We start from the raw sequence: 57,671 nt of genomic DNA, 5'->3' as shown, positions 1-57,671 counted from the left end.
TCAAGTTTTTCGAAAGGATTATTACCCGTCATACTTAAAATACATTATGCTGCCGTAAATAATATGCAGCACCCCAAAACCTACCGCCCAAAACAATAAACCGTAACCCGGCATCAGGGCGGCAATTAAACCCAGGGCAATCTCCAGCATACCCAGGTATTTAACATCGCCAAAAGTATAATTACTTGCGCTAACTAAGGCCAGGCCATAAAAAATTAGTGTTGCAGGGGCTACAATACCCAAATATCCGCGTGTTATAAATATTACACATAGTATGCCGCCAGTAACTAAAGGTATAGCTAAGTGAACCAGTAGGCTACGGCTGGTTTTGCCCCATGCTTGCTGGCCTTTGCGCTTGGCTTTACGCTTGGTTAAAATAGCTCCTGTGGTAAGAGATGATATTAAAACAGCGGCTGCAATAAGCATAAGCGTATATAACACCCCCTGATTGTTATCGATATTAGCTATAACATAATCCCGGGTGTAAAATAAGCCTGTATCTGTATAAACTATCTGATAGGCAAAGTATGCTCCTATCAAAGCATACACCCCCGCCATTATACCCGACAGGCCGCTTAGCGATATAAATTTTGATGAGCGCTCCATCAAACTCCGTATGGAGGTTAGTTCATCGTGCAATTCCTTTTCTTTCACTGGAAAGTACTTTTATTTTCAAAGTAAATGAATAATTATCATATCGGCAACATATTTTTCAAAAAAAAAGCCCCTGTTAAGGGGCTTGTACATTTTACAATAAATTTAAGCAATAGCTTTGGTATAAAGCTCAGCTACTTTTTCCCAGTTAATCACGTTCCATATAGCCGCTAAATAATCAGGGCGACGGTTTTGGTATTTCAGGTAATACGCGTGTTCCCAAACATCAATACCTAATACAGGTGTACCTTTTACTTCGGCAATATCCATTAATGGGTTATCCTGGTTAGGGGTTGAAGTTACGGCCAGTTTTTTATCGGCAGTAACAATTAACCAGGCCCAGCCTGAACCAAAACGGGTGGCACCAGCTTCAGAAAGTTTAGTTTTTAATTCATCAAATGAACCAAAAGTGCTGTTGATAGCCTCGGCCAAAGCTCCTGTTGGCGCACCGCCAGTGTTAGGCGCTAACAAAGTCCAGAACAGGGAGTGGTTGTAGTGGCCACCGCCATTGTTGCGTACCGCGGCAGGGTATTTTGATATATTGGTAACAATGTCCTCAATACTGCCGTCAGCTTCAGGTTTGCCTTCCAAAGCTTTGTTAAGGTTGGTAACATAAGCCTGGTGATGCTTGCCATGGTGAATTTCCATAGTAGCTTTATCAATGTGCGGTTCTAATGCTTCGGGTGCGTATGGTAACGCAGGTAGTGTAAAAGCCATGATATTTGTATTTTAAAGTTTAAAACTTAGTTGTGTTAGCAAATATAAGTTCCCAACTGTTAAATTGTTCTAAAATAAATGTCATTTGTTAGTCTGGATAAGAGTTTACAAAATATTACTTGAATCAGAATTTACTGAATTTTATAATGGTCAGAATTAAAAATAGCCGGTATGCTGTTATTATTCTATAATTCCTGAATTCTGCAAACTCAGGTTCAATACAATTCAGCTTCAAGACCTTTTCCCTTTAAAAAAATTCCTCACCAGTTCGGCGCATTCATTTTCGCGGATACCGCCGGTAATCTCCGTTTTTGGGTGGGTTATTTTTTGGTTGAGCCTACCGAAACCCATACGCTGATCATAAGCGCCAAATACTATGCGCGCTACCTGGAACCAGTATGATGCACCTGCGCACATTACGCATGGCTCAAGGGTAACATACAATGTACAATCCTTTAAATATTTACCGCCCATATAGTTGGCCGCGGCGGTAAGCGCCTGCATTTCGGCATGTGCCGATACATCATTAAGGCGCTCGGTAAGGTTATGGCCCCGGCCGATAATTTTGCCTTTGCACACCACAATGGCACCAATGGGTATCTCGTCCTCGGCAAGTGCCTGTTTGGCTTCATTGAGGGCCTCGTTCATAAAAAAATCGTCGGGAGATATGGTTGGTTCGCCCTCAAAGCTGATGTATCGCATTTATATATTATTATCAAATGTGCGTGAAAGGTGTTTTTCGGTAGATACCACAAGCATAACGCAGGACCCTATGGCCGATGGTATAAGCAACATAGCGTTTATCATCATATAGGTATCTTCATCCAAATTTAATAGCCCTAAAAAAGCGGTGATCATAACCCCGCCTATTGTAAGCATAACCCCTGAGCGCATCATGTACCGGGCGGCATACCGGTTAGCCTCATCCCAGGTTTGCTGGCTTTTCATGGCGCTGGGCATGCGGTAGCCATAAAAGGCGTTTATTTTGCGGGGCGGAAAACGCTTCTGAATAAAACCCGTAATAATAAATATTACACCTATCAGTTGCGGCCCTATTATCCAATGCTGTAACTCCATCATTATATCAGTTTATGCCCATTGGGTACGGGCCTTTCAATGGCTGCCAAAACAATATCGCCGTTCTCATCAGCAAAGCCTGTCACTAAAAATTCCGACATGAACTTGCCGATCTGCTTTTTCGGGAAATTGGTAACCCCCACTATTTGCCTGCCCACCAGTTCATCCTTTGTGTAATGTTTGGTGATTTGCGCGCTTGACCATTTGATGCCGAATTCGCCAAAATCAACCCTAACCTTATAGGCCGGTTTGCGTGCCTCGGGGTAATCAAGGGCCTCCAAAATAGTACCGGCGCGTAGTTCTACCTTTTCAAAATCATTCCAGGATATTGTTTCCATAAGGCAAATGTAGGGTTTGGATCTTTTTTATAATACTAAAACTACATATTACCGCAATAGCGTAATGTACCCGGCAACCTTTGGCGTATTGTTTTTCAGGTCGATAATGTAGTAATATGTACCGGCAGGCAGTTGCGAGCTGTTAAATGTGCCATCCCATGGGGAGGTATAACCAATGCTGCGAAACACCTGCTGCCCGTTACGGTTAAATATTGAGGTTTCGCTGGCTGGGTAGGTTACCAGGTCTTCAATATTCCATACATCATTAATACCATCGCCATTAGGCGTAAACGTGTTAGGGATAGTTATTTTTTGATATACCCGAACAAACACGCTTGCCGTTTTTACACCGCAGGGACCGGTAAGGGTTACGGTGTATTCTGTATCTTTTTCAGGCGATACAAGCGGATTAGGCTTTGTAGGGTCATCAAGCCCCTCCTCCGGCGACCAGCGGTAGGTTGTAATGTCACCTGAATAAACAGGATCAAGCTTTATCGGGTTATCCTCAAACATTTCACGCCTTTGTACAAGGGTTACAGCCGGTGGCTCAATAATAGTTATTGGTACCGATTGTGTATATGAGCATGCGCCATTACTTACTACAACGGTATAGGTGGTTGACCGGGCTGGCGTGGCAACCGGATTGGCAATATCTGTTTGGCTTAACCCTTCCGCAGGCAACCAGGTGTAGGTGTAACTATCCGCTATATTTGTTGTTGTGCTGATCTGTACAGATTCGCCATGGCATATGGTTAATTTATCTGCCGTTGCTGTAGCTGTAAAAGGTGGTTTAACTGTTATGCTGAATGTAATGTTATCACTGCGGCAATTTTCGGCAGATAGTGTGTAAGCCGTATAGGTTGTGGTGCCATCGTGCAGATCCGCCGGTTGAAAAGTATACTGCGAACTCGTTGTTTCCAGTCGGAAACCGTCAGACCCTTCTATAAAATATTTAGCCCCACCTGAAAGCGTAACCTGAGCGTTATCGCCGCGGCAAATGGTAACACTATTTATGGGAGCCAGTACAGGTTTTGCATAAATGGTAATGCTGTGCGGCAACGAATACACGCGGCAGTTTTCTGACGCGATGTTGCCCAACTTGGCTGCGGCTACCCTGTACTGATGTATTGCACCAACAGACAGATCTACATTGGCGGTATATTTTACTAATGTGGCACCGGTAATATCCTGCCAATCGCCGTTAATAATTTTTTGCCACTGATAAACATAGCCTGGCTGTGGTGTGGTTTCAAACATGAAATTGCGGTTGCCGCTGCTTGCGCATTCCGGCGTAAAATCCTGTTCGCTGCCATCCAGCCTGTTATCAACCTGTGGTCCGCACGCGCGAAAGGTAATGTCATCAATAATCAGGTCGTTACCATAGCCGCCATCGGCATCGTTAAAAATCTTTAATACAATTTCATCAGTGTTAAGTGTAGTAGCGAAATCAATACCGTAGGGTTGAAATTCAGCATTGTAAGTGGGCTCTATGTTTTTTGTGTCCTCCGTTAGTATGTTTCCATTGCCATCTTCTATAACAAAACGAAGTGCCGGGTGTATAACTCCCGGATCTGTATTTTCTTTCCGCATCAGGTCGAGCACATAAATTGAAAACCGGTAAACCGTATTACCGCAAAGGCCGCTTACCCGCTTCTCAAAAAACTGGCTTTTAACCTGCGATGCATTGATAACCATCATATTGCCGCCGTTCCCGGTATGGTCAGTAAATACACTGTGCCAGGTATCAGGGTGGCAACTATTAGGGAAAGATGTGACGATAGTGTATTCACCATTTTCAGGGCATTGACCTGAAACATATCTAAGGTTTTGTGCTTGCCCGTTAGGTAATGGCCCGGGGTTATCAAAACTTTCGGACACAACCGGGTCGCCAAAGCTGCCTGTACAGGTTTGCGCTGATGTATGCCCGGCAACCAGCATCAGCAAACAGTAATACATAAACCCCTGAAGCAAACGGCGCATTAAAACAGATAATTATATTGGTTTTTATTGCAGATCAAGGTAATACATTATGGGCAATATGCAAAACAATGCCACCCGCGGTGTTTGTAACAATACCGTTTACTGTGCAAACAAATATTTTTCATAGTAGTTAAATAATCGTTTGCAAAATACATCTACCTATGAAAAATAAATATTCAGCCTGTGTTTTGGCATTAGGCATATTTGCCGCAGGCTGTGGCGGTAAAAAAGCCAACCACAATGATGCCGATACGGTAACCAATAAAAGCAGCCAGCAGGTTGATCTGCCTGCGCCGTATGCAACAAAATCAACCACCAAATTCAGTAAAGTGTTAGGCTGGCCAAAGGGCAAAATGCCGGTTGCCCCCGAGGGTTTTGAGGTAAGCCTTTTTGCTGATAGCCTGCGCAACCCGCGTAATATTTATGTAGCACCCAATGGCGACATATTTGTATCTGAAGCCAATACCGAATCAAACACCACCAAAAAGAAAGCTGAGGATTTGGTAAGCGGTCGTGATAAATCACAAAACCTGGGCAAAAGCGCTAATGATGTTATCTTGTTCAGGGATACCAATGGCGATGGCAAGTATGATCTGCGTACCATATTTTTAGGGAAGCTAAATCAGCCTTACGGTATACTGGTATTGGGCAATTGGTTTTATGTTGCCAATACTGATGGCTTATGGCGGTATCCGTATAAAACCGGCCAAACCGAAATTACTGGCAAAGGAACCAAGATACTCGACCTGCCGGCGGGTGGCTACAATAACCACTGGACACGTAACCTGATAGCGGGTAAGGATGGTAAAAAGATATTCATATCAGTAGGCTCGGGCAGTAACGTGGCCGAACATGGAATAAATAACGAGATACGCCGTGCCAATATTTTAGAGATAAATCCGGATGGATCAGGTGAACGCATTTACGCCGCCGGTTTACGCAACCCGGTAGGTACTGACTGGGAACCAACAACAGGCAAGCTGTATACCGTAGTTAATGAGCGCGACAAACTGGGTGACGGCCTGGTACCCGATTACCTGACGGGCGTACAAGAGGGTGGTTTTTATGGCTGGCCTTATGCCTACTTTGGCCCGCATGAAGATCCGTCAGTTAAACAAAAAAATCCGGAGCTGGTCAAAAAAACCCTGGTGCCTGACCTGGCTCTGGGTCCGCATACCGCATCATTAGGGTTGGCCTTTTATACGGGTAATAAATTTCCGCAGCAGTACCGGGGCGGCGCATTCATCGGTCAGCATGGCTCATGGAACAGCTCAAAACTGGTAGGTTACAAAGTACTTTATGCTCCGTTTAACAACGGCAAGCCAACCGGTGAGTTAAAAGACTTTTTAACCGGTTTTGTTGCTGATGCCGATAAAGGCGAAGTATACGGCCGCCCGGTTGATGTTGCCGTATTAAAGGATGGATCGATGCTGGTAAGTGATGACTCCGCAAATAAAATATGGCGCGTAGCTGCTAAATAAGTGAATATTTAATTCCTGGCAAATAGCCCTTTATCCACGTAAAGGGCTATTTTTGTTTACATACACCATATACCCGTGAAGCAAGTTTTCATAATTATAACCACCCTTACGTTTGGGTTAACCATAGCCCGCGCCCAAAATACCGATACCGCCAAAACGCTCAAACAAGTAACTGTAAAAGGCTACCTGAGCGAGCAGCCTGTGTTGAGTACTCCCGCATCAGTTGGCGTGGTAAGCCAGGCGCAATTGCAGTTGCAGCCGTCAGCATCATTTGTACCGGCACTTAATACCGTGCCGGGCGTTAGGGCTGAAGAGCGCTCGCCGGGCAGTTATCGCTTATCAGTACGCGGGAGTTTGCTGCGATCGCCGTTTGGGGTGCGCAACATTAAGGTTTATTATGATGAGATACCGCTTACCGATGCCGGGGGCAATACTTACCTCAACGCGCTCGACTTTAACAGTGTTCGCAGTATGGAAATACTGAAAGGGCCGGATGGCAGCCTGTTTGGTGCCAACACGGGTGGCGTGGTGCTTTTAAATACATCGCCACAAACAGCAGTAGGCACTGTTTCTGCCGGGATAAATGCGGGCTCGTATGGCTTGTTTCATGAAAATACGGGTTTACAGCAGCAATGGGGCAATTACGGCCTTTCGGTTAACCAGGCTTACCAAAGCTATGGCGGATACCGGCAAAACAGCTACATGTACCGGCACTTTGTTAACACTACCAGCAGGCTTAAATACGGTGCAGGTAACGAGGTGAAGGCAATAGCATTTTATTCAGATTTAAACTATCAAACACCCGGCGGCCTTAACCAGGCACAACTGGAAGCCGATCCGCGGTCGGCACGATTGCCAACCGCAACACTGCCCGGTGCCTTGCAGCAGCACATTGGCATCAGGCAAAAAATGTATTTTGGTGGTTTGGTAAATAACTGGCAGATAAATGACAGATTGAAAAATGTGGCAACCGTGTTTGGCAACCATGTTGATTTTGCCAATCCGTTTATTACTAACTATGAGTTCAGAAATGAGGATACGTATGGTCTGCGCACGTACTTTGAGCTAAACTCGGTTAAAAAACCAGACTTTGACTGGAAGCTTGACCTGGGTGTGGAGTGGCAGCAAACCAACTCCACCATTGCCAACTATGACAACAATGGCGGTACCCGTGGCGATGTGCAGGCAACCGACAGGCTAAACAGCAATCAACACTTTATATTTACCCGCTACGCCGCTACGCTATTTGAGCGGTTTAATATAGAGGCGGCGGTGAGCCTTAACTATTTTAAATATCGCTTTAAAAATATCGCCCCGGCTAATGAGGCGAATTTTAGCGAACGCGATTTTGATGCCCAACTGATGCCAAGGCTGGCCTTGTCATACCTTATAACCAACAATTTTAGCTGGCGGGCATCAGTAAGCCGAGGGTATTCATCGCCAACAAATTTGGAGGTGAGGCCAAGCAATAACATAGTTAACACCACCCTTAACGCCCAAACCGGCTGGAATTATGAAACCGGTTTTCGCCTGCGTAATAATGATGAAAGTACCTACCTGGATGTATCGGCCTTTTATTTCAGGATGCAAAACACCATTGTGCCCCGCCGTTTAGATAACGAAACCGAATATTATGTAAACGCGGGCGGCACCAACCAGCCCGGCGCTGAGCTGTATTTTAGCAGTTGGCTGCTGCGCAAGGGTACAGGTTTTGTAAAAGGCGTTCAGTTCAATACTTCATATACCTTCAGCAAATACAGTTTCAGGAGTTATAGTACTGCCAGTGCCGATTTTTCAGGCAACCAGCTTACCGGCATACCGCGCAATGTGGTGGTGAGTAATGTGCAGTTGCTGCTGCCCCGGTCGGTATCGTTATTTGTACAGCATAATTTTACTGATCGTGTACCGCTTAATGATGGCAATACCGTTTATGCGCCCAAATATCATTTGCTGCAGGCCCGTGTAAGCTGGCAGCACTATATTGGTAAAACGCGTCTGGAGATTTTTGCCGCTGCCGATAACCTGCTGAATGAAAAATACAGCTTAGGGAACGATTTAAATGCCGTAGGCAACCGCTATTACAACCCGGCACCGCTGCGTAACTATAATGCAGGGCTTAATGTTGCTTTGTAAAATATGGATACGCTGATCACCATTACCCTGCAAACACAAATAAGCGCCCCAATTGAGCGGGTGTTCAATCTGGCGCGTAGTATTGATTTGCATGTGTATTCAACCCAATATACCGGCGAGCAGGCTGTTGCAGGCCGCACAAGCGGGTTAATAGGGATGGGTGAAAGCGTAACCTGGCGGGCAAAGCATTTCGGCATCTGGCAAAAGCTCACATCAAAAATTATTGCCTGCGATCCTCATTTTTATTTTGCAGATGAGATGGTAAAAGGCCCCTTTAAATGGTTTGTACATCACCATTGGTTTAGTGAACCGGGCGGGCAAACCACCATGAAGGATATATTCGCCTTTAAAGTGCCCTTGGGTTGGGTGGGCTGGCTATTTGGCAAATTAGTTTTAAAACGCTACATGACCGAGCTGCTCATCAAGCGGAATGAAGCAATAAAACAAGTTGCCGAGGGTGATGAATGGAAATCCTTTATCCCGTAATTGATTGCGGCTCTTTAGTGGCTGTTTCATCATGGGCAAGCACAACCCTTTGCAGCGGCAGGCTTTGGGGGTAATTATCCCTTAAAAAGATGATCAGGTTTTCGCGAATGTAACAACGAAGATCAAATGCCTGCGATGAATTGCGGGCGCTCATCAGCGCGCGTATCTCAATGGTATGCTCTTTGGCATCGGTAACCTGTATCACTTTCACCCGCTTATCCCACAGGTTGGTTTGGTCAAGCAAACGGTCAAACTCGGTACGTATGGCATCAACCGGGGTATTATAATCCAGGTAAAGAAAAACAGTGCCTAAAATTTGCGATGTTGTGCGTGTCCAGTTTTGAAAAGGTTTTTCTATAAAATAGTTGATAGGCAATATCAACCGCCTCTGGTCCCATATATTCAGCACAACGTAAGTAAGGGTAATATCTTCAACACGCCCCCATTCACCCTCTACCACCAGCACATCGTCAATTCGCAAAGGTTGTGTAAAGGCTATCTGAAAACCAGCCAAAAAGTTAGCGAGTGATTTTTGTGCGGCAAAACCAATAATGATACCGCCAATACCCACACCTGTAAGCAAGCCGGCACCTATCTTGCGTACATTATCAAAACTCAGCAACACCACGGCAACCGCTATAAGTACTATAAAGGTTACCATAATACGCCTTATAAACTGTAGCTGCGTACGTATTTTACGCTCTTTAAGGTTATCTTCCTTGTTCAGATCATACACGTGATACATATAATCCTCAAAAACCTTGATTGAGCTAACCAGCAGCACGGCAAATGAAATAATAAGAGAGATTTCAATAAAGCGGCTAAACGGAATATAAAACCGCTTTTGCATATCCATCAGCGGCAGCATCAGGTTTAGTACCAGCAGGGGCACAAAGTGGTTCATGGGGCGGCCTGTGTGAACTATAATGCTGCGAAAAAGTGAGTAGTCGGTACGATTTTTATAGAAGTTAAGTATCGCCTTGATGATGAGCTTGATAATAAGGCCGATGATAACTGATATGACAGTGATCAATATGTTCCAGAGCCATGAAGGCATGTTATCAGACCAATTTTCTAAAACTTCTTTCATACTTTTTCCTTTACTGTAGTATAAACCGCATAGCGGGTTAATTGTTAGTTATATTTTTAAATGCGGCTTAAAAGCATTATTTTATGCTTTTCGCATCTATAAAACATACTTACTTATGAGTAAAACGATCATTGTTTCAAACAGGCTGCCGGTAAAAGTTTACGAGGAGGATGGCAGCTTTAATATTGTAACAAGCGAGGGTGGCCTGGCCACCGGCCTGGGCTCGGTTTACCGCTCGGGCGATAATGTGTGGCTTGGATGGCCCGGCATTGAAGTGGCCGACGAGGCTAAGCAGCATCAGGTTAAAGAACGCCTGGCTGATTTTAGCCTTGTGCCCGTTTTTTTAACCGGCGATGAAATATCCGGATATTATGAAGGTTTTTCGAACGAGATACTTTGGCCCATATTTCACTACTACGCGTCAACCTACTCTAACTACAAACAAAGCAGTTGGAATTGTTATAGCGATGTAAATAAAAAGTTCCTTGCTGCTGTACTGGAGATAGCCGAACCCGGTGATACCATCTGGATACATGACTATCAGTTGTTGTTGTTGCCCGGTCTGGTGCGCAATGCCATGCCCGACATCTCCATAGGCTTTTTTCTACATATACCCTTCCCTTCTTTCGAGATGTTTCGCCTGATACCATGGCGAAGTGAACTGATTGAAGGCATGCTGGGTGCCGACCTGGTAGGCTTTCATACCTTTGACGATGCCAGCCACTTTATTAATGCCGCAACACGGTTATTGCCTTACAACTCATCATCAAACATTATTACCGTTGATGACAGGCCGGTGGTGGTAGAATCATTCCCGATGGGTATTGATGATGAAAAATACGCATCACTAACCGGAACGGACAAGGTGATACAGGAGGTAGAGCATTTAAAGGAAACTTTTAAAGATAAAAAGCTGATACTTTGTATTGACAGGCTTGATTACAGCAAGGGAATATTACAGCGGTTACAAGCTTTTGAGCTGCTGCTTGAAACCCACCCCGAATACCGCGAAAAAGTGGTGCTGCATATGATCGTGGTACCATCGCGCGATAGTGTACCGCAGTATAAGGAGCTTAAAGAGAATATTGACCGTAAAGTAGGCGATATCAATGCCCGCCACCGAACCATTGACTGGAGCCCGGTAAACTATTTTTACCGCGCCTTCCCTATCGACACACTGTCGGCGCTGTATCATGCCGCCGATATTTGCCTGGTTACGCCCATGCGCGATGGTATGAACCTGGTGAGCAAGGAATATGTGGCCAGCCGCACACAGGAAACCGGCGTGTTGATATTAAGCGAAATGGCCGGTGCATCAAAAGAGCTGATAGACGCTATTATTGTTAACCCGAGTGACATTAACATGATGGCCAAGGCTATGGTGAAAGCACTGAGCATGCCTGTTTTTGAACAGCGCCGCCGCATGAAATTAATGCGCCAGGTGGTATCAAAATTCAACATAAAACACTGGGTACGCATATTTATGGAACGCATTAAGGAGGTGAAGCAAATGCAGCAATCCATGCGCTCGCGCCACATTACTGATGTTACCGAGCAAGCCATAAAAAAAATCTACAACAAAACACAAAACCGCATTATCTTTTTAGATTATGATGGCACCCTGGTCGGCTTTAAATCAGACATAAACGCCGCAAAGCCTGACGAGGAATTGTATGCCCTGCTTGATGATTTAAGCAGTGATCCAACCAATCAGATAGTGTTGGTTAGCGGGCGCGATCATAATTGCCTTGAGGAATGGTTTGGTAACACCCGGCTTACACTGGTAGCCGAACATGGGGCCTGGCAAAAAAAGAACGGCGAATGGGAGAGCATACCCGGCCTTAACGACCAATGGAAGCAGGACGTTTACCCGCTGCTGGAAATGTATGTTGACCGTACGCCGGGCGCATTCATCGAGGAAAAAAATTACTCGCTGGTGTGGCATTACCGCAAGGTTGAAAAAGGCCTGGGCGAACTGCGTACCAATGAGTTGATGAACAACCTGCGTTACCTGATAAATGATCGAGGCCTGCAACTGCTTCCGGGCAACAAGGTGGTTGAGATAAAGAATATCGAGATCAATAAAGGCAAGGCTACATCGGCCATGCTGCATAATAAGGAGTACGATTTTATTATGGCCCTTGGCGATGACCATACCGACGAGGATATATTTAAGGCCCTGCCCGATAATTCACTTACTGTAAAGGTAGGCAGCAATATATCTGCAGCGCGGTTTTACCTGCGTAACCACCATGAGGTGCGGCACTTGCTGCGCAGCCTTGTGCAGCCATTGCCGGTAACTGCTGATAAATAGTATATAACGGGCAGGATGTTTAACACCCTGCCCGTTTTACCTTAAAACTCATTTAAGCATTGTGAATACGTAGCCCCTATAGGCACAATATGCTTATTGATATATACCTGGTAACGATCAAATTTGCTGATCTTATTACGGGCAACCACGTAAGCCCGGTGTGTACGTATAAAACTTTTAGCGGGCAGCATCAGCATCATTTCATTGATGGTATTGCGGGTGCTTAATAAGCTGCCATCGCCCAGGTGTATCTTTATATAATTGCCTGATGCTTCTAAAAATAATATATCATTAATAGCAACCTTTATCTGCTCGTAACCATCTTTTATAAAAATGCTTTCTGGTACATCTAATGGGTGCTGTTTATTCCGGAGCTCATACAACTCAAGGGCTTTGTTGCAGGCCTTTAAAAAGCGGGCAAGCGAAAAGGGTTTCAACAGGTAATCAACCGCGTTAAGCTCAAAGCTTTTTACCGCATGTTCTGAATAAGCTGTAGTAAACACAACCATCGGCGCATTAACAAGGCTGTTCATAAAATCTATCCCACTTATATCCGGCATCTTAATGTCTAAAAATATAAGGTCAACCTTGTTGTGCTGCAAATGGCTAAGCGCCTCAAACGCATTTGTAAAGTAGCCATCCATTTGTATAAAAGATACTTTTTGGGCATGCGCGCGCACAATATCTAACGCTATGGGTTCATCATCAATGGCAATGGCAATCATGGACCTAAGTTAAACGGCTTCTTCTAACTGCAAGGTAAGGTGTATAAAAAAGTCTTTCGCGGTTTCCCTGATAATTAATTCGTGCTTACTGCTATAAAGCAGATTTAATCGCTGCTTAACATTTTCGAGCCCGATACCGCTTTGGCTTTTTTCAGGATCGCTATCGCTTTTAAGGTGAATGCTGTTATGCACATCAAAGTAAAGGGTATTGCCGCTGGTCACCAATTTCATTTTTATAAATGATGGATTAATTAGGCTGATGCCATGTTTAAAGGCATTCTCAACAAAAGGTATCAGCAGCATAGGCGCAATAAGCAGATCAGGACTGTCGTTATTTATTTCGTCCTCAATTACAACATTGGCAGATGTAGCCGTACGTAATTTTTGCAACAGGATGTAGTTATTGAGATAATCAATATCCTTAGTCAGCGCTATTTTATCCTTCATGTTCTCCTGAAGCATAAGGCGCATCATGTCCCCAAGTTTTTGTATGCCTTCGCCGGTGCGTTCCGCATTTTCCTGCAAGGCGGTGCCATATAAGGTGTTTAAGGCATTGAATAAAAAGTGCGGATTTATCTGCGATCTGAGAAAGTTCAAATTAGCGTCCGACTGGCCCAACTCGGTTTTTAAGGTTGTTATTTCCTCGTCGCGCTTTGCATTTCGCCGCTTGTAAACGCTTCGGCTAATGGGTATCGCGATAATAAGCTGTGTAAAAAAGCTGCTGATGCTTATAATGGCGATGTGCTCCTCATTAATAGCGAAGTTCATTATTTTATCACTTATAAAAATCAGCGATACATCATGCCGTTGCGAAAACAAAAAAAGTATAATGGCAATGATAATACTCGATGCCAGCGCACACAGAGATCCACGGCTAAACAGATACCATCCCTTTCTTTTCTTTTCCTTTGCCGCCGGTAAAATATCATATAGCATATATAAATAAGTAACTATTGCTGCAGGCATTGCAAATAGTACGTAGCTTTTATAAATACCCGGTGCAGTTAAAAAAGTAAAGCCGATGGCAATAAACAACCAGCAAACAGTTAAAAAGGCCGTGTCACGATTAAGGCTGTAATCGCGTTTTTGCTTATTCCGGTTAAATAGGCATATCCATATTTTGATGGCTAATAATAATGCAAAGTATGTTATGCCAACAACGTTAAATAATATGGCCGCGTAAATAAGTACAAATACAAATATTACCGGTCGCTCTTTAGTGTTGTCTTCTTTTGCAAATTCGGGTGCAACATAAAAACAGAGCAGTAAGTAAACGGAGAATATGGTGAGGTAGCTAAATATAACCGGTATGAGTATGGTATTATAGGTAATAGCAAAATCAGGTATTTCACCGTTTATTCCGGCTATAGGTATGCTGCCGGGCAGTAGTGCTGAAATATGTAATACATGAATAGCCGACATTATGAACGAAACAAATATGATACCTGTTACTATCCAGAACTCCAGCAATACAAATCCTTTAAGGCGGTTGTTTATTAATTTTAACATGTGGTTTTGAGTTTGATCTTCACAATATTAAACATGCCCTTACTTTGATTTTGATAAATGTGATGAGCACCTTTAAATATGTGACGAACGGATCATATTGCTTAAAAATGTAAGTTTTTATTTATAAAAAAACAGATTAGCATAAATTCACTTTATTTATATTTTATGAAAGCTATTGTATTAGAAGGGCTGAACCAGCCATTAACCATAAAAGACATTGATAAACCCGTACCGCAACCGGGCGAAGTATTAGTGCAGCTAAAGGCGGCATCATTAAACCGCCGCGACTGGTGGATAACGCAGGGCAAATACGCTGGGATAGCCTACCCTTCCGTCATCGGCTCTGATGGTGCAGGTGTAGTTGTTGAAGCAGGCAGCGATGCCGGTAGCGGCTGGATAGGCAGGGAGGTGGTTATCTATCCGGCACATGGCTGGGGAGATAGCACAGCGCATCAATCAAAGGATTTTAACATCATCGGCCTGCCGCCCAATCAGGGTACATTTGCCGAATATATTACCGTGCCCTTAGCTAATCTGCAAGCTAAACCTGCCCATTTAAACTGGGAGCAAACCGCTACATTACCTGTTGCAGGCTTAACCACATACAGGGCTTTGTTTACCAAAGGCCAGGCAAAAAAAGGAGATAAGGTATTGATAACCGGCGTTGGCGGTGGTACAGGTGCTTTTGCCCTGCAATATGCCGTAGCCGCGGGTTGCCAGGTATTTGTTACCTCCGGCTCGGCCGAGAAAATAGAGCGGGCAAGGCAACTTGGTGCATCGGCAGGTGTTAATTATAAGGCGCAGGATTGGGCCGAACAATTGCAGCAGCTATCCGGAGGTGGTTTTGATGTTATAATTGACAGTGCCTTAGGCAAAGGGTTTGAAAAGCTGATAGACATTTGCAAGGCTGCTGGCCGCATCGTGTTTTTTGGCGGCACAGCGGGGAGTATTCCTGAATTGAACGGGCGCAAAATATTCTGGAACCATATCAGCATATTGGGTACTACCCTGGGTTCTCCAGCGGAATTTAAGCAGATGCTGCAATTTATTGAGGAGCATAAAATTGAGCCCGTTATTGATGAGGTATTCTCATTAGCTGATGCCGAAAAAGCAGTCAGGCGAATGGATGATTCAAGTCAGTTTGGTAAGTTGGTATTAACTATTGGCTGATGCTGCAATTACGGGTCGAAAAAATAGAACGCGAAACAGCCGATACCTCTACCTTTTACCTGAGCAATGTATCCGGGCAAAAGGTAAGCTACAAGGCAGGGCAATTCATTACGCTGGTGTTTGATCATCATAATGAAGAAATACGCCGCTCATATTCGCTGAGTTCATCACCCGGGGAGGAACTGCTTGCAATCACTATAAAGCGTATCCCCAATGGTGAAATATCCCGCTTTATGTTCAGTAAAGTAAAGGTGGGCGATGTTTTAAACGCGGTTGAGCCAGCCGGTCGCTTTGTGATCAGCCACGCGGAGGAAAAAAAGGACATCATCATGTTTGCTGCCGGCAGTGGTATTACACCGGTGTTTTCGCAGCTTAAATATATACTTGCACGGCCTGGTGATAGTAATATAGTTCTTATCTATAGTAGCCTTGATGAGTTATCAATAATATTTAAATGGCAGCTTGACAGCTTAGCCAAAAGCCATCCCGAAAGGTTGAAAGTAATACACCTGCTAAGTAGTGACGCTAATCGCCTTAACAATATTACGGCCGAGAAACTGGTTAGGCAGCATACACCAAATGGCCTGCCCAATGCCGATTTTTATTTGTGCGGGCCCTTTGCTTATATGCGTATGTTGAGGCTTACTTTGTTATATATGGGTATTGAGCCGCAACGCATTCGTAAAGAGAATTTTGTAATAGATACCGTTGCTGTAACACCGGCCGCGCTTAACTACCCGCCGCAAAAGATAGGCATTACGTATAATGGCGAACACTTTGATATAATTGCCGGTGAAAATCAATCCATACTACAGGCAGCACTGCAAAATGGTATCAGGCTATCCTACAGTTGCCGGGCAGGTGTATGTTCGGCATGTGCGGTAATTTGCAAAAGCGGCAAGGTTGAAATGGCGCGTAACGATGTGCTCACCCCCGAGGATATAGCCGCAGGCTGGATCCTTACCTGCACCGGGCATCCGGTTACTGAGGTGGAGATAGTTGGATAGTGATTAAAGGTTGATGATTGGAGATTAGTAGTCAGAGATTAGTAATCAGAGATTAGTGATTAGTTTTTGAGAACAATGATTGATTATTTACCAATCACCAACCTCCAACTACCAATCACTAAATATCCATTATCTCTTTCTTTTTCTTGGTTTTCAATCTTTTAGGGATAAACTCGAGGATCTCATTTTTCAGAGCTTCTATCATACGGCGCTTTAAAAAGTTGCGCTGCATAACAATGCTTACCTCGCGCGCCGGTTCCGGCGATTTAAAGTAGCGTACCCTGTCCAGTTGCTTTTCGGTCAGGTCGGCAAGGGCAAGTTCAGGTAAAATGGTTGCGCCGTTGTTTTGGTCAACCATGCGTTTAAGTGTTTCAACACTGCCTGTATTATATTCAAAATGCTGAAAGCCGCGTGTGCTTTTACGGCGCTGGCAAATATTCAATACCTGCTCGCGCATGCAATGCCCCTCGTTAAGCACCCATATCTCCTCAACATCAATATCATCGGGCTGTATGCTTTTCTTTTTAAACAGGTTGCTGTTTCGCGATACGTAGGCCACAAAGTTTTCGTAAAAAACGGGTATCTCTATCAGGTTACCCTCATGCAGCGGGGTAGATAGTATACCGCAATCAAGCATGCCCATTTTTAACTGCTGGATGATCTGCTCGGTAGTTTGCTCCCACACCACCAGTTTTACCTGCGGATATTTTTCAATAAAGCTGGTGATTATCTTGGGCAATATATAGGGTGATATAGTAGGTATGATGCCGATCTTCAGCTCGCCCGAAAGTTCCTTTTGCCTGTCGCTAATAATTTCCTTTATCTTTTCACTTTCGCCTAATAATACACGTGCCTGTGTAATTACTTCGATACCTATTTCAGTAGGGATAACAGGTTGTTTTGTGCGGTCAAACAGCTTAACGCCCAGGGTATCTTCCAGCTTTTGTACCTGCATGCTCAGGGTGGGCTGGGTTACAAAACATTTTTCGGCAGCGGTAACAAAGCTGCGGTAAGTATCAACGGCTACTATGTATTCTAACTGTGTAATGGTCATTGTATAGATTTTATTGATGCAAATTTATAATAAACATCGATTTATTCTATTGAATTTTGTATGGTGAAATTAATAAATAAAAAGGCTCGTTGCCTGAAGCTACGAGCCTTTTTAATATCCTCAAAATCAGCAGTTATTCTACCGTTACCGATTTAGCCAGGTTACGTGGCTGATCCACATTGCACCCACGCATTACCGCAATATGGTACGATAGTAACTGCAGTGGTATGGTAGCCAGCAGCGGTACAAATGCTTCGCCGGTTTGTGGTATTTCAATCACGTAGTCGGCCATTTCCTTTACATCAGTATCACCCTCGGTAACAATAGCAATTACACGCCCGCCCCGGGCTTTAACTTCCTGTATGTTGCTGATCACCTTTTCATATGATGAATGTTTGGTGGCTATGAAAACTACCGGCATCTCGGCATCTATAAGCGCGATAGGGCCGTGTTTCATTTCAGCAGCCGGGTAACCTTCGGCATGTATATATGAAATTTCTTTAAGCTTTAAAGCGCCCTCTAAGGCTACCGGGAATGAGCTGCCTCTGCCCAGGAAGAGGCAATTACGACTGTCCTTAAATTTTTCGGCTATCTCTTTTACCCTGTCATTGGTTTTTAGCGATTTTTCTACAAGTGCCGGTATGCCGTCAAGCTCTGTAAGGTATTCTATGAGTTTGCTTTGAGTTATGGTGCCGCGTTGCTGGGCAATGTAAAAAGCAATGAGCGTTAACACCGTTACCTGCGAGGTAAAGGCTTTGGTTGAGGCCACACCAATTTCGGGGCCTGCATGGGTATACACCCCGGCATGAGTAATGCGGGGGATGGACGCGCCTACCACATTACATACACCGAATATAGTAGCGCCTTTTTCTTTTGCCAGCTCGAGGGCTGCCATAGTATCAGCCGTTTCGCCGGATTGTGATATGGCTATCACCAGGTCTTTTTCAGTAATTATTGGATTACGGTATCTGAATTCCGAAGCATATTCAACTTCAACCGGCACGCGGGCGTATTCTTCGATCAAATATTCGCCTACTAACCCGGCATGCCATGATGTACCACAAGCTACGATGATGATACGGTCGAGGTTTCTGAGCTTCTCCGCGTATTCCTTTATACCGCCAAGCTGTACCTTGCCCTGCTGCGGGTAAATACGCCCGCGCAGGCAATCACGTATGGATCGTGGCTGCTCATAGATCTCTTTAAGCATAAAGTGATCGTAGCCGCCTTTCTCAAGCATATCCAGCTTTAGGTCGAGCTCTTGTATATAGGGTATTTGTATAGTGTTATCGATGTTCTTGATCAGTAGTTCTTCGCGGGTGATATAGGCTATCTCGTTATCGTTAAGATAGATCACGTTCTTGGTGTACTCCACAATAGGCGTCGCATCCGATGCTATAAAATACTCACCTTCGCCCACGCCAATTACCATAGGGCTGCCCTTGCGTGCCGCGATCAGCAGGTTAGGGTCATCCTCGCTCATTATAACAATAGCATAAGCGCCAACTACCTTATTAAGGGCAATGCGTACCGCCTCTTTCAGGTCGATGCCGGTAGCGGTGGCAATATCCTCTACTAAATGAATCAGTACCTCGGTATCCGTATCACTCTTAAATACGTGGCCTTTGGCAAGCAGGGTTTCCTTAATGGTGGCATAGTTTTCAATAATGCCGTTATGGATGATGGTAAGCTTGCGGTTATTTGAAGCATGCGGGTGCGAGTTGCGGTCGCTTGGCGCGCCGTGTGTGGCCCAGCGGGTATGGCCCATACCTATGGTGCCGGCAACGGGCAGGTCTTTGGCAAAATTTTCAAGGGCACTTACCTTGCCTGACTTTTTGTAAACTTTTAAGCCATCGTTATATAATGATATACCGGCGCTGTCGTACCCGCGGTACTCCAGGCGATGCAGGCCTTTTATGATGATGGGATAGGCATCACGATGGCCAATATATCCAACTATTCCGCACATTGATTTTAGGTTATTTGTTTATAGATGATTGCTGCAAATGTAATCAGCTTTAACACAAACAACGCAACCGAGTGAAATTAATTGCAACAAAAAAGCCCGCTTTAAGCGGGCTTTAATTATTTTATCCTGGTATAAATTATCTTGAGTTGAACACGGTAAGGCGAGTTCTTGCCTAATAAAACCGTTCGGGCGGTTGGGTAAGCCGTAGCGCCAATGTTAGGTGCTGAGCTTGTACTGGTAAGCGACTCGTTATCGGCAGCTATGTAGGTGCCATAATCCTTAACCTTGCCGGTTATCAGGTTTTGCAGATAAGCGGTAAGTAAAAAGCGGTATTCGTTTTTTACCGGAATAGCGTAGTATCCGCCAAACAGCAGGCTAAAGTTTGCCGAGCCGTTTATCATGTCCTCAATATATGTGCGCTGTTTCGCCAGGTCCGATTTATACATGGTAAGTTTTGGCAGCGGCGCGTAAGGTGTTAAGGTACCGGCTTTAGGCACTATAACCAGTTCGGCACGGTTAATAATAATGTCCTTTGGCAGCGTTTCGGTCAGTTTATCAAAGTTTACCTTTACACGTAAGCCACCCATGCCTTGTAAATATGCCGTTTGATTGCTTGTAGTAGTGTTGGCAAGCGCGGCTTTTACCTGGTCACTATAAGTGTGCTTAATTTCGTTAATGTATCGGCTTATAGGTAATGATACTACTGAAGTATCTGTAGTTGTGCCATCTACAACATGTGTGTAAACGTGCAGTGAATCGCCGCTTGTAAGCGCAATTATACCGCCATTGCCGGTAGTTCCCGCCGGGTCAATCTTAATATAAAAACCCCGTACAAGGTTTTGAAATGCCAGGTTTGATGCGGCGGCTTGTGTTGAATTTAGCCAGGTACCCACCAGGCTGGGATTATTCAGCCGCACCCTTATTTGTGGCACAACCCTAATAGCTGTATCTGGGCCGCCATCAACAACTGATGTTATTTTGATGGTATCATGCGGACGGGCCAAAAAAGTTTTTGTGCCCAATACCGTACTGCCATACTGCCATTTTTTGCTATTGTAATAAGTTACGCCCTGCGGCTTGTCTGTTAACTGATAAACGTCCAGTTTATAGGTAGAAGTAAGTGAATCACCATAAAAACCTGTTGGCGAATATTTTAGTGCTAATACAGCCGAGTCAACAGTAACAGTACCGGTAGGCTTGGTATAAGCTGTTCCTCCGGGTAAGTTAATATCAGTAATCAATGCCGACTCGGTAAGGCCAAGTTCGGCATCATTAAAATAAGCCAGCGTTGAACGGCCAAGGTCTGACACGGTAACCGAATCCTCTGCTACAGTATTTAGCGTTATGTTGGTATCAACTACAAGCGTACCGCTTATCTGGTTGTTCTCGTCAATATCCAAACCCACACCGTCGGGGTTTTTGCAACTGTTTAAAATAAAAAGACTTATCAACAGGGTTAATAAGTCTAATTTGAAAAATCTCATATGTTAAAATGTCTTATCCAACTTTATACAACCTGTGCCAATTCCTCATCGGCAATTTCGTCGTAAAAATTGTAATAATTTTCCATATCCGAAGTGGAATTATAATCTAAAACCGGTTTCCCGCTGTTTTTAACACTATTTAACACTTCTTCATCAATATTTTCGGCTGCAAGCACTATTCCGTCCGAGTAGTGTATGGCACCTGCGTAAAGCGCTGAGCTGTTAGCTGGTTTATACACTTCGGTGTGTGCATCGGTCATGCCGTTCATCACTGCCTTTTGTGCAAAATCATCATTAAGCTGGCCTGTAAAATCCTTCTCATAAATGGAGTATACCAATTTAGAGTTTTTGAAGGTTGGATCGTCCTTGTAAGTAGTTTTCAGGTAAGCAGGTACTAAAGCGCTCATCCAGCCGTGGCAGTGGATCATATCAGGCGCCCAGCCCAGTTTTTTAACGGTTTCAAGCGCGCCCTTGCAAAAGAAGATCATGCGCTCATCGTTGTCGGCATAAAACTTGCCATCCTTGTCGGTAAATACGTGCTTCCGCTGAAAATACTCTTCGTTATCAAGAAAATATACCTGCATACGTGCTGAAGGTATTGAAGCCACCTTAATGATCAGCGGATTGTCGTTGTCATTAATAATGATGTTCATGCCCGATAAACGGATCACTTCATGTAGTCGGTTCCTGCGCTCATTGATATTGCCGAAACGTGGCATCAGGATACGGATCTCGTAACCTTTGTCCTGCATCGCCTGTGGCAAATTACGTACTATTTCAGAAATTTTTGTGAGTTCAAGGAAAGGTGACATTTCATGAGCTATAAACAAAAGCTTAGATTTACCCATCTCTATTAATTTGTATTTAGTAAGTTAACACGTCAAAAAAAATTTTTGAGAGTACAAATATACGGATATTATATAAACTATCAATGAATTGCGCAACATAAGTTTGGATATTTTTAATTAATTACTCATTTTCGCCGGATTTTTTAAGCACTTTAACGCATTGAAAAGTTTAACCACCAAACAACAGCTCAGTCAGTATTTACAGGCCGAGCGCAGCACCGGCGCTACCATTGGCTTTGTGCCTACCATGGGTGCTTTGCATCGGGGCCATATTACGCTGATAGAGCGTGCCAGGCAGGAATGTGATATAGTGGTTTGCAGTATTTTTGTAAACCCCACCCAGTTCAATGATCCTAAAGACCTTGAAAAATACCCGCGCCCTATCGAGGCTGATATAGAAAAGCTTGAACAGGCCGGATGTGATGTTTTATTTAACCCGCCCGTTAACGAAATGTATGCCGGTAATGAGCAATGGCATTTGGAGATTGGCGAGCTTGAGCATTTGCTTGAGGGCGCGTTCAGGCCGGGGCACTACCAGGGTGTTACCCAGGTGGTATTTAAGTTGTTTGATATTGTTAAACCTGATAAGGCATTTTTCGGGCAAAAGGATTATCAGCAGTTTATGGTAGTAAACCGCATGGTTGAGTTGCTTAAGCTGCCCGTTAAACTGGTAATGTGCCCTATTGAGCGCGAAAGCGATGGCCTGGCCATGAGCTCACGCAACGTGCATCTTACCCCTGCTGATCGCGGCCATGCGCTTGTGCTGTCGCGAACCTTGCAACAGGTAAAAAATGAATTTGGCGCCGCCGATATATTTACCCTGAAAGAGCAGGCCGTAACCGCTATTAACAGGGAACCGGGTGTTGAGCTTGATTATTTTGAGATAGTTGATGGTGTTACTTTACATGTTGCCGATCAAAACAGTAAAAGCGTTGTTGCACTGGTAGCAGCCAAGGTTGGCAATACACGGCTGATAGACAATATGATATTGCGTTAGCGCAACATCAATACATTGTAAATAATTACTGCCGGGCTAACTATTAAATATTTACTCCAAACCAAATTACTAACTTTGCGCCATGATAATTGAGGTGTTAAAATCCAAAATTCACAGGGTAAAGGTCACCCAGGCCGAGCTGAACTATGTGGGCAGTATTACCATTGATGAGGATTTGATGGATGCGGCAAACATAATTGCCAACGAGAAAGTGCAGATAGTGAACAACAACAACGGCGCACGCTTTGAAACCTATGTTATACGTGGCGAACGCGGTACCGGTACGGTATGCCTTAACGGCGCGACAGCACGCTTGGCCCAGGTGGGTGATATTGTGATCATCATGAGCTATGCGTACATGGAGCGAGAAGAGGCTAAAGCCTACGAGCCGGTGCTGGTTTTCCCTGATACGGATAATAAGCTGATCAAGTAACCTAACTGATAGCCTTTACCACCATCACATGCACAATAAAATTACTTTCAGCATAGCATTGTTGCTTTTGTTGGGCAAAGTAACTTTTGCGCAAAACGTTTGGTTTCTTAAAAATGATCGCAGATTAGTAAATAATAAAGATAGTGCGGATTACATAAGGATAATTAGCGCGCCTGACTCCGGCGACGTTTTATATAACATTACAGAACTATATACCGACAATAAAAAAAAGCTCATTGGTAAATCATTAAGTGAAAAGGCCTTCATTCCGCAAGGAAAAATCCTGACATATTATTATAACGGAAAAATTCAAAATATAATTGAATTTTCCAACGGCAAAATATCAGGGGATTTTTATGAATATTTCCCGAACGGCAAACTATACACTTACCGTTATTTTACTACGCCAACAGAGTATACTGACCGAAACAACTTAAAGTTTATAAACAATTATAAACTTGAAATATGTAATGATGTTGACGGTACGGTGTTAGCAAATGACGGATTTGGTTTATATAAGGTTTATACAGAGCAATTTGATGGCTTATTAGAAGCCGGGCTTGTGAAGAATGGTAAACGCCACGGGGATTGGAACGGTATAGATACCGCATTGAACGTAAATTACACTGAAAAATATGAGGATGGCCTTTTTATTTCAGGTACCTCATATGATAACCTGGGCATTAAGCACACCTACGCAACTCAGGACTTAGTACAGCCCGAATACGCCGGCGGATATGAGGCTTTTACAAAATATCTTCAGCAAAACTTATTATCTTCCGCAAAATCAAAAAAGAACAAAACTAAAGGCCGGGTATTTGTTGAGTTTACAGTTGACCTTAGCGGCAGGGTTGACTCTGTACGAACTTTGCGATCTCCGGATGAATACCTGTCTGCCGAGGCAGAGCGGTTGATTTTTGATGCACAGGGTTGGAAACCCGCATCAGAGCGGGGAGTGTATCGCAAAGTTAAGCTTACCGTGCCGATAGATTTTGGGCCTGAAAGACTTAAATTTATAGGCCGGCCAATTGATCCGAAGGTGCCTAATGATTGGTTTAGCAGCAGGGTGTCTTATTGATTAGTTTCAGAGCTAAAATCTCTGCTAAAACCGCCCTCAAGCAAGCGCCTTAAAATTTTACAAAAATCCCCGCAATTTAATGCAATAAGTTCTATCTTTGCACCCCGACGCTGAAGTCGGTTTTATCCTCGCTTTCAGCGCATAGGAAACAGTCCGTAAATCCAGCTTAAATGGATGAAGGCTATAACTTTAACTTTTTGAATTAAAAAAGCCCTATGCCCAAAAATTCTTCCATCAAATCGGTATTGATTATTGGTTCAGGTCCTATTATTATAGGCCAGGCCTGCGAGTTTGATTACTCAGGCTCACAAGCTGCACTTTCTTTAAAAGAGGAAGGCATCTCGGTAACTATCATTAACAGCAACCCCGCCACTATCATGACGGATAAGGTTATTGCTGACAATGTATACCTGTTACCGCTAACCACAGAAAGCATTGAACAAATTTTACAGGAGCAGCAAATTGATGCCGTATTACCTACAATGGGCGGCCAAACCGCGCTAAACCTTTGTATTAATGCCGACGAGCAAGGCATTTGGGAAAAATACGGTGTTAAAATTATCGGTGTTGATATAGCCGCTATTGAAAAAACCGAGAACCGCGAAGCCTTCCGCCAGTTAATGGTTGATATTGGTGTGGGCGTAGCTACCTCAAAAATTGCCAACTCATTTTTAGAAGGTAAAGAAGCCGCGCAGGAAATTGGTTTCCCGCTGGTAATACGCCCAAGCTATACCCTGGGTGGTAAAGGCGCAGGCTTTGTGCATAAAAAAGAAGAATTTGACGCCGCCCTTAGCCGTGGCCTGCAGGCATCACCAACACACGAGGTATTGGTTGAGCAGGCTGTTTTAGGCTGGAAAGAATACGAGCTTGAGTTGCTGCGCGATAGCCGCGACAACGTGATAATCATCTGTTCAATCGAGAACTTTGACCCGATGGGCATCCACACCGGCGACTCGATCACCGTGGCACCTGCGATGACGCTGAGCGACCGCTGCTACCAGGATATGCGTAATCAGGCCATCAGGATGATGCGCGCCATCGGTAATTTTGCCGGAGGTTGTAACGTACAGTTTTCGGTAAACCCGGCCAATGAGGAGATCATCGCTATCGAGATTAACCCGCGTGTATCACGTTCATCAGCACTGGCATCAAAAGCAACAGGTTACCCTATCGCTAAAATAGCCGCTAAGCTGGCCATAGGTTATAACCTCGACGAGATAGAAAACCAGATCACTAAAACCACATCGGCTTACTTTGAGCCAACGTTGGATTATGTGATCGTAAAAATCCCTCGCTGGAACTTTGATAAATTCAAAGGCGCTAACCGTGAGCTTGGCCTGCAAATGAAATCGGTAGGTGAGGTAATGGGCATTGGCCGTACCTTTATTGAAGCTTTGCAGAAAGCTTGCCAGAGTTTGGAGATTGGTCGTGCCGGTTTAGGTGCCGATGGTCGCCAAAGCCGCAACCTTGATGAGATTATGCACAGCCTTGAGCACCCAAGCTGGGACAGGCTGTTCCATATATACGATGCCCTGAGCCTGGGTGTGCCAATTGAATCGGTACGCAAGGCTACCAAAATTGACCGCTGGTTTTTGAACCAGATACAGGAAGTGGTTAACATGGAGAACGAGCTTCGCCGTTATTCACTGAACAATATTCCTGAAGATTTCTTCTTCACACTGAAACAAAAAGGTTTTTCGGACGCGCAGATCGCTTACGTACTTACCAATACCACCGAAGAGGATGTTTACCAACGCCGCAAGCAATTAGGCATACGCCGCGTATATAAAATGGTAGATACCTGCGCCGCGGAGTTCCCGGCACAAACACCTTACTACTACTCAACCTATGAGGGCGAGAACGAATCGGTAGTATCTGACAAGAAAAAGATCATTGTATTAGGCTCGGGCCCTAACCGTATTGGCCAGGGCATTGAGTTTGATTATAGCTGTGTGCATGGCCTGCTTGCAGCCAAAGAAGCCGGTTTTGAGGCCATCATGGTTAACTGTAACCCTGAAACCGTATCAACCGACTTTAACATGGCCGATAAGCTGTACTTTGAACCGGTTTTCTGGGAGCATGTTCGCGAGATCATTGACCTGGAGCAGCCTTACGGTGTAGTGGTACAACTGGGTGGCCAAACCGCTCTTAAAATGGCCGAGAAGCTGCATGAGCACGGCATTCGCATTATTGGCACATCATTCCCTGATATGGATATAGCTGAGGATCGCGGCCGTTTTTCTGACCTGCTGAAAGACCTTGATATTCCATACCCTAAATACGGTGTTGCCGAGAGTGCTGAAGAAGCCCTTGAGGTTGCGCACGAGGTAGGTTACCCGGTACTTGTTCGCCCAAGCTATGTTTTAGGCGGCCAGGGCATGAGCATCGTGATAAATGATGAAGACCTTGAAAAAGCGGTAGTAAGCCTGCTGAAAAATCTGCCCGGCAACCGTGTGCTGATCGACCACTTCCTTGATCGCGCGTCAGAAGCTGAATCAGATTCAATAAGCGATGGCGATGAGGTACACATTATTGGTTTAATGGAGCACATTGAGCCTGCCGGTATACACTCAGGCGACTCATATGCGGTATTGCCACCGTTTGATCTGTCAGACAATGTGATCGAACAGATGGAAACGTATACTAAAAAGATAGCAACCGCGCTAAACGTTCGTGGCTTGCTGAACATACAATTTGCTATAAAAAATGAAAAGGTATACGTGATCGAGGCTAACCCGCGCGCTTCACGTACAGTGCCATTCATCGCCAAAGCTTATGATGTACCTTACATCAACATAGCAGCCAAGGTAATGCTTGGCGCAAACAAGCTGAAGGATTTTACCATTGTACGTAAACCAAAAGGTTATGCTATTAAAGAGCCGGTCTTCTCGTATGATAAATTCCCTGAAGTAGCCAAGGAGCTTGGCCCTGAAATGAAGTCGACCGGTGAGGCAATACGCTTTATCCCTGACCTGCAGGACCCATACTTCAGGCATTTGTATAAAGAGAAATCAATGTACTTAAGTAAGTAAATAAGCTGATTTTCTCTGATTGTGGAACTTGTTCTTTAATTAATGGATCATAAGTTAATACAACTAAAAAACGTCGATCCTGATGAAATTCACGACGTTATAGAAAAGATAGAAAGATCGTTCGGGATAACCTTTATCCCGGGCGATTTTGAAAATACTCGTACTATTGGTGATTTGTGTAATCTTGTTCATAGCAAATTAAAGCTTGAACATAACGATGCCTGCACCACCCAGCATGCTTTTTACATGTTGCGCAACGCCATAACCGCCTCAACTACTATTGACAGGTGCGCCATCAATACCAACACATGCCTTAAAGATGTTTTCCCCGAAGAGGAACGTTTGCAGCTTGTGGCTGATATGGAGCATGAAATGGGGCTGCGTTTAAATGTATTGCAGCCAAAACAAAGCATTGTAATTGCACTTATGGCACTGTTCGCATTATCGTTAGTGATTGCGTACTTTAACTTAATCATTGGTATGGCCGGATTAGTAGCTTTTGCAGCCGGTTTACTCATTGCCATAAAGCGGGGTAAGCAATTAGCGGTTAAAACTGTTGGTCAGTTGGCTGAAAAAATAGCACGCGAACACTATTTAAAATGCCGCCGCGATGCAGCAACTGTTAACCGTAAAGAAGTTAATCAAAAGATACGTGAGCTTTTTCAGCATGATCTCGATCTTGATGCTTCAGTATTAAAATCAGGCGCTTCCTTTAACTGATCCGGTTATTTATAGATCATCAGCCCCTTTACTTCAAGGGTAATGGCCTTGCTCATTTTTGAGGTGGTGCTGTAAGTTACGGTATCGCCTGCAAAATGCTGGTGGTCATCTGCCGTGAATTCACGTTTGGCAACGGCGCTAACTATTACCACACGGCCCTTTATTTGCTTGGGCAGGGTAACGTTATAATCTCTGAAGTGGGCATAAATAGGTTCGCCCCCTTTAGTTTGCAGCACAAACCAGCCGCCTTTTTCTTCAGTAACACGTTCTACTGTGCCTTTAATAATTGTGGTGATTCGTTTTTTCTCGCCCATATAGCGGCGCAGGTTATTGGCATCAACCGCATTTGCCGTGTCAGCCTTGCTGCCGAAAACCATGCCATGCGGTAAGGCCACCTTTTGGGCAAAAGTTGCGGATGATACCGATAAAAAAAGTATAGTGAATAATATTTGCCAAGCTTTCATGCCAATAATAACAACCTGCGGCATGTATGGTTTTATTGGGCTTTGTGATCGTAGCTTATCACCCTTGATATTTTCCAACCATCATCATCTTGCTTCCAAACATGTATAAAGCGTGAAGTATTCACCAGTTTACGCTTGCCATTGGTTGTTTTATAAAATTTATTTACGCCGGTTTCAAGCGCGCCGTAAAAATCTAAAGTATAAACCTGGGCGCTAACCAATACGCGTTCAAGGCCACCGTTTTCGCATAAAGAGCGCATGGATTTCATCAGATCGTGCCGGGATGAGGTATAACCCGTGCGGTCATGAAAAAACTCGACATTGCTGGTAAAGTAGTCTTCAAATTTATCCAGGTCGCATTTATTATAGGCATCAAATACCTGTTTATCTAACCCGATGATGGTATTGTATAAGGTTTTACCAGCAGGTGTTTTAGGTGCCTGTGCCAATGTCTGCAAGGTGCAGGCAAACAGCATAAAGCCGGTAGCAATTGAAAATAAGCGTTTCATATTAAATGTAAATGAGCATTTAATATTCATCAACGCGTTTTTGTTTGCCGATCTTGTAAAAAGCCTGATAGCTTAACCGAATAAAAGTGAGAAAACTTCTTCAATGTTACCTACGGTTTTTACATCAATGGTATATTTCGAAAAGTCGATACGCTTTTTATCGCCTGCTTTAGGCAGGTTGTATTTTGATATGAATATCTGCTCGAAACCGAGTTTTTGCGCTTCGGCAATGCGCTGCTCCACACGGTTAACTGCTCTGATCTCTCCTGACAGGCCTATCTCTCCCGCGAAACATACCTTGGTAGCGATAGGCATATCCTCGTGCGAGGAGATGATGGCCGCGGCGAGACCAAGGTCAATAGCCGGATCTTCCACACGTATGCCGCCGGTAATGTTCAGGAACACGTCCTTGGCACCTAATCTGAAGCCACAGCGCTTTTCGAGCACGGCCAGCAGCATATTCATTCGTTTGGTATCAAAGCCTGTAGCGGTACGCTGAGGCGTGCCATAAGGAGATGTGCTCACCAATGCCTGCGTTTCTATCAGCATAGGCCGCATACCCTCTAATGTAGCCGATATGGTTACGCCGCTCAGTGGTTCATCACGCTGAGATAACAATATCTCCGACGGATTTGAGACTTCACGCAAACCCTCACCCAACATTTCATAAATCCCCAACTCTGATGCGGAGCCAAAACGGTTTTTAACAGCACGTAAAATACGGTAAACATGGTGCCTGTCGCCTTCAAACTGTAAAACGGTATCAACCATGTGCTCCAATATTTTAGGGCCGGCTATCATGCCGTCTTTTGTTATATGGCCGATCAGGAAAACCGGAGTAGAAGTTTCCTTAGCAAAACGCAGCAGTTCGGCCGTACATTCACGCACTTGTGATACACTGCCTGGAGTTGATTCAATATGCGCCGAGTGCAAGGTTTGTATCGAATCAATCACCACCAGATCTGGTTCCAGTTGCTCTATTTGCTTAAATATGTTTTGGGTTGATGTTTCGGTTAGGATGTAAGCCCCCTTACCCCCTAAAGGGGGAACATTAGATGGTGATGCTGAATCAAAAGCTCCCCCTTCAGGGGGCTGGGGGGCCGCTAACCTTTCAGCCCGCATTTTTATCTGTCTGTCGCTTTCCTCGCCCGATACATAAAGCACTTTCAGGTTAGGCATATTCAATGCAAGCTGCAGCATCAGGGTTGATTTACCTATGCCTGGTTCACCGCCAATCAGTACCAGCGATCCGGCTACGATACCGCCGCCCAATACCCGGTTGAATTCCGCGTCAGGCGTTAACAGGCGATGTTCTTCGCTAAATGTTATCTCTGATACCGGCACCGGCTTATTGGCACGTTGCAAGCTGGTTGAGGTATTTGCTTTCCAGTCGGGCACCGAAGCATTGTTTTTTTCCAGTATCTCCTCGGCAAAGGTATTCCATTGCCCGCATGAGGGGCATTTACCCAACCATTTAGGTGACTCGTAGCCACAGCTCTGGCAAAAGTAAGCGATCTTGGTTTTAGCCATTTATATTTAGATGTGCAAATTACAGATATGCAAATGTGCGGATTTGTTTTGAGATAGCGAGACGAAATGCTAAAATAATTGGCAATTTGCTGTTTGCCGAAACAAAAAATGCAGATGCTTTTTCAAACATCTGCATTTTACAACCTGCATGTTCGTGCAGTTATAATTTAATTTCCTCATCCTTTGATGAGAAAAAGCGGAACTCGGTGATCTGATACGCCGGATTGCTTTTAACTTTTATCCATTGTTTGTACTTAAAGTACCATTTCATCTGGCGTGTATAGAGGCCTTTTTTAATATAGGCTTCAATGTAAGGGTGCACGCAAAGCGTAATATTTTTCTCATTCTGCTCCATCAGGATGTAATTGAAGTTGTTTTCAATATCATCCAGCAGCAAAATGGTTGGGCGTATTGCCCCTGTGCCGTGGCAGGTTGGGCATACCTCGCTGGTAACAATGTTCATTTCGGGGCGTACACGCTGGCGTGTTATCTGCACCAAACCAAACTTGCTCGGCGGCAGTATGGTATGTTTAGCCCTGTCATGCGCCATCTCTCCGCGCAGGTAATCAAACAGCTCCTTGCGGTTAAGCGGTTTGTGCATATCAATAAAATCGATCACCACAATACCACCCATATCACGCAGGCGCAGTTGCCTGGCTATTTCGCGCGCGGCCTCTTTGTTAACCTGTAAGGCGTTTTCCTCCTGGTTCTCTTTATTGGCAGTACGGTTGCCGCTGTTCACGTCAATAACGTGCAGCGCCTCGGTATGCTCAATTACCAGGTAAGCGCCTCCGGCAAGGTTCACTGTTTTTCCAAAGGCTCCCTTAATCTGTTTTTCGATGCCATAGTGCTCAAAAATCGGGTCGCGATGTTTGTGCAGGCGAACGATGCTCTCCTGGTCGGGAGATATTTCATGTATGTACGATTTTACTTCTTCGTACATACTGTTATCATTCACATAAATGCTCTGAAAATCAGCATTAAGTATATCCCTCAAAATTGTTGAGGTACGATCGATCTCGCCCAGTATTTTTTTGGACGGCTCAACCGACGGAAGTTTGGTTATCAGCGTTTCCCACTTGGCTATAAGGTCAAGCAGGTCCTTTTGCATTTCTGTTACACCCTTACCCTCAGACACTGTGCGTATAATTACGCCAAAGTGCTTAGGTTTAATGCTTTCAACAATTTTGCGTAAACGCTGGCGCTCGGTATTGCTCTTGATTTTTTTAGAGATAGATATTACCTCCGAAAAAGGAACCAGCACCACATAACGCCCGGCAATTGACAGGTCGGCACTTAACCTTGGGCCTTTTGTTGAAATTGGCTCCTTAGCTATTTGTACCGGCAGCAACTGCCCTTTTGTTAAAACCTCAGATATCTTACCACCTTTATTAATGTCAGCCTCAAGCTTTAGTTGATCTAACAGCTTAGACTGATATCCCCCGCTACGTACCTGCTTGGTTAGCTTTAACAGGCTTTGTACCTGCGGCCCCAAATCAAGGTAATGCAAAAAGGCATCCTTCTCATATCCAACATCAACAAACGCGGCATTTAGCCCGGGCATTATCTTTTTAATTTTGCCAAGGTAGATGTCGCCCACCGTGTAATTATTGGTGGTTTGTTCTTTGTGAAGTTCTACGAGTTGTTTATCCTGTAATAATGCAATGGTAGCTCCGCTGGGGGATGAATCGATAATTAATTCCTTTATCAATTGCTACTCCATTTTTAATGCGGCTAAAGTTTAACCGCGGGATTAATAAGAAGGTAAAAACAACACACAAAAACAGCCCGCACAATGGCGGGCTATAAACTGTTAAAACAGCTTATTTCTTTTTATGTCTATTTTTTCTTAAACGCTTTTTACGTTTGTGGGTGGCCATTTTGTGTCTTTTACGTTTTTTACCGCTTGGCATAATTTTAATGTTTTTAAAATGATTAATTAATTTAATTCCTTTATGTACTCATCAATGCGCTGTCCAAAGGCCGGATCAGGCATCATTGTTTTACACTTGTTGTAAGCCTCAATAGCCTCTTTTTTACGGCCAAGCTGTTTGTAGCTTTCGGCCAGATAAAAATATGGCTCAACTTCGGGCTTTTGTGCAATAACGGTTTTAAACCGTTCAACCGCTTTTTCAAACTGGCCTGATTTCATGGAGAAAACACCCAGGTTCAGGTTTGCGCTGCGGTTGGTTGGATCTTGTTTAACTACCTCAAGCAACAGGCTTATACCAGCCATAGGGCTTGGTGCGCCGCCATTTACATAAGCAATACCCAAACCGGTTTTTGCATCCAGGTTATCGGGTGCAAGCTGGCGGGCCTGCTCAAAGCTTTGTACGGCGTTGGTTAAATATGTTGGCTGAACCAGCGTATCCTGCGTAAGCTTGTAGGCATCGTTAAAATGATTGCCGGCCGCTATCCATGCGTCGGCAGTTTTTTCAGTTTCGGCAACAGCTTTATAATAAAAAGCAGCAGGCCCCGGCTGGTTTACATCATCCCATTTGGTAGCCAACTGCTTTTCAATAGCGATTTTTTCGTTGCCGCCTGCTGCTTTCAGCTTACCTTCCAAATCAGTGATCGGGGCGGCAAGTGATGCGCCGATAGTACTTTTTGCCGTTTCAGACACCTGCTCAACACTTACGTTTGATGCCGTTGTTCCCGCCTGTACACCGGGGCCGGCTACTTTAGTGTCTGAGTGGTTTGCCTCTTCAGCCTTTTGCAGGCCCTTAACAGGCTGCACATACAAATAGCCAACAATAGCGAGTACTGCTATAATTACAACTATCTGCGGCTTTTTCATGGGCTAAGTTTTTAAATTATTTGCTTGCTTTGCTGGTTTTGTTACCTGTTTTTACTTTTTCAACAAAAGTTTTTGCTGGCTTAAAGCTTGGTACAAAGTGCTCAGGAATAATAATGGCAGTATTTTTTGAAATATTACGGGCTGTTTTTTTAGCACGTTTTTTAACAACAAAACTACCGAAACCTCTTACATAAACGTTTTCACCGGCAACCATCGAGCCTTTTACTACTTTAAAAAACGCCTCAACAGTTTCCTGTACATCAACTTTCTCAATACCTGTCTTTGATGAGATTTCAGCTATGATTTCTGCCTTAGTCATATCTTATTTTACTTTAAAATTTTTTATAAATACTTAACTGTTTTGGGGTTGCAAAAGTATCGCTTTATTGGCAAACTCTAAAATAATTGATGTATTTTTTTTGTTCGTTGCAAAACCGTGATGAAAAAAGCACTTTAAGCCCCTTTCATCGCTATTTTTGATGCTATGAATTTTGCGGATGAATTACTGGGCTGGTACCTGGATAACAAGCGCGACCTGCCATGGCGCAATACTACTGATGCTTATACTATATGGCTGTCTGAAATTATTTTACAGCAAACACGTGTTGAGCAGGGTATGCCTTATTTTCACCGTTTTGCAGAGCGGTTTCCGGATGTTGGCAGCTTTGCCGCCGCTACTGAGGATGAGGTGCTGCGGCTTTGGCAGGGGCTTGGCTATTACTCGCGCGGGCGCAACATGCTTAAAACCGCGCAGCAGGTTCAAAATGAGTATAACGGTATTTTTCCTACTGATTATGCTACGCTGTTAAAACTAAAAGGCATTGGTGATTATACGGCCGCCGCTATATCATCCTTTTCGGCCAACCAGCCACATGCCGTGGTTGATGGTAACGTATACCGTGTGCTTGCGCGATATTTTGGCATTGAAGAGCCGATCAATTCAGGCAAGGCAAAAAAGATTTTCCAGGAACTTGCCGATAGTTTAATTAATAAGAAAAGCCCCGGGCTGCATAACCAGGCCATGATGGAGTTTGGTGCCATGTTGTGTAAACCAAAAAATCCGGCTTGTGGCTTATGCCCTGTTAGGCTGGGGTGTTACGCCTTTAAGCATAATGCTACCACCGTGCTGCCGGTAAAACTCAAAAAGGTTAAAAGCAAAGAGCGTTTTTTAAACTATTTTTTGATAGCCGACAATAATAAAATATTAATGAACAAAAGAGGGGATAATGATATATGGGCTAATATGTATGATCTGCCGGTGCTTGAAACCAGTGCTTTGATACCCGTTGATGACCTGCTTAACTTAAAAGAAGTACAGTATTCATTTGGGGAAAACGCCAGGGTTGAGCATGTTTATCCAACGGCAAAACATATACTTACGCATCAAAAATTATTTGTAAGGTTAATAAAATTGCAACAACATTCGGTTAAATTAGAACAAAAATGGTTTTACACAGAGGTAGAAAATTTGAAGAATTTAGCATTGCCAAAAATCATTTTTATATTTCTAAAAAATATTTTTAATTTGTAGAAGAATTTTGCGTTAATTTAAACCATGTCTGGAATAAACAAAGTAATACTAATTGGGCATTTAGGTAAAGACCCCGAAATACGTTATCTGGAAGGGGGGGTATCAGTAGTTAGTTTCCCTCTTGCCACCTCAGAAACCTTTAATAAAGACGGAAAAAAAGTTGAACAAACCGAGTGGCACAACATTGTAATGTGGCGCAGCCTTGCCGATGTAGCCGCTAAATACCTGCAAAAAGGCAAGCTTGTTTATATTGAAGGCAAATTACGTACCCGCTCGTTTGAAGATAAAGAGGGGCTGAAAAAATACACTACCGAGGTTGTGGCCGAAAACTTTACCATGCTTGGCCGCAAAAGCGATTTTGAGAACGACAACCATACCAATGGCCGCACGGTTAAAACAGACCATGCCGCCGATTACAATGCTGCTGACGAAACGGACGATCTGCCTTTCTGACCGCTGATAAACTTATAATGAAAAGGAAAAAGCCCGGCCTGTGTAGTACAGCCGGGCTTTCTTGTGCGCTTTAGGCAGGCAGTTATCTGCCGCCCGGAGGGCAATGCTCCTTTAAGTATTTGGTAAATAAGGTACGCAGGTGCAGGCTTGTACCGGCCCCTTCAGATATGGAGTGCGTACGGTTAGGGTATGACATCAGCTCAAACTGCTTGTTGTATTTTATCAGTTCATTGATCAGCAGCTCGGCATTATTATAATGCACATTATCATCACCTGTACCGTGAATGTACAGCAAGTTACCTTTTAAGTTTTTGGCATTGGTAACCGGCGATCCTTTGATGAATGGCTCGCGGCCGGCATCATCAGTTGGTACGCCCATATAGCGCTCCTGGTAAATATTATCATAAGTAAGCTGGTACCCAACCGCCGCGATGGCAATACCGGTTTTGTAAATTTCAGGGTACTGGAACATCAGGTTCAGGGTTGATGAGCCACCGCCGCTCCATCCCCAAACAGCTACACGGCTGCTATCGATGTAGCTCCATTTCAATATCTCCTTAGCCGCCAAAGCCTGATCGCGAATGTTAAGCATGCCAATGTTTTTGTAGATAGCCTTGCGCCACTCGCGGCCACGTGGCGCCGGTGCGCCGCGGTTATCCATTGATATGTATACATAACCATCGGCAGCCATATCGCCGGTGTACATGCGGTTCATGCCTGCGCCATATACATCCTTGGCGGTTTGTGAGGCAGGCTCACCATATACGTAAAACAGTACGGGGTATTTTTTTGTCGGATCAAAGTTATCCGGTTTTTTTACCCAGCCTTTAATATCAACACCCTCAGAAGTTTTTACTGTGAAAAACTCCACCGGGTTTTTGGCATCAGTTACCGGCTTAATGGCATCGCCTGTTAAGTGCTTATGATCAGGCAGGCTGATGGTTTCGCTTTGGTAACGGGTATTAGCATTCGAAAAATTGTGCATGGCCATTGTGCCGTTTGGCGATATGGTATAACCATGCGTGCCTGATTGATCGGCAGGGGTTAAACGCTCGGCCTTACCGCCATTAAGCTTAATACGGTACAGGTAAGCCTGGTTAGGGTTATCAGGCGAAGCAATGAAATATACGTAGCCCGATGGCTCATCAATAAGCGATACGCTCATTACATCGTAATTGCCTTTGGTAATAAGTTTTTGCTTGCCATCCAGGCCTACACGGTACAGGTGGTTCCAGCCATCTTTTTCGCTCGCCCATAAAAATTCTTTGCCTTTGTTAAGCCAATCCCAGCCGGTAGCTTCTTCCTTGGCATCAACCCAGGCCTTATCAGTTTCGTTATAAATTACTTTGGTAGTATTGCTTGATATTTTAGCAACATAAAGCTTGCTCTCGTTTTGCGCGCGGTTAAGTTGCTGCAGAATGATCTCATCAGGGTTGCCGGTGTACTCCATACGGGGTATGTAGTGCTGCACATTATCACCCGGAACATTAAGCCATTTGGTTTGCGCGGTGGCAATATCAACCACGCCTATTTTGCATGAGCTTGGGTCCTGCCCGGCGGTTGGGTACTCAACCGGTATAACGTATGAGTATACCATGCTGTCGGTAGTGTTTAGCATCAGGTAATTCTTGATCTTGCGGGCATCTATTTGCCAGTAGGCAATGGTTTTACCATCAGGCGACCAGCGGAAACCATCGCGGCAGCCAAACTCTTCTTCATATACCCAATCAAATGTGCCATTTATCAGGCGGTCGGTACCATCGGTAGTAAGGGCTTTAATGGTGTTGGTAGCCAAATCTTCTACATAAACATTATGGCCGCTTACATAAGCCACCTTGCTTGCATCGGGCGATAGTTTGGCAAACATAAGTGATGATGCGGGTTTGCCTTTACCCAATTGTTTCAGGCTTTTGGCGGCAACATCATACACCCAGTAGTCGCCGCGGGTATCATAACGCCAAACACGTTGGGTGTTGGTGTTGATCAGTATCTTTTTACCATCATCGGTAATGGTAAAGCGGCGTATGCTGATGGGCTTTTGTCCGGCCGGGGTTAAGTCCTGCGCGGTGGCTATCACCGTTTTTTTATTAGCATCGCGCACATCAAATTCGGCAACGCCGCCTTCAAATGTTTTGTAATACCGGTACCCGTCCTTAGCCCAGTTAGTTCCGCTGCCAAATTGTGCCTGTGCGCCCTGCCATATTGCTGATAGCATAAACGCCAATAACACAACGGGTAAGCTGTGAAATTTACTCTTCATGTACTTTTGTTTGGTCAATTAATTTAAATAGGGTAATGCCCTTCTGATTTTTGCGTTAAATTAGTGTTTTTATAAAAATCGGCTTATAACTGTAATGAAAAAAATACTTCTCTGCATATTTTCACTATTTATACTAACTACTGCCATACATGCGCAAAATGCAAACCGTACCAAATTTATAGCCGATAGTTTGCAAGCCTACGTTAGCCGGGCCCTTACCAACTGGCGTGTGCCGGGTACCGCGGTGTGTATAATAAAGGATAACCGCATTGTGCTGGTAAAGGGTTTTGGGGTGAAGGAGTTAGGCCTTAATAATAAGGTTGATGAAAATACCCGTTTTATGATAGGCAGCAATACCAAGGCGTTTACCGCTACCGCCATTGCCATGCTGGCTGCAGAGAAAAAGCTTTCGCTTAATGATAAGGTAACCAAGTACCTGCCCGATTTTAAGTTGGATAACAAGGCCGCCACCGAGCTGCTTACCGTGCGCGATCTGCTTTGCCACCGACTGGGTTTTCAAACCTTTCAGGGCGATTTTACTTTTTACAACACCAACCTTACCCGCAGCGAGGTGATGAGTAAGATGGCGCTCATAAAGGCCCCATACGGTTTTCGTACCACGTGGGGTTATACCAACTCGGCTTTTTTAACCGCCGGCGAGATCATCCCGAAGGTTACCGATCAAAACTGGGATATCTACCTTAAAGAAAAAATATTCGCCCCGCTTGGGATGAGTAATACTCTTGGCCTGAGTGTGGCTATGCCAAAGGCGTTTAACCGCTCGGCAGGGCATACTATTACCGATAACCGTTTGATAGCCATACCTTACGCCAACCTTGATAACATGGCACCTGCCGGTGCTATCAGCTCAACAGCGGTTGATATGGGCAAATGGGTAATGGCCTTGCTGAATAATGGTAAAGTAGGCAATAAACAGGTTATACCTGAAGCCGCCATTGCCGCTACCCGCCAGCCGCAGGATATTGTAGGCACATCAGAGCACCTGGACGGCACCAAAAACTTTCAGCTTTATGGATTGGGTTGGTTTTTGGAGGACTACCACAACCATCGGCTGGTGATGCATGATGGCGGGGTTAATGGCTTTGTATCATCGGTAACGCTGGTGCCTGAAGAAAACCTGGGCATTGTTATCCTTACCAATACCGATCAGAACAATTTATATGAAGCTCTGCGCTGGGAGATACTCGACGCTTACTTTAAACTGCCCTACCGCAACTACAGTGATGCTTACCTAAAAGAATACAAAAGCTATACTACGGAGCAAATCGCGGCCGACAAAAAACTGCGTGATACCGTGGCCCGTAACCCCCGGGCCGAACTATCATTAAGTTATTACGAAGGAAAGTTTACCAACCCGTTATACGGCACCGTAAATATTGAGCGCGGCGACAATAACGACCTGAATATGCGCTTTGAGCATCACCCTAAAATGTACGCGCGCCTGCAGCCATTGGGCGGCAACAGGTTTTATGTAACCTTTAGCGACCCGGTTTTGGGCAAAGCTATATTCCCCTTCACGGTGCAAAACGGCAAGGTAACCGGCTTTAAACTAAAGGTGGCCGACTTTGTGGAGATGGGCGCTTATGATTTTAAGAGGCAGTAGTTTTGGAGTTTTTTAGTCCGGAAGACGGGAAGTCCGAAAGTCCGGAAGAAATCTTTATATATAAAAATAGCCAGGCATATCGCTTGGCTATTTTTTGTTATAAAGGTATTAGAAATAATCGATCAAAAAATCTACTCAGTCTTTTCGGACTTTCGGACTTCCCGTCTTTCCGACTATTTCCCACTCATCACTTCCGGTATTGGCTGGCCGATGCAACCGCTTGGCTGCTGGATGTGCAGCAGGGAGGCTATGGTGGCCGAAATATCCGTCATGTGGGTTTCGCGTGCCAGGCTGCCATGTTTAATGCCCCAGCCCATAAATACCAGCGGGATGTGCGCGTCAAACGGTGCCCATGTTCCGTGGGTGGTACCTGTACGGCCACCCGAAAAGTAACCCGGCTTTAGCATAATCTGTATCACGCCGCTACGCTCTTTGCTGTAACCGTTTATCACACGCTCACGCAGATGGGCGGGTATATTAGCTATCGCGGCTTTGGTCATGTCAACCGCGTAAAGTATATCAGGCTGCGTTTGCAGGTATTTAATACAGTCGGCTTTGAGGTCTTCCTCGTTCAGCTTATTGTCAGCTATCACCTTGTAGTTAAAGTTAACCTGGTAGTTGCTTAGGCTAAGAATTATCTTGTCGGCCTTGTATTTGTTCTTCAGCAGCTCGTTAAGATCTTTCAGGGTAGTGGCTTCGCTCCAGTTGCCGCCCGGTATTTTATGGTCAGTCAGGAAGGTTGGGTTGTGCGCCGCGGCGTGGTCGGCAGTAAGAAAAACGGTATAATTGCCTTTACCTACCTGTCCGTCTAAAAAGGTGAAGAAGGCGGCCAGGTCTTTATCCAAACGCAGGTAAGTGTCCTCGGTTTCAACCGCGTTGGGGCCAAACTGGTGGCCAACATAATCTGTTGAGGAGAGGCTCACGGCCAAAAAGTCGGTCACTACGTTTTTGCCCAACTGCTCGTTGGTAACGGCAGCCTTGGCCATATCCAGTGTAAAGGAGTTACCGTAAGGCGTTGAGCGGATCATACCTACATTGCCCTTATAAAGCTGAGATGTTTTAATAGGGAACACCGGCGCATCAGTGCCGCTGAATTTACCTTCATATTTCGGGCTGTTATCCGGCGAGCTTTGTATGTAGGTTTCTACCGGGTATAGGGTGTTCCAATCCTGTTTGAGGTATTTTTCGGCCAGCTTTTGCCCGTTAAATGTTTTTACCCACGCAGGCAGATCATTCATATAATAGGTACTGGTTATCCAGTTACCGCTGGCATCATCAAACCAATAAGCAGCGTTAGCTGCATGTCCGGCGGGTAAAATTCCGCCCCTATCCTTGATAGCTACGCCAATAACTTTTGAGCGGAAATTGGTAGCCAGTTTCAGCTCATCGGTAATGGTGCTGGCCTGTAAATTTCGAGGCGACATTTGCCCGGCTTTTGAACTGCTGCCAACGGTATTTACGGTAGTATCTTCGGTACAGTACATTGATCTGCCTGTGGCTTGTATAATAAAATCATTACCGGCTATACCATGTATTGATGGTACCGAACCGGTATATACGCAACTGTGCCCCGGCGCAGTGAACGTTGGCAGGTAATCAACATCGGTATTTTCGCAGGTAAAACCTTCGTTAAGCATACGCTTAAAGCCACCGGTTTGGTAGCGGCTGTAAAAACGGTACAGGTAATCCCAGCGCATTTGGTCAATCACTATGCCTACCACCAGCTTTGGGCGGGCCACATCAGTACCGGCTATAGGTTGGGCAGCCGCTTTTTTTTGTGCCGATGCCGACCCCACAACAGCCGCCGCGCAGAATAACGAGAAGAGGAATTTATATTTCATTACTATTTGCTTAGTTAACAACTGCAAATATGAAAAACCCAATGTAAACTCAATATGATTTATGAGATTGTTACAAACGCTTGGTTAGGTGATACCAAAGGAATAGTTTTATATAGAATGAGCATTTGTTTATAAAAAGAAGTAACAGCTTTCATATTGAAAGCTGTTACTTCAAATGGCAAGGGGTTTATTTATCCTTTTTCCCCTTGCCGTTACTAAGTACTGCAAGAGCTTTGTAAGCCACTAACAGTGCTGCAATAACTTCAAACTTCTCCACTTGAGGAGCCTCCTTTCTTGTAACCGCAAGCATAGACGGCTCAGGAGCACTGATTCCTTTGTATTTCAAAAATATTTTGTGAAATATTGTATAAATATTTATTTACTTTTGTACAAGCAAAATCAAATCAGTTAATCCTGAGAAAAATTTGAGGTTGTTATCCGGCATGATAACAGCCTTTTTTATTTCCATCGCGGACAATACAAAGATAGCTGGCACAACATGTTGATAGGTAGCGATAGTTTTTAACATCGGCGAGTAGTTATAAACATCCTAAGCTGAAATTTCACCACCTGCTTATGTATAAAATCTGCTGCCAAGGTTGTAAAAGCTGTCGTGTCTTAAATAAATTTTGTGAGGGTCGATTTAGGTAGGGCTAAAAAAAAGCCCCCGCAGATTTGTCTGCGGAGGCTTAAATATTTTAACTCGCCAGCATTATTTAACACCCCTGAACAAGCGGCTCCAGCGTATTTTGCTGAAGAAGGATTCGTTACTATCCCAGCTCATCCAGATGAACAGCGCTTTGCCCACAATGTGATCCTCAGGTACAAAACCCCAGTATCGTGAATCGGCAGAGTCGTGGCGGTTATCACCCATCATCCAGTAGTAGTTCATTTTAAAGGTATAGCTGTCGGTTTTTTTACCGTTGATGGTTACCTCGTTGCCATTTATCTGCACCTGGTTACCTTCATAAACCTGTATAGCGCGTTTGTAAATGGGTATGGTCAGGCTATCCAGCTTAACTGTCCAGCCTTTTTTAGGGATGATGATGGGGCCATAATTATCCACGTTCCATTTGTAGTGCGAATCTTTAGGGAATACTCGTTCTTGAAATGGGTCTTCATAATAACGAGGAACAACATTTTGTGTAACTGATTTAATACCTGAATAGGTCCGTAATTTTTGCGCAGATCCAGGGGTCATAGTCAATATGCCATTATCGTTATAGTCAGAAATGTTAAGTTCCTTATATACATCGGGATTATACCCACCGCCGCTGGTTGTACTAACGGTATAATCAGTTTGTCCTTCAGGTGGATTTGGGGCCATTTTGCCATTTACATAAACTTGGGCGTTTAGCAGGGCAAGGGTATCACCCGGTTCGCCCTGGCAGCGTTTAATATAGTTCTCACGTTTATCAACCGGGCGGTACAATGGCGAGTCGGCATCCATCGGGTAGTTAAAAACTACTACGTCGCCACGCTTAACATCCTGTAAGCCGGGCAGGCGGTAGTAAGGCAGCTTAATACCATCCCAGTAAGCTTTGGTACCTAAAACCGGCATGGTATGATGCGCAAAAGGGAATGAGATCGGGGTGATAGGCATGCGCGCGCCATAATTTACCTTGCTTACAAACAAAAAGTCGCCCACCAGTAACGACCGCTCCATTGATGGAGTGGGTATGGTATAAGCCTCAATAAAAAAAGTACGTATCAACGTGGCGGCAATTACCGCGAATAATATGGCATCAAACCACTCGCGCCCGGCGCTTTTTTTCTCTTTACGGTCTTTTTTCCGCCAAAATCTCCAGTTCATTTATTATAATTTATAACTGATCAAATATCAAAGTTAAACATGTCATGCGCAGTGTAAAACCCTTTTTTATGCTGCAACCATTCAGCGGCTAATACAGCACCCAGGGCAAAACCATTACGGTTATGGGCGGTGTGCTTAAACTCAATGGTATCAACTTCCGAATCATAAATAACGGTATGGGTGCCGGGTACACTGTCAATACGGTGCGACTCGATCAGCAATTGCTCCGGTTTCAGGTTATCGTCAGCCGGTTCCGCCGGGTCTTCAGAGATCAATATATTGGCCCATTCTTTTTTGCCGTCAACGTTATCCAATATCCCCTCGGCAATGGTGATCGCCGTTCCGCTTGGCGAATCGAGCTTATGTACGTGGTGTATCTCTTCTACCTGTACATCATAGTACGGATAGTTATTCATCACTTTAGCCAGCAGTTGGTTTATCTTAAAAAACACGTTTACACCCACGCTAAAATTGGAGGCATACATTACCGAGCCATTACCTTGCAGGCAGTTTTGCTTTACTTCGGCAATATGATCGTACCAGCCGGTTGTACCTACCACAATAGGCACGCCCGCTGCAACGCAAATATCAATATTTTTTAGTACCGAGCCCGGGGTAGTAAATTCAATAGCGGCATCGGCATTTTGCAGGTTCTCGGCAGTAAGTTCGTGCAGGTTATCGTTATCTATCTTTAAAACAATCTCGTGCTTGCGGTCAATGGCGATCTTTTCAATGATCTTACCCATTTTACCATAGCCTAATAGCGCAATCTTCATTTTTTAGTTTTGTGATGTTTTTGCCGTTAAGTTAGCATTTAAAAGGCAAAGGTAACTTTTATAGCCGGAACAAATGCAGTGTTAAAATTACCGGCATACATGGGCTGCCCTATAAGCCCTGGCCTTACTTTGAATGACAGGTTATCATCCATACTGTAGGAGTGGATGAACTTGGCATCAATGTAAGCATCTATCATTTGTATGCCCCAGCCGCCCAGCATACCTAAAATAGCAAGGTCGCGGTTACGGCGGTAGCTGTTTACGGCATTTTCAACAAACGTATCGCTCGCGGTGCTGAATGCCTGGTACTCGGCATAATACTTATCGCCGGGGTTGGGCTGCTCGCCGCGGCGGCGGTACTGCGCTATTGTTAAAAATTGGTTATAATAATTTTGGTTAAATATAATAGCCGAACCGATAAGCCCAAGGCCGCCGTATATAATAGGTACTTTCCACCACTTATGGTTATACACCTGCCCCCAGCCGGGTATCATAAGCGAACGCATTACCGCCTTATGCGGACTGTGCAGCGTATCAGGCTGATTTTTAAAATTATCACGAACTGCTGACGGGGCTAACTTGGGTTTAGCAGGCTCCTTTTTTACTTTAACAGTATCGGCAGGTTTGGCTACCCCGGCAGTATCAGGTTTTTGCGCCTTAACACCCGCGGCTAAGCCGGTAAGCAATAAAAGGATAAACAGCGTTTTATACATTATCAGTCAAATCTATAAATACTACGGCATTATCTGAAAAAGAAAATGTACCGCAGCTATCTATCAACATTAAAAAAAGCTAATTATTACAGCTATAATAAAATTATCATTTAGCGGCAGAATATTTAACCGATTGCTTACGCAGCAGGCTGATCACCACATAAGCGCCCACCATGGCCGGTATAAACAGCAGGAATGAGCGTTGCAGTAGTGTAAATATCGGGATGGCTGTTTTGGGTACTATTTTGCCGAACAGTACCGATATACCCACCTCTGCAAAACCACTTCCGCCCGGGCTTGGTGCAAAGTAGATCATGAACTGAATGAGGATCTGTATAGAGATAACCTGTACTAAACTGGTGTGAATACCCAACCCCAGCAAGATGACGTATTGCAGGCAGTATTTGTTAAGATAAAGCAAAGTAGTAATGAGTATACTTAATGGGAATAACCACGGGTTTTGCTTGATGATAACACTACAGGTTTGCTGATAGCGTGCTATGTTAGCGCCGGATCTTTCGGCCCATTTGTAAAGATTTTCCTTCTTTTTCGAAAATATTTTGGAGAGCAGTACGGCAATCTGTTTAATGGCGGCTCCTATCCATGTAGGTTTCCAAAACGCTAATAAAAAAGCAACTAAAAATAGCAGGAAGAAGATAAAGCCATATTGCAGCATGGCGGGCACAATACCGCTCACGTAGCTGGTATCCATCAGCATAATGGCTATAAAACCCGCGGCAGGCATAAATATTAAGGTAGCGCCCATGTTGATAAGGCTTACCGCAAAAGCATCAATAAAAGTAACCCCGTTGCTGGTGTACACGTAAATTTGCGCGGGCCCGGCACCACCATGCGCCGGTGTTACCGCCCCCATGAACATATTGGCCACATTGGCCCTGAAACTTACCCATTGCGACACGCCTGGTGCCAGTTTTTGTATGTAGATATGGTTACGCCAGCCGCCCAGCATCAGGTCAATAAACAGCATGAGCAGGCATATAACAATGTATTTGCCGGATATATGCGAGAGCGCTTTCACCGTATCGCCCGTGTTGTTATAAAAAAATATACCCGCTATGGTGATGATGGTAATGAGCGCGAACCATAGCGATCCCTTGATGATCAGTTTTTTATTAAAAATCGATTCTTTTTCAGTCTGCTTATCTTCTTCCGTAGCGGCGGGTGTGGTGGGGTTATTTTGCATGGTTTAAAACAAGGGTTCGCCTTCGGATGATTGTGGTGTGATGCCTTTCCATTTCAAAATAGTATTGAAAAGGTCGGCGGTGCGGGCCGGATGTGTAGCCCAGTTTTTTTGGTTATAAATAAGCGGCACATGCATGTGCAGCCTGTGCAGCGAGCCATGTGAGCCCACGTGTTCGGGGTACTCCCAAAAGTCGCGCAGGTCATGCCCCAGGCTGGCGCTTAAAACAATATCGCCCGCCCTCCGGCTCTGAAACAGTTGATGGATCTGGAACAACGCGTCCGGATATTCACCCTCAAAGGTTGCCTCCAAAGCAGCTCGATGCCCGGTTACCGTAACATCGCCACCAAGTTTAAGGGTGTCGGCTGTTTCAGGGCGATAGCTGTAGGTGTCGCCTTCCTTTTTTATTAGTGCACGGCCGGTTTGGTTGTGTACGTAATATGTATTTTCAGCTTCGCCACGATAAGTGGAGAAATCGATAGCATTTTCGTTCAATAGTTTATCAAAGCGCTCCTTCCCCATCAGTTCAAATATCTGCTTTTCACGCAATACATGGTCGCCTGCATGGTTAAGCAAATGTACAGCGCCAAAGGAGTTACCCGATATCATAACCGCTGATTTTGGGTTGCTTTTCCAGATCACCGGGTAATAAACGGATTTTAGTCCGTTATTGGTAAACCAGTCGCCTACATCCAGGTGGGTGTGGGTTGGGGTAAGGCCATGGTCGGATGTCATGATAAACAGCGTATCATCCCATTTACCTTGTTTCTCAAGCAGGGCCCTTGCTTCGCCCAGGCTGTTGTCAACTATTTTATAGGCCTCGATGGTGCGTTCGTCACGTACATGGTGATAGTGCGAATCCCAATCCACACTTGGAAAAACAGCGAACAAAAAATCAAAGTCTTTACCGGATTGCAGCATCTCCATTACACGCTGATGGCCCTGATGGTCTACCGGGTGGTGGCGCTTCCAGAAGTGGGCGCGCGTATACAGCAAGCCCTTCCCTTTTTTACCCAGATCGTACTCGTCCTTAACATTACGGGTTATCATGTTGTACAGGTTGTACGATTCGCCCATCAGCTCAAACAGGGTAGGCTTATCCGCAGGCATATCCGTATTAAAAAAGGCAGCCTCAGGCCCGCAGTACGATCGCATGGCCATTTTGTTCCATCGGGTACGCTTAAACTCCTGTTTATCAAACCAGCGTATACCCGTAATACCCATAGTGCCCGGAAAGTGCCCCGTTAAAAACGGAAGATAAGCAGGCCCTGTAGTTGACGGAAAGCAGCTTGTAGCCTTGCGGTACGTGCCCTCATCAATTATACGTTTAATATTGGGTAAGGTGCCATTGGCAATAAGCTCAGGCATTATTTCGCTGTGGGCCCCGTCAACCAGGTAAAATAATACCCGTTTTTTATTTGTCATAAATATTTAAGTAAAACTTAAACGACAAAAAAAGGCTGATGTTGCCATCAACCTTTGCTTTATAATCTAACTTGATTTTGTTTTAATGCAATGTGTTTAAGCGCGCTTAAATATATGCAATTTATAATTTTAAATTAACAGCGACTACCAATCCAGCATTTCTAAAATGCGGTTCAGGTCATCCTCGGAAAGGAAAGGTATTTCAATACTGCCCTTACCCTGTGTGTTCATTTTCAGCTTTACACGTGTACTGAATTTTGAGGCCAGTTCGTCCTGTATTTTTTGTACCTGAAAGCTTAACGGCTCGGGCTGCTTGCCCTCTTTTTTAACGGTGTTGCGCTGCGCCTCGCGTACCATTTCCTCGGTTTTGCGTACGGACAGATCCTGGCTGATGATCTGCTGGTGAAAATACAATTGCTTTACCGGATCGTTAACGCTGATCAGGGCTTTGGCATGCCCCATAGTGATATCCCCGTCACGTAACGATACCTGTATGGCTGGCGGCAGTTTTAATAAACGGAGGTAGTTGGTAACTGTTGAGCGGTTTTTGCTTACACGGTCGCCCAGTTCTTCCTGTTTCAGGTCCAGCTCATCCAGCATACGCTGAAAGCTTAACGCCACCTCAATAGCGTTCAGGTTTTCACGCTGAATGTTCTCGATGAGTGCCATTTCCAGCATTTGCTGGTCGTTAGCAGTGCGTACATAGGCCGGTATAGTAACCAACCCCGCCATTTTTGAGGCCCGCAAACGGCGCTCGCCTGATATAAGCTGGTAATGGTTATGCCCTGCCTGGCGCACGGTAATGGGCTGAATAAGCCCCTGTAGTTTTATCGAATCAGCTAACTCGGCCAGAGCTTCGCTGTCAAACTCGGTACGTGGCTGATAAGGGTTTACCTCTATCAGCTCAATTTTTATCTCGTTAACCGAACCCAGGCCACCTGCTTCTGACGGTTGGGTTGGCCGGGCATTATTGGTTTTATTGTTCGGAAGTACATCAACGGAGTCATCATTCAGTAGCGCACTTAATCCTCTGCCCAGGGCCTTTCTTTTTTCTGCACTCATGTATTATATGATCTCTGTAGTTTCCTGTAGTTTACTTTTTACCAAACCATTTTTGCTCACAATTTCGCGGGCAAGGTTAAGGTAGTTTATCGCGCCCTTGCAGTTGGCATCGTGCATAATTACCGATACCCCAAAGCTTGGTGCCTCGCTAAGGCGGGTATTGCGCTGAATAATGGTATCAAAAACCATATCCTCAAAATGCGTGCGTACCTCCTCAACCACCTGGTTTGAGAGGCGCAGCCTAACATCATACATGGTAAGTAAAATGCCTTCAATATCCAGTGTGGTATTCAGGCGCGACTGAACGATCTTAATAGTATTCAGTAATTTGCCTAAACCCTCGAGGGCGAAATATTCGCATTGTACGGGTACAATTACCGAATCGGCAGCGGTAAGCGCGTTAATGGTTATCAGGCCTAATGATGGCGAGCAATCAATAATGATAAAGTCATATTCATCGCGCACGCTGTCAAGTACCTGCTTCATTTTATACTCACGGCCGGCAAGGTTTATCATCTCTATTTCTGCACCAACCAGATCAATATGCGCGGGCAACAGATCGAGGTTAGGGGTTTCCGTTTTCTGGATGGCCTCATGCGGGTCTATCTGGTTAATGATGCACTCGTATATGCTGGCTTTTATATTACGCGGGTCAAAGCCAATGCCCGACGTAGAGTTGGCCTGCGGATCGGCATCAACCAGCAGGGTTTTATATTCAAGTACGGCTAAACTTGCGGCCAGGTTTATGGATGAGGTGGTTTTGCCCACGCCACCTTTTTGGTTGGCCAAAGCTATTATTTTACTCATGCTTTATTTTTTCCTTTACAATCAAGACTTATAATAACGAAGAATAGCTACATAAATTCTACCTTCGTGAACGGTTTTTTACCGGATGCTAAGATAAGTAATAAAACTCATCATAAATCCACAGTAAATGCCAACTTACAAACAAAATTTAACATATTAATGCCTTAAACGCGTTGGTATAACCGTTAAGCCATCAGTTGTTTATCGCATTTTAAAACAAGCATCATCAACGTGATCACCATTATATCATCAACAAACCGCGAGGGTAGCGCCACATTAAAACTGGCCGCGTATTATAAAAAAAGATTAACCGAAAAAGGGCAGCAGGCCCGGGTATTTTCATTGGAAGAGTTGCCGCCAAACCTTATAGTTACTGATTTGTATGGCAAGCGCAGCGAAGCTTTTAAACCCATACAGGAAATGATAACCGGTACCCAGAAATTCATCTTTATTATACCGGAGTATAACGGCAGTTTCCCGGGGATATTAAAGGTATTTATTGATGCCTGCGCCTGGCCCGATAGTTTTTATGAAAAGAAGGCCGCGCTGGTGGGTGTATCATCAGGCAAGTACGGCAACATACGCGGGGTTGACCACTTTACGGGCGTTTGTAACTACATGCACCTGCACGTATTACCGCTAAAATTGCATATCCCCCTAATAAGCAAAGAGTTTGATGCCGACGGTAACCTGTTTAATGATGACACGATAAAATATACCGAAGAGCAGTTGGATAAGTTTGTGAAGTATTGAGCTTCACCCCTCCTAAATCCTCCCCGGTGGGGAGGACTTTGAATAAAGTGCTTCTACGCAATCTCGTGTAGTGTTGATCGCTTTGTCATGCTGAGCTTGTCGAAGCATTCGCCGCTTGGTTAGTACATCGCTCGCCCTTCGACAGGCTCAGGGTGACATGGCCTGCGCTTCTCTTTTTCTATAAAATCTTGTCATTTCGAACGAGGTACGAGGAGAAATCTATCGCTTTGCTATGAACGCAGACAGATTTCTCGCTATCGCTCGAAATGACATCCTGTTTTAATCAATAATCAACGCATCAAAAATCCATACTAATCAGCGTCAATGACTAATTACACCAGGTCAAACCCGATATCTTTCCTGAAATAAACGCCATCGTAATAGATGCGGCTGGCATCGGCAGTAGCTTGCTGCAAGGCATCGAACAGGTTATCCTGCAAAGTGGTTATTGCCAGCACACGGCCGCCTGCGGTGCGTACATCCTCGCCAACGGTGGTAGTACCTGCGTGGAAAACAATAGAATCGCGAATGTTCTCGATGCCGGTAATGGTTTTATCTTTCAGGTACTCACCCGGGTAGCCGCCCGCTACGCATACTATGGTAGCCGCTACTTTGTTTGATATGGTAAACTGTTTGTCGATCAGGGTACCTTCGGCAACACCTTCCAGCAGGTCAACCAGGTCGCTTTCTATACGTGGCAATACGCTTTCGGTTTCAGGGTCGCCCATGCGGCAGTTGTATTCAATTACGTAAGGGTCGCCGCCGCAATTCATCAGGCCTATAAAAATAAAGCCTTTATAAGGTATGTTATCTTGTTTTAAACCTTCAACCGTTGGGATGATAACGCGTTCTTCAACCTTTTTCAAAAATTCCTCATCTGCAAAAGGCACCGGCGAAACTGAACCCATGCCCCCGGTGTTTAGCCCGGTATCGCCCTCGCCAATGCGTTTATAATCCTTGGCTGATGGAAGCACTTTGTAACTATTGCCATCAGTAAGTACAAATACTGATAGTTCAATGCCCTGCAAAAACTGTTCGATAACCACTTTTGAGCTTGCCGCGCCAAATTTGGCGTTGGTGAGCATTTCGGCAAGTTCAAGCTGTGCTTCCTCAAGGGTAAGGCATATTAAAACACCCTTGCCTGCGGCAAGTCCGTCGGCCTTTAATACTACGGGTAAGCCTAAAGTTGGCAGGTATTCAAATCCTTCCTGCAAAGTTTCTCGGGTAAATGTGCGCGATGCCGCTGTAGGCACGTTGTGGCGCTCCATAAACTGTTTTGAAAAATCCTTACTGCCTTCCAACTGCGCGCCCTCGGCCTGCGGGCCAATCACCGGGATGTGTTTGATCTCGTCATCGGCCAAAAAGAAATCGTGCACGCCTTTTACCAGCGGCTCCTCGGGGCCAACCAACACCATGTTAATGTTGTTTGCCAGCACAAATTGTTTAATGGCGGCAAAATCTGTAACCTTAATATCAACGTTGGTGCCATACTGCCCTGTACCGGCATTGCCGGGAGCAATAAACAATGATTCGCATTTTGGGCTTTGCGACAATTTCCAGGCGAAGGCGCTTTCCCTTCCGCCCGAACCGAGGATCAGGATGTTCATGCCCGCAAAGATACTATTTTGGCTTAGAGATAAGTTATATACTGAAAGCAGATTGACCGGCTGTACAAATTGGCGGTAATATTGGCCTTTTATCTGTTATTTATACTATATATAAGGTATATACCGCTATCTTTATAACTAACTATGGAACGCAAACCTCATAAGTTTGAAAAACTGCCGGTATATCAAAAAGCCCAGGAACTGTTTGATCTGATAGATGTTATTGCCGAAGCCCTGAAAGAGGACGACATGAAAGAACACCTGGCCGCGCAGATGCTGAGCAACGCCGCCATTATACAAGCCAAAATAGCCGGTGCCGAAGGCGGTGGTTTATATTCATTACGGATGCAAAATGCCGTGCTGATCAAGCTGGCCGTGCAGGATATGTTCAACGCCGTATCATTCGCCTCGATGGTTAATATTAACGAGGAGGATTATGTACAATTAATGCGCGATAAGGTAGAGGAGTTCAGGCTTGTTTTTGTGGATTGGATACGCGGCTTTGATAAAAGTTATGACATACCCGACAACTGGGCCATCCGCTTTGACACCAGCACCCCCGAGCAGGAAAAACTGGAAGAACTGATGTTTGACGAAGAAAAGTTTTTTGAAGGGTTTGACGATGAGGGATTTGATGATGATGAAGACTTTGGCGATGAGGATAATGATGACAAGCCCGATGAACGTAATTAATACCTGATATTATCATCTTTTTAAGCTTTAATGTCAATAAGCCCGGTTAATCTAAAAAATCTTACATTTGCCTGTCAAAATGGCTTTGCAATGTGCTGTGGCGCAATTGTTGAGTTATGAACATAGCTATTTAAAAATATATGTTAGATTTTTTCAGTAAGCTTTTTGGGAGCAAATCAGAACGCGACGTAAAAGGCATTAACCCTATAGTTGATAAAATTAAGGCCGAGTTTGCCAAGCTTGACGCATTAAGCAATGATGAACTGCGCGCAAAAACCATACAGTTTAAGCAAACCATACAGGAAAAGCTGGCCGGTATTGATGAGCAGATCGCTGCCATTAAAGATCAGACAGATAATAACCCCGAGCTTGACGTAAGCGAAAAGGTTGAGCTTTATACCCAGTTAGATAAGCTGAGCAAGGATCGCGACAAGGAGCTTGAGGTGATATTGATGGATATTTTACCCGAGGCTTTTGCCGTGGTAAAAGAAACCGCGCGCCGCTTTGCCGGTAACCCAACCATTGAGGTTACCGCCAGCCAGTTTGATCGTGACCTGGCATCCCGCAAAAAGAATGTTATTATACAAGGCGATAAAGCCATACATCATAATACCTGGATAGCCGCCGGCAACGAGGTTACCTGGAACATGGTACATTATGATGTACAGCTTATTGGTGGTATAGTACTACACCAGGGTAAAATTGCCGAGATGGCCACAGGTGAGGGTAAAACGCTGGTAGCCACGCTGCCTGCTTACCTTAACGCGCTGGCCGGGCAGGGTGTACACATTGTAACGGTGAATGATTACCTGGCCCGCCGTGACTCGGAGTGGATGGGGCCGCTGTATGAGTTCCATGGCCTTTCTGTTGATTGTATTGACAGGCACGAGCCTAACTCAGATGCACGCCGCCGTGCTTACCTGTCTGACATTACCTTTGGTACCAACAACGAATTTGGTTTTGACTACCTGCGTGACAATATGACACGTAGCCCCGAAGAGCTGGTACAGCGCAAGCTGCACTTTGCCATGGTGGATGAGGTTGACTCCGTATTAGTGGATGATGCGCGTACCCCGTTGATCATATCAGGCCCGATACCACGTGGTGATGAGCATGAATTTTATGATTTGAAACCACGCATTGAGCGTTTGGTTAACGCGCAGCGTAACTACATTACCGGTATATTAAATGAGGCCAAAAAGCAAATTAACGATGGCAAAGCCGGTGTTGAGGATGGTGGTATGGCCTTATTGCGCGCCCACCGTGGTTTGCCTAAAAATAAAGCGCTCATTAAATTCCTGAGCGAAGGCGCCAACAGGCAGGTACTGCAAAAAACCGAGAACCACTACATGCAGGATCAGAATAAAGAAATGCATAAGGTGGATGCCGAGCTTTTCTTTATAATCGATGAAAAAAGCAACTCGGTTGAACTTGCCGAAAAAGGTATTGAACTGATCACCGCGTCAGGCGAAGACCCGCACTTTTTTGTAATGCCTGATGTAGGTACCGAGATTGCCGCGATTGAAAAATCAGACCTGGCTCCTGAAGAAAAAATTGCCCGTAAAGATGCCCTGATGCGCGATTTCTCGATCAAATCAGAGCGTATACACTCGGTAAACCAATTGCTGAAGGCTTATACCCTGTTTGAAAAGGATACCGAGTACATTGTTGACGATGGAAAAGTAAAGATAGTTGACGAGCAAACAGGCCGTGTACTTGATGGCCGCCGTTACTCGGATGGTTTGCACCAGGCTATTGAAGCTAAAGAGAACGTTAAGGTTGAGGATGCTACCCAAACCTTTGCTACGGTAACGCTGCAAAACTACTTCAGGATGTACCACAAGCTTTGTGGTATGACGGGTACTGCCGTTACCGAAGCGGGTGAGCTTTGGCAGATATATAAACTGGATGTAGTTGAGATACCAACTAATACGCCAACACGCCGCGAGGATCGCCAGGATCTGGTATATCGTACCGTGCGTGAAAAATACAATGCCGTTGCAGACGAGATCGTGAAAATGACACAAGCAGGCCGCCCGGTACTGGTGGGTACTACTTCGGTAGAGATATCAGAACTATTGAGCCGTATGCTTAAACTGCGCGGTATCAAACATAATGTGCTTAATGCCAAGCTGCACCAAAAAGAGGCTGATATTGTGGCCGAAGCCGGTAAGGCAGGTACCGTAACCATTGCTACTAACATGGCCGGTCGTGGTACGGATATTAAACTGGGCGAGGGTGTTAAGGATGCCGGTGGTTTAGCCATTATTGGTACCGAAAGGCATGAATCTCGCCGTGTTGACAGGCAGTTGCGCGGTCGTGCAGGCCGTCAGGGCGATCCGGGTTCGTCACAGTTCTTCGTATCGCTTGAGGATAACCTGATGCGTTTGTTCGGCTCAGAGCGTATCTCAAACCTGATGGTACGTATGGGTATTGAGGAGGGCGAAGTAATACAGCACTCCATGATCTCAAAATCAATTGAGCGTGCGCAGAAAAAGGTTGAAGAAAACAACTTTGGTATACGTAAACGCTTGCTGGAGTATGATGATGTGATGAACTCACAACGTACCGTGATCTACGCGAAACGTAAAAACGCCCTGTTTGGTGAGCGCCTGGATGTGGATATCAACAACACCATTTTTGATGTGGTTGAAGATATTGTTACCGAATACAAGGAGTCAAACAATTACGAAGGCTTTAAGCTGGAAGTGATCCGCATATTCTCGGTTGATGTAGAGCTGACCGAAGACGAATTCAGCAGTATATCACTAAATAACCTGGTTGATAAAACTTTTGGCGAGGTTACTGATTTTTACAAACGTAAGTCAGACGCGATAGCCAGCCAGGCATACCCGGTGCTGAAAGATGTGTTTGAAACCCGCGGTACGCAGGTTGAAAACATTGTGGTGCCATTTACTGATGGTGTACATGGTATACAAATAGCCGTTCCGCTTAAAAAAGCGGTGGAAAACCAGGGCCACGAGGTGATCAAATCGTTTGAGAAGAACGTAGTTCTTTACCTGATAGATGATGCCTGGAAAGAGCACCTGCGCGAAATGGATGAGTTGAAACAATCCGTACAAAATGCGGTTTATGAGCAAAAGGATCCGTTGCTGGTTTACAAATTCGAGGCATTCGAGTTGTTCCGCCAGATGCTTGCTAACGTGAATAAGGAGCTGGTAAGCTTCCTGTTCCGTGGTGGTATCCCGGTACAGCAGCAGCATCCGGAAGAGATTCGTGAAGCAAGGCCGCAGCCAAAAACTGATCTGCGCCAGATAAAAGCCTCAAAGGCCGAAGTAGTGCAGGAAAGCAACGGTGTACCAATGGACGACACCCGTGAGCTTGAAAAAGCCACACCGGTACGTGTTGAACAAAAGATAGGCCGAAATGATCCTTGCCCTTGCGGAAGCGGCAAAAAATACAAAAACTGCCACGGTATAGGCCTGGCGTAAGGCTTTTTGGATGTGCAGATGCGTGGATATGCAGATGTGCAGATGAATACGATAACAAATAAATCATTCGTCATTGCGAGGTACGAAGCAATCTCTGCTAAGCTGAGCCACTATATATGGTTAAGTCAAGATTAAAGAGATTGCTTCGTAGCTCGCAATGACGATTTTACTAAATAACATCAATGAATAACACAGTATCCACATACAAAGCATTAATTGCCAAAGTAGCCGGGTGCTGTGTTTTTTTTATAATGATTGCCCTTGGCGCATCCGCGCAGCGCGGTCGTGTTGAAGTGGTTAAAGACCCGCGTGTTGATACGCTCATTAACCGCTGGGCCGATCTTAATAAAAACAGCGGTGCCCGCAGCTCAAACTATGGTTACCGCGTGCAAATATTTAACGGATCGAACCGTAAGGACGCCTACAAAGCTCAAAATCGTTTTCAGGATATGCATCCTGACATGCGCACCTACATCAGCTATCGCGACCCGAACTTCAAGGTACATGCAGGTGATTTCAGGACAAGGCTCGAAGCACAGAAGATGCTCGAAGAGTTAAAACCCTATTTTTCGGGCATGTTTGTTATTCCGGGTAAGATCAATCCCCCTAAATTAGAAACAGGTAATGATTAAGGAACAGATACAGGAATTAGCCAAAACTATTTATGATGATGTGGTAGGCAACCGCCACCATCTGCACGCCAACCCCGAGCTTTCTTTCCACGAGGTACAAACCTCAGCCTTTGTAGCGCGTAAGCTGGAGGAAATAGGTTTGGAGTATCATAAAATGGCTGATACTGGTTTGGTAGCCCTGATAAAAGGTGATAAACCGTCGGACAAGGTGATCGCCCTGCGTGCCGATATGGATGCTTTGCCGATTTTAGAGGCTAACGATGTGCCTTATAAATCTCAAAACCCAGGCGTAATGCACGCCTGCGGGCACGATGTGCATACCTCATCATTATTGGGTACGGCCAAAATTTTAACGCAGCTTAAAAGCGAGTTTGGCGGTACCGTAAAACTGATATTTCAACCGGCGGAAGAAAAACTGCCCGGTGGTGCCAGCCTGATGATTAAAGAAGGGGTACTGGAAAACCCTAAGCCCGATGCAGTGATCGGCCAGCATGTTATGCCGCTGATTGATGCCGGTAAGGTAGGTTTTCGCGCAGGCAAATACATGGCCAGTACCGATGAATTGTATGTTACCGTAAAAGGTAAAGGCGGCCACGGTGCACAACCACAGCAAAATGTTGATCCGGTGATTATCACCGCGCATATATTAACGGCCCTGCAGCAGGTGGTTAGCCGCTTTGCCGACCCTAAAAGCCCGTCGGTACTTTCGTTCGGTAAGGTGATCGCCAATGGCGCTACCAATGTTATACCTAACGAGGTTTACCTGGAAGGTACTTTCCGTACCATGGACGAGGCCTGGCGCCAGGAAGCGCACAAGCGCATGAAAAAAATGGCCGAGGGTATTGCCGAAAGCATGGGCGGCAGTTGTGAATTTAATATCATGAGGGGGTATCCTTTCCTGATCAATGAGGAAAAACTAACCAATAACGCCCGCTCACACGCGGAGGACTACCTTGGTAAAGAGAATGTACTCGACCTGGATATATGGATGGCCGCTGAAGATTTTGCCTATTACTCGCAGGTTGCCAACAGTTGTTTTTACCGCCTTGGTACCCGTAACGAGGAGCGCGGCATTACCTCATCAGTACATACCCCAACCTTTGATGTAGACGAAACAGCCCTGCAAACCAGTACCGGCCTTATGGCTTATTTGGCGGTTAAGCAGTTAGGTAATTAACCTCGCTTTATGCCACGGGTAATTGCAGGTAAAAAAGTATTATTTATAATGATGCTTTTTGCAGCACAGTTTTGTAAAGCGCAACAAATTACCCGCTACAATCCGGATACGATAAAAACCATCGTACTCGATTCGGTGATCAATATCAATTCGCATAAACTCAATGTGCAGGATTTTATTGATGCCGTAACCAGTGACACCAGTTTCTACAAGGCTTTTCAAAGTATGCGGCAGTACAGCTACACCGCCGAGAAC

Annotated in this window: 52 protein-coding genes (2 of these 52 cut by a window edge); 20 read left to right on the top strand and 32 right to left on the bottom strand. The window is 44.8% G+C overall.

The annotated features are described in order from the left end of the window. From LJ707_RS16650 to LJ707_RS16620, 7 genes are all read right to left on the bottom strand, one after another. Positions 1-32 carry the 5' portion of a transcriptional regulator gene (locus LJ707_RS16650; RefSeq protein ID WP_228953096.1) on the bottom strand. Its footprint begins 280 nt before the window's first position, so only the first 32 of its 312 coding nucleotides appear in the window; the start codon lies at positions 30-32; the stop codon falls past the left edge of the window. Then, positions 22-654, bottom strand: coding sequence for a hypothetical protein (locus tag LJ707_RS16645; RefSeq protein ID WP_228953094.1), 633 nt, complete (start codon positions 652-654; stop codon positions 22-24). Before LJ707_RS16645 ends, LJ707_RS16650 begins: the two co-directional genes overlap by 11 nt. 105 nt (positions 655-759) lie before the next feature. Next, positions 760-1,371, bottom strand: coding sequence for a superoxide dismutase (locus LJ707_RS16640; RefSeq protein WP_228953092.1), 612 nt, complete (start codon positions 1,369-1,371; stop codon positions 760-762). 231 nt (positions 1,372-1,602) lie between these two features. Further along, a complete protein-coding gene (locus tag LJ707_RS16635) occupies positions 1,603-2,073 on the bottom strand; it encodes a nucleoside deaminase (RefSeq protein WP_228953090.1) in 471 nt (156 codons plus the stop codon). Further along, the gene (locus tag LJ707_RS16630; RefSeq protein WP_228953088.1) at positions 2,074-2,451 is read right to left on the bottom strand and encodes an SdpI family protein; all 378 of its coding nucleotides are present in this window, start codon (positions 2,449-2,451) and stop codon (positions 2,074-2,076) included. It abuts the gene before it with no gap. Continuing rightward, positions 2,451-2,786, bottom strand: a complete 336-nt coding sequence (locus LJ707_RS16625; RefSeq protein WP_228953086.1) for a tRNA-binding protein — start codon at positions 2,784-2,786, stop codon at positions 2,451-2,453. The genes LJ707_RS16630 and LJ707_RS16625 overlap by 1 nt, the downstream gene beginning before the upstream one ends. A 48-nt stretch (positions 2,787-2,834) precedes the next feature. Continuing rightward, on the bottom strand, positions 2,835-4,766 hold the full coding sequence (locus tag LJ707_RS16620) for a gliding motility-associated C-terminal domain-containing protein (RefSeq protein ID WP_228953084.1): 1,932 nt from the start codon (positions 4,764-4,766) through the stop codon (positions 2,835-2,837). A 161-nt stretch (positions 4,767-4,927) separates the two neighbouring features. Between LJ707_RS16620 and LJ707_RS16615 the strand changes: the two genes are divergently transcribed. The 3 genes from LJ707_RS16615 to LJ707_RS16605 all read left to right on the top strand — a co-directional run bounded on the left by LJ707_RS16615 (position 4,928) and on the right by LJ707_RS16605 (position 8,866). Then, complete coding sequence (locus LJ707_RS16615; protein WP_228953083.1) at positions 4,928-6,247, top strand: sorbosone dehydrogenase family protein; 1,320 nt, start codon at positions 4,928-4,930, stop codon at positions 6,245-6,247. Between the two features lie 75 nt (positions 6,248-6,322). Next, positions 6,323-8,380 (top strand): TonB-dependent receptor domain-containing protein, encoded by a 2,058-nt coding sequence (locus LJ707_RS16610; protein WP_228953082.1) that lies wholly within the window; start codon positions 6,323-6,325, stop codon positions 8,378-8,380. A 3-nt stretch (positions 8,381-8,383) separates the two neighbouring features. Beyond that, positions 8,384-8,866, top strand: a complete 483-nt coding sequence (locus LJ707_RS16605) for an SRPBCC family protein (RefSeq protein ID WP_228953081.1) — start codon at positions 8,384-8,386, stop codon at positions 8,864-8,866. On the opposite strand, the gene LJ707_RS16600 is transcribed toward LJ707_RS16605, so the two are convergent. Further along, positions 8,856-9,956, bottom strand: a complete 1,101-nt coding sequence (locus LJ707_RS16600; RefSeq protein ID WP_228953080.1) for a mechanosensitive ion channel family protein — start codon at positions 9,954-9,956, stop codon at positions 8,856-8,858. The genes LJ707_RS16605 and LJ707_RS16600 overlap by 11 nt on opposite strands. 115 nt (positions 9,957-10,071) lie before the next feature. On the opposite strand from LJ707_RS16600, the gene LJ707_RS16595 reads away from it, so the two are divergent. Continuing rightward, positions 10,072-12,270, top strand: coding sequence for a bifunctional alpha,alpha-trehalose-phosphate synthase (UDP-forming)/trehalose-phosphatase (locus LJ707_RS16595; RefSeq protein WP_228953078.1), 2,199 nt, complete (start codon positions 10,072-10,074; stop codon positions 12,268-12,270). A 41-nt stretch (positions 12,271-12,311) separates the two neighbouring features. Here the strand turns inward: LJ707_RS16595 and LJ707_RS16590 are convergent, their stop codons facing one another. Further along, a complete protein-coding gene (locus LJ707_RS16590; RefSeq protein WP_228953076.1) occupies positions 12,312-12,995 on the bottom strand; it encodes a LytTR family DNA-binding domain-containing protein in 684 nt (227 codons plus the stop codon). Between the two features lie 9 nt (positions 12,996-13,004). Continuing rightward, positions 13,005-14,504: a sensor histidine kinase gene (locus LJ707_RS16585; RefSeq protein WP_228953074.1), complete on the bottom strand. Its 1,500-nt coding sequence runs from the start codon at positions 14,502-14,504 to the stop codon at positions 13,005-13,007. A gap of 165 nt (positions 14,505-14,669) precedes the next feature. Here LJ707_RS16585 and LJ707_RS16580 point away from each other — a divergent pair, with 165 nt between their 5' ends. Continuing rightward, the gene (locus LJ707_RS16580; protein WP_228953072.1) at positions 14,670-15,674 is read left to right on the top strand and encodes a zinc-binding dehydrogenase; all 1,005 of its coding nucleotides are present in this window, start codon (positions 14,670-14,672) and stop codon (positions 15,672-15,674) included. Beyond that, a complete protein-coding gene (locus tag LJ707_RS16575) occupies positions 15,674-16,681 on the top strand; it encodes a ferredoxin--NADP reductase (RefSeq protein ID WP_228953070.1) in 1,008 nt (335 codons plus the stop codon). The genes LJ707_RS16580 and LJ707_RS16575 overlap by 1 nt, the downstream gene beginning before the upstream one ends. A gap of 118 nt (positions 16,682-16,799) precedes the next feature. Here LJ707_RS16575 and LJ707_RS16570 read toward each other — a convergent pair whose 3' ends face one another. The 4 genes from LJ707_RS16570 to LJ707_RS16555 all read right to left on the bottom strand — a co-directional run bounded on the left by LJ707_RS16570 (position 16,800) and on the right by LJ707_RS16555 (position 22,036). After that, entirely contained in the window at positions 16,800-17,735 is a 936-nt protein-coding gene (locus tag LJ707_RS16570) for a hydrogen peroxide-inducible genes activator (protein ID WP_228953065.1), read from the bottom strand. A 133-nt stretch (positions 17,736-17,868) separates the two neighbouring features. Beyond that, positions 17,869-19,704, bottom strand: coding sequence for a glutamine--fructose-6-phosphate transaminase (isomerizing) (gene glmS / locus LJ707_RS16565; protein WP_228953063.1), 1,836 nt, complete (start codon positions 19,702-19,704; stop codon positions 17,869-17,871). Between the two features lie 116 nt (positions 19,705-19,820). Beyond that, on the bottom strand, positions 19,821-21,188 hold the full coding sequence (locus LJ707_RS16560) for a DUF4270 family protein (protein ID WP_228953061.1): 1,368 nt from the start codon (positions 21,186-21,188) through the stop codon (positions 19,821-19,823). 23 nt (positions 21,189-21,211) lie between these two features. Next, a complete protein-coding gene (locus LJ707_RS16555) occupies positions 21,212-22,036 on the bottom strand; it encodes a glycogen/starch synthase (RefSeq protein WP_228953059.1) in 825 nt (274 codons plus the stop codon). A gap of 160 nt (positions 22,037-22,196) precedes the next feature. Here LJ707_RS16555 and panC point away from each other — a divergent pair, with 160 nt between their 5' ends. The 5 genes from panC to LJ707_RS16530 all read left to right on the top strand — a co-directional run bounded on the left by panC (position 22,197) and on the right by LJ707_RS16530 (position 28,296). After that, the gene (gene panC, locus LJ707_RS16550) at positions 22,197-23,033 is read left to right on the top strand and encodes a pantoate--beta-alanine ligase (protein WP_228953056.1); all 837 of its coding nucleotides are present in this window, start codon (positions 22,197-22,199) and stop codon (positions 23,031-23,033) included. Positions 23,034-23,115: 82 nt separating this feature from the next. Beyond that, positions 23,116-23,466 carry an aspartate 1-decarboxylase gene (gene panD / locus LJ707_RS16545; RefSeq protein ID WP_228953053.1) on the top strand — a complete coding sequence of 117 codons (351 nt, stop codon included), beginning with the start codon at positions 23,116-23,118 and terminating at the stop codon, positions 23,464-23,466. A 28-nt stretch (positions 23,467-23,494) separates the two neighbouring features. Beyond that, positions 23,495-24,544 (top strand): TonB family protein, encoded by a 1,050-nt coding sequence (locus LJ707_RS16540; protein WP_228953051.1) that lies wholly within the window; start codon positions 23,495-23,497, stop codon positions 24,542-24,544. Between the two features lie 215 nt (positions 24,545-24,759). Beyond that, positions 24,760-27,576 (top strand): carbamoyl-phosphate synthase large subunit, encoded by a 2,817-nt coding sequence (gene carB, locus LJ707_RS16535; protein WP_228953049.1) that lies wholly within the window; start codon positions 24,760-24,762, stop codon positions 27,574-27,576. A 42-nt stretch (positions 27,577-27,618) separates the two neighbouring features. Continuing rightward, positions 27,619-28,296 carry a hypothetical protein gene (locus LJ707_RS16530; RefSeq protein WP_228953047.1) on the top strand — a complete coding sequence of 226 codons (678 nt, stop codon included), beginning with the start codon at positions 27,619-27,621 and terminating at the stop codon, positions 28,294-28,296. 5 nt (positions 28,297-28,301) lie between these two features. On the opposite strand, the gene LJ707_RS16525 is transcribed toward LJ707_RS16530, so the two are convergent. The 6 genes from LJ707_RS16525 to LJ707_RS16495 form a co-directional block, all read right to left on the bottom strand. After that, the gene (locus LJ707_RS16525) at positions 28,302-28,760 is read right to left on the bottom strand and encodes a DUF4920 domain-containing protein (protein ID WP_228953045.1); all 459 of its coding nucleotides are present in this window, start codon (positions 28,758-28,760) and stop codon (positions 28,302-28,304) included. 32 nt (positions 28,761-28,792) lie between these two features. Then, positions 28,793-29,269: a nuclear transport factor 2 family protein gene (locus LJ707_RS16520; RefSeq protein ID WP_228953043.1), complete on the bottom strand. Its 477-nt coding sequence runs from the start codon at positions 29,267-29,269 to the stop codon at positions 28,793-28,795. Between the two features lie 72 nt (positions 29,270-29,341). Next, on the bottom strand, positions 29,342-30,799 hold the full coding sequence (gene radA, locus LJ707_RS16515; RefSeq protein ID WP_228953037.1) for a DNA repair protein RadA: 1,458 nt from the start codon (positions 30,797-30,799) through the stop codon (positions 29,342-29,344). Between the two features lie 160 nt (positions 30,800-30,959). Continuing rightward, positions 30,960-32,510: an Rne/Rng family ribonuclease gene (locus LJ707_RS16510; protein WP_228953035.1), complete on the bottom strand. Its 1,551-nt coding sequence runs from the start codon at positions 32,508-32,510 to the stop codon at positions 30,960-30,962. A 228-nt stretch (positions 32,511-32,738) separates the two neighbouring features. Further along, a complete protein-coding gene (locus tag LJ707_RS16500) occupies positions 32,739-33,596 on the bottom strand; it encodes a M48 family metallopeptidase (protein WP_228953033.1) in 858 nt (285 codons plus the stop codon). A gap of 16 nt (positions 33,597-33,612) precedes the next feature. Next, positions 33,613-33,915, bottom strand: a complete 303-nt coding sequence (locus tag LJ707_RS16495; RefSeq protein ID WP_194101927.1) for an HU family DNA-binding protein — start codon at positions 33,913-33,915, stop codon at positions 33,613-33,615. A 165-nt stretch (positions 33,916-34,080) separates the two neighbouring features. Between LJ707_RS16495 and mutY the strand changes: the two genes are divergently transcribed. Both mutY and LJ707_RS16485 read left to right on the top strand, forming a co-directional pair. Continuing rightward, positions 34,081-35,127 carry an A/G-specific adenine glycosylase gene (mutY, locus tag LJ707_RS16490; RefSeq protein ID WP_228953031.1) on the top strand — a complete coding sequence of 349 codons (1,047 nt, stop codon included), beginning with the start codon at positions 34,081-34,083 and terminating at the stop codon, positions 35,125-35,127. A gap of 24 nt (positions 35,128-35,151) precedes the next feature. Then, positions 35,152-35,580 (top strand): single-stranded DNA-binding protein, encoded by a 429-nt coding sequence (locus LJ707_RS16485; protein ID WP_228953029.1) that lies wholly within the window; start codon positions 35,152-35,154, stop codon positions 35,578-35,580. 82 nt (positions 35,581-35,662) lie between these two features. Here the strand turns inward: LJ707_RS16485 and LJ707_RS16480 are convergent, their stop codons facing one another. Continuing rightward, on the bottom strand, positions 35,663-37,840 hold the full coding sequence (locus LJ707_RS16480) for a S9 family peptidase (RefSeq protein ID WP_228953027.1): 2,178 nt from the start codon (positions 37,838-37,840) through the stop codon (positions 35,663-35,665). Between the two features lie 94 nt (positions 37,841-37,934). On the opposite strand from LJ707_RS16480, the gene LJ707_RS16475 reads away from it, so the two are divergent. Further along, positions 37,935-39,464, top strand: coding sequence for a serine hydrolase (locus tag LJ707_RS16475; RefSeq protein WP_228953025.1), 1,530 nt, complete (start codon positions 37,935-37,937; stop codon positions 39,462-39,464). Positions 39,465-39,637: 173 nt separating this feature from the next. On the opposite strand, the gene pafA is transcribed toward LJ707_RS16475, so the two are convergent. From pafA to LJ707_RS16425, 10 genes are all read right to left on the bottom strand, one after another. Continuing rightward, positions 39,638-41,305, bottom strand: a complete 1,668-nt coding sequence (pafA, locus tag LJ707_RS16470; protein WP_228953023.1) for an alkaline phosphatase PafA — start codon at positions 41,303-41,305, stop codon at positions 39,638-39,640. A 187-nt stretch (positions 41,306-41,492) separates the two neighbouring features. Next, positions 41,493-41,651 (bottom strand): hypothetical protein, encoded by a 159-nt coding sequence (locus tag LJ707_RS16465; RefSeq protein WP_228953022.1) that lies wholly within the window; start codon positions 41,649-41,651, stop codon positions 41,493-41,495. Positions 41,652-41,684: 33 nt separating this feature from the next. Then, entirely contained in the window at positions 41,685-41,834 is a 150-nt protein-coding gene (locus LJ707_RS16460) for a hypothetical protein (RefSeq protein ID WP_228953021.1), read from the bottom strand. A 183-nt stretch (positions 41,835-42,017) separates the two neighbouring features. Then, a complete protein-coding gene (lepB, locus tag LJ707_RS16455; RefSeq protein ID WP_228953020.1) occupies positions 42,018-43,118 on the bottom strand; it encodes a signal peptidase I in 1,101 nt (366 codons plus the stop codon). 20 nt (positions 43,119-43,138) lie between these two features. Next, entirely contained in the window at positions 43,139-43,894 is a 756-nt protein-coding gene (gene dapB / locus LJ707_RS16450) for a 4-hydroxy-tetrahydrodipicolinate reductase (RefSeq protein WP_228953019.1), read from the bottom strand. Positions 43,895-43,932: 38 nt separating this feature from the next. Beyond that, on the bottom strand, positions 43,933-44,607 hold the full coding sequence (locus LJ707_RS16445; protein WP_228953018.1) for a DUF5683 domain-containing protein: 675 nt from the start codon (positions 44,605-44,607) through the stop codon (positions 43,933-43,935). A 106-nt stretch (positions 44,608-44,713) separates the two neighbouring features. After that, complete coding sequence (locus LJ707_RS16440) at positions 44,714-45,811, bottom strand: lysylphosphatidylglycerol synthase transmembrane domain-containing protein (protein WP_228953016.1); 1,098 nt, start codon at positions 45,809-45,811, stop codon at positions 44,714-44,716. A 3-nt stretch (positions 45,812-45,814) separates the two neighbouring features. Next, entirely contained in the window at positions 45,815-47,233 is a 1,419-nt protein-coding gene (locus LJ707_RS16435; protein WP_228953014.1) for an alkaline phosphatase family protein, read from the bottom strand. Between the two features lie 144 nt (positions 47,234-47,377). Next, positions 47,378-48,295, bottom strand: a complete 918-nt coding sequence (locus tag LJ707_RS16430) for a ParB/RepB/Spo0J family partition protein (RefSeq protein WP_228953011.1) — start codon at positions 48,293-48,295, stop codon at positions 47,378-47,380. A gap of 3 nt (positions 48,296-48,298) precedes the next feature. After that, entirely contained in the window at positions 48,299-49,102 is an 804-nt protein-coding gene (locus LJ707_RS16425) for a ParA family protein (RefSeq protein ID WP_228953009.1), read from the bottom strand. A gap of 231 nt (positions 49,103-49,333) precedes the next feature. Here LJ707_RS16425 and LJ707_RS16420 point away from each other — a divergent pair, with 231 nt between their 5' ends. Then, positions 49,334-49,855, top strand: coding sequence for an NADPH-dependent FMN reductase (locus tag LJ707_RS16420; protein ID WP_228953007.1), 522 nt, complete (start codon positions 49,334-49,336; stop codon positions 49,853-49,855). Between the two features lie 332 nt (positions 49,856-50,187). On the opposite strand, the gene purD is transcribed toward LJ707_RS16420, so the two are convergent. Continuing rightward, positions 50,188-51,462, bottom strand: coding sequence for a phosphoribosylamine--glycine ligase (gene purD, locus LJ707_RS16415; RefSeq protein WP_228953005.1), 1,275 nt, complete (start codon positions 51,460-51,462; stop codon positions 50,188-50,190). Between the two features lie 144 nt (positions 51,463-51,606). Here purD and LJ707_RS16410 point away from each other — a divergent pair, with 144 nt between their 5' ends. From LJ707_RS16410 to LJ707_RS16390, 5 genes are all read left to right on the top strand, one after another. Then, positions 51,607-52,155, top strand: a complete 549-nt coding sequence (locus LJ707_RS16410; RefSeq protein WP_228953003.1) for a hypothetical protein — start codon at positions 51,607-51,609, stop codon at positions 52,153-52,155. Between the two features lie 140 nt (positions 52,156-52,295). Continuing rightward, on the top strand, positions 52,296-55,607 hold the full coding sequence (gene secA, locus LJ707_RS16405; protein ID WP_228952995.1) for a preprotein translocase subunit SecA: 3,312 nt from the start codon (positions 52,296-52,298) through the stop codon (positions 55,605-55,607). A 182-nt stretch (positions 55,608-55,789) separates the two neighbouring features. Then, positions 55,790-56,239 (top strand): SPOR domain-containing protein, encoded by a 450-nt coding sequence (locus LJ707_RS16400; protein ID WP_228952994.1) that lies wholly within the window; start codon positions 55,790-55,792, stop codon positions 56,237-56,239. Beyond that, positions 56,232-57,416 (top strand): M20 family metallopeptidase, encoded by a 1,185-nt coding sequence (locus tag LJ707_RS16395; protein WP_228952991.1) that lies wholly within the window; start codon positions 56,232-56,234, stop codon positions 57,414-57,416. Before LJ707_RS16400 ends, LJ707_RS16395 begins: the two co-directional genes overlap by 8 nt. 9 nt (positions 57,417-57,425) lie before the next feature. Continuing rightward, on the top strand, positions 57,426-57,671 hold the beginning of the coding sequence (locus LJ707_RS16390) for a hypothetical protein (RefSeq protein ID WP_228952989.1). 702 nt of this gene lie beyond the right edge of the window; 246 of the gene's 948 nt are visible here — the first part of the coding sequence; the start codon lies at positions 57,426-57,428; its stop codon lies beyond the right edge, outside the window.

Origin of the sequence: Mucilaginibacter sp. UR6-1, assembly GCF_020880975.1 — a bacterium.
GTDB lineage: Bacteria > Bacteroidota > Bacteroidia > Sphingobacteriales > Sphingobacteriaceae > Mucilaginibacter.
The sequence above is the reverse complement of the archived record's forward strand: the minus strand, read 5'-3'. Positions and strand labels throughout refer to the sequence as shown.

What these genes read in the sequence shown, in the direction of transcription:
- LJ707_RS16640 (WP_228953092.1), bottom strand. Translation starts at nt 1,371, where the DNA reads ATGGCTTTTACACTACCTGCGTTACCATACGCACCCGAAGCATTAGAA.
- LJ707_RS16635 (WP_228953090.1), bottom strand. Translation starts at nt 2,073, where the DNA reads ATGCGATACATCAGCTTTGAGGGCGAACCAACCATATCTCCCGACGAT.
- LJ707_RS16630 (WP_228953088.1), bottom strand. Translation starts at nt 2,451, where the DNA reads ATGATGGAGTTACAGCATTGGATAATAGGGCCGCAACTGATAGGTGTA.
- LJ707_RS16625 (WP_228953086.1), bottom strand. Translation starts at nt 2,786, where the DNA reads ATGGAAACAATATCCTGGAATGATTTTGAAAAGGTAGAACTACGCGCC.
- LJ707_RS16620 (WP_228953084.1), bottom strand. Translation starts at nt 4,766, where the DNA reads ATGCGCCGTTTGCTTCAGGGGTTTATGTATTACTGTTTGCTGATGCTG.
- LJ707_RS16615 (WP_228953083.1), top strand. Translation starts at nt 4,928, where the DNA reads ATGAAAAATAAATATTCAGCCTGTGTTTTGGCATTAGGCATATTTGCC.
- LJ707_RS16605 (WP_228953081.1), top strand. Translation starts at nt 8,384, where the DNA reads ATGGATACGCTGATCACCATTACCCTGCAAACACAAATAAGCGCCCCA.
- LJ707_RS16600 (WP_228953080.1), bottom strand. Translation starts at nt 9,956, where the DNA reads ATGAAAGAAGTTTTAGAAAATTGGTCTGATAACATGCCTTCATGGCTC.
- LJ707_RS16595 (WP_228953078.1), top strand. Translation starts at nt 10,072, where the DNA reads ATGAGTAAAACGATCATTGTTTCAAACAGGCTGCCGGTAAAAGTTTAC.
- LJ707_RS16590 (WP_228953076.1), bottom strand. Translation starts at nt 12,995, where the DNA reads ATGATTGCCATTGCCATTGATGATGAACCCATAGCGTTAGATATTGTG.
- LJ707_RS16585 (WP_228953074.1), bottom strand. Translation starts at nt 14,504, where the DNA reads ATGTTAAAATTAATAAACAACCGCCTTAAAGGATTTGTATTGCTGGAG.
- LJ707_RS16580 (WP_228953072.1), top strand. Translation starts at nt 14,670, where the DNA reads ATGAAAGCTATTGTATTAGAAGGGCTGAACCAGCCATTAACCATAAAA.
- LJ707_RS16575 (WP_228953070.1), top strand. Translation starts at nt 15,674, where the DNA reads ATGCTGCAATTACGGGTCGAAAAAATAGAACGCGAAACAGCCGATACC.
- LJ707_RS16570 (WP_228953065.1), bottom strand. Translation starts at nt 17,735, where the DNA reads ATGACCATTACACAGTTAGAATACATAGTAGCCGTTGATACTTACCGC.
- glmS (WP_228953063.1), bottom strand. Translation starts at nt 19,704, where the DNA reads ATGTGCGGAATAGTTGGATATATTGGCCATCGTGATGCCTATCCCATC.
- LJ707_RS16560 (WP_228953061.1), bottom strand. Translation starts at nt 21,188, where the DNA reads ATGAGATTTTTCAAATTAGACTTATTAACCCTGTTGATAAGTCTTTTT.
- LJ707_RS16555 (WP_228953059.1), bottom strand. Translation starts at nt 22,036, where the DNA reads ATGGGTAAATCTAAGCTTTTGTTTATAGCTCATGAAATGTCACCTTTC.
- panD (WP_228953053.1), top strand. Translation starts at nt 23,116, where the DNA reads ATGATAATTGAGGTGTTAAAATCCAAAATTCACAGGGTAAAGGTCACC.
- LJ707_RS16540 (WP_228953051.1), top strand. Translation starts at nt 23,495, where the DNA reads ATGCACAATAAAATTACTTTCAGCATAGCATTGTTGCTTTTGTTGGGC.
- carB (WP_228953049.1), top strand. Translation starts at nt 24,760, where the DNA reads ATGCCCAAAAATTCTTCCATCAAATCGGTATTGATTATTGGTTCAGGT.
- LJ707_RS16530 (WP_228953047.1), top strand. Translation starts at nt 27,619, where the DNA reads ATGGATCATAAGTTAATACAACTAAAAAACGTCGATCCTGATGAAATT.
- LJ707_RS16525 (WP_228953045.1), bottom strand. Translation starts at nt 28,760, where the DNA reads ATGAAAGCTTGGCAAATATTATTCACTATACTTTTTTTATCGGTATCA.
- LJ707_RS16520 (WP_228953043.1), bottom strand. Translation starts at nt 29,269, where the DNA reads ATGAAACGCTTATTTTCAATTGCTACCGGCTTTATGCTGTTTGCCTGC.
- radA (WP_228953037.1), bottom strand. Translation starts at nt 30,799, where the DNA reads ATGGCTAAAACCAAGATCGCTTACTTTTGCCAGAGCTGTGGCTACGAG.
- LJ707_RS16500 (WP_228953033.1), bottom strand. Translation starts at nt 33,596, where the DNA reads ATGAAAAAGCCGCAGATAGTTGTAATTATAGCAGTACTCGCTATTGTT.
- LJ707_RS16495 (WP_194101927.1), bottom strand. Translation starts at nt 33,915, where the DNA reads ATGACTAAGGCAGAAATCATAGCTGAAATCTCATCAAAGACAGGTATT.
- mutY (WP_228953031.1), top strand. Translation starts at nt 34,081, where the DNA reads ATGAATTTTGCGGATGAATTACTGGGCTGGTACCTGGATAACAAGCGC.
- LJ707_RS16485 (WP_228953029.1), top strand. Translation starts at nt 35,152, where the DNA reads ATGTCTGGAATAAACAAAGTAATACTAATTGGGCATTTAGGTAAAGAC.
- LJ707_RS16480 (WP_228953027.1), bottom strand. Translation starts at nt 37,840, where the DNA reads ATGAAGAGTAAATTTCACAGCTTACCCGTTGTGTTATTGGCGTTTATG.
- LJ707_RS16475 (WP_228953025.1), top strand. Translation starts at nt 37,935, where the DNA reads ATGAAAAAAATACTTCTCTGCATATTTTCACTATTTATACTAACTACT.
- pafA (WP_228953023.1), bottom strand. Translation starts at nt 41,305, where the DNA reads ATGAAATATAAATTCCTCTTCTCGTTATTCTGCGCGGCGGCTGTTGTG.
- LJ707_RS16460 (WP_228953021.1), bottom strand. Translation starts at nt 41,834, where the DNA reads ATGTTAAAAACTATCGCTACCTATCAACATGTTGTGCCAGCTATCTTT.
- lepB (WP_228953020.1), bottom strand. Translation starts at nt 43,118, where the DNA reads ATGAACTGGAGATTTTGGCGGAAAAAAGACCGTAAAGAGAAAAAAAGC.
- dapB (WP_228953019.1), bottom strand. Translation starts at nt 43,894, where the DNA reads ATGAAGATTGCGCTATTAGGCTATGGTAAAATGGGTAAGATCATTGAA.
- LJ707_RS16445 (WP_228953018.1), bottom strand. Translation starts at nt 44,607, where the DNA reads ATGTATAAAACGCTGTTTATCCTTTTATTGCTTACCGGCTTAGCCGCG.
- LJ707_RS16440 (WP_228953016.1), bottom strand. Translation starts at nt 45,811, where the DNA reads ATGCAAAATAACCCCACCACACCCGCCGCTACGGAAGAAGATAAGCAG.
- LJ707_RS16435 (WP_228953014.1), bottom strand. Translation starts at nt 47,233, where the DNA reads ATGACAAATAAAAAACGGGTATTATTTTACCTGGTTGACGGGGCCCAC.
- LJ707_RS16430 (WP_228953011.1), bottom strand. Translation starts at nt 48,295, where the DNA reads ATGAGTGCAGAAAAAAGAAAGGCCCTGGGCAGAGGATTAAGTGCGCTA.
- LJ707_RS16425 (WP_228953009.1), bottom strand. Translation starts at nt 49,102, where the DNA reads ATGAGTAAAATAATAGCTTTGGCCAACCAAAAAGGTGGCGTGGGCAAA.
- purD (WP_228953005.1), bottom strand. Translation starts at nt 51,462, where the DNA reads ATGAACATCCTGATCCTCGGTTCGGGCGGAAGGGAAAGCGCCTTCGCC.
- LJ707_RS16410 (WP_228953003.1), top strand. Translation starts at nt 51,607, where the DNA reads ATGGAACGCAAACCTCATAAGTTTGAAAAACTGCCGGTATATCAAAAA.
- secA (WP_228952995.1), top strand. Translation starts at nt 52,296, where the DNA reads ATGTTAGATTTTTTCAGTAAGCTTTTTGGGAGCAAATCAGAACGCGAC.
- LJ707_RS16400 (WP_228952994.1), top strand. Translation starts at nt 55,790, where the DNA reads ATGAATAACACAGTATCCACATACAAAGCATTAATTGCCAAAGTAGCC.
- LJ707_RS16395 (WP_228952991.1), top strand. Translation starts at nt 56,232, where the DNA reads ATGATTAAGGAACAGATACAGGAATTAGCCAAAACTATTTATGATGAT.